This is a genomic window from Arthrobacter sp. 05N425, from assembly GCF_056397125.1.
The window spans coordinates 56,027-113,697 of sequence record NZ_JBFTMU010000006.1; the positions used below are offsets into that span (position 1 = coordinate 56,027).

Annotated in this window: 44 protein-coding genes (2 of these 44 running past the window's edge); 18 read left to right on the forward strand and 26 right to left on the reverse strand. The window is 68.6% G+C overall.

The features are described from left to right. The 4 genes from dxs to AC1DGE_RS10365 all read right to left on the reverse strand — a co-directional run. Positions 1-1,056, reverse strand: partial view of a 1-deoxy-D-xylulose-5-phosphate synthase gene (dxs, locus tag AC1DGE_RS10350; protein WP_476892719.1) — the 5' portion only. It extends 918 nt beyond the left edge of the window; only the first 1,056 of its 1,974 coding nucleotides appear in the window; it begins with the start codon at positions 1,054-1,056; its stop codon lies off the left edge, out of view. A 141-nt stretch (positions 1,057-1,197) separates the two neighbouring features. Continuing rightward, complete coding sequence (locus AC1DGE_RS10355; protein WP_476917419.1) at positions 1,198-4,011, reverse strand: aconitate hydratase; 2,814 nt, start codon at positions 4,009-4,011, stop codon at positions 1,198-1,200. Positions 4,012-4,157: 146 nt separating this feature from the next. Further along, entirely contained in the window at positions 4,158-5,504 is a 1,347-nt protein-coding gene (locus AC1DGE_RS10360; protein WP_476917420.1) for a class I SAM-dependent RNA methyltransferase, read from the reverse strand. Continuing rightward, entirely contained in the window at positions 5,501-7,477 is a 1,977-nt protein-coding gene (locus tag AC1DGE_RS10365) for an APC family permease (RefSeq protein WP_441418824.1), read from the reverse strand. Before AC1DGE_RS10365 ends, AC1DGE_RS10360 begins: the two co-directional genes overlap by 4 nt. 154 nt (positions 7,478-7,631) lie before the next feature. Here AC1DGE_RS10365 and AC1DGE_RS10370 point away from each other — a divergent pair, with 154 nt between their 5' ends. Together AC1DGE_RS10370 and AC1DGE_RS10375 are read left to right on the forward strand one after the other, a co-directional pair. Then, a complete protein-coding gene (locus tag AC1DGE_RS10370; RefSeq protein WP_441418825.1) occupies positions 7,632-8,303 on the forward strand; it encodes a potassium channel family protein in 672 nt (223 codons plus the stop codon). Continuing rightward, the gene (locus tag AC1DGE_RS10375; RefSeq protein ID WP_476917421.1) at positions 8,304-9,074 is read left to right on the forward strand and encodes a potassium channel family protein; all 771 of its coding nucleotides are present in this window, start codon (positions 8,304-8,306) and stop codon (positions 9,072-9,074) included. A gap of 61 nt (positions 9,075-9,135) precedes the next feature. On the opposite strand, the gene AC1DGE_RS10380 is transcribed toward AC1DGE_RS10375, so the two are convergent. From AC1DGE_RS10380 to dut, 4 genes are all read right to left on the reverse strand, one after another. Then, on the reverse strand, positions 9,136-9,840 hold the full coding sequence (locus AC1DGE_RS10380; RefSeq protein ID WP_441418827.1) for a DUF3159 domain-containing protein: 705 nt from the start codon (positions 9,838-9,840) through the stop codon (positions 9,136-9,138). Further along, complete coding sequence (locus tag AC1DGE_RS10385) at positions 9,837-10,244, reverse strand: hypothetical protein (RefSeq protein WP_441418828.1); 408 nt, start codon at positions 10,242-10,244, stop codon at positions 9,837-9,839. The genes AC1DGE_RS10380 and AC1DGE_RS10385 overlap by 4 nt, the downstream gene beginning before the upstream one ends. Continuing rightward, positions 10,237-10,953 (reverse strand): DUF3710 domain-containing protein, encoded by a 717-nt coding sequence (locus AC1DGE_RS10390; RefSeq protein ID WP_441418829.1) that lies wholly within the window; start codon positions 10,951-10,953, stop codon positions 10,237-10,239. Before AC1DGE_RS10390 ends, AC1DGE_RS10385 begins: the two co-directional genes overlap by 8 nt. A gap of 79 nt (positions 10,954-11,032) precedes the next feature. Further along, complete coding sequence (dut, locus tag AC1DGE_RS10395; RefSeq protein WP_476892723.1) at positions 11,033-11,563, reverse strand: dUTP diphosphatase; 531 nt, start codon at positions 11,561-11,563, stop codon at positions 11,033-11,035. A gap of 120 nt (positions 11,564-11,683) precedes the next feature. On the opposite strand from dut, the gene AC1DGE_RS10400 reads away from it, so the two are divergent. Beyond that, complete coding sequence (locus AC1DGE_RS10400) at positions 11,684-12,169, forward strand: DUF3093 domain-containing protein (protein ID WP_476892724.1); 486 nt, start codon at positions 11,684-11,686, stop codon at positions 12,167-12,169. Positions 12,170-12,226: 57 nt separating this feature from the next. On the opposite strand, the gene AC1DGE_RS10405 is transcribed toward AC1DGE_RS10400, so the two are convergent. Then, entirely contained in the window at positions 12,227-12,526 is a 300-nt protein-coding gene (locus AC1DGE_RS10405) for a DUF4193 domain-containing protein (RefSeq protein WP_138769577.1), read from the reverse strand. A 324-nt stretch (positions 12,527-12,850) separates the two neighbouring features. Between AC1DGE_RS10405 and sepH the strand changes: the two genes are divergently transcribed. Next, on the forward strand, positions 12,851-14,287 hold the full coding sequence (gene sepH / locus AC1DGE_RS10410; protein ID WP_476917422.1) for a septation protein SepH: 1,437 nt from the start codon (positions 12,851-12,853) through the stop codon (positions 14,285-14,287). A gap of 25 nt (positions 14,288-14,312) precedes the next feature. Here sepH and AC1DGE_RS10415 read toward each other — a convergent pair whose 3' ends face one another. From AC1DGE_RS10415 to AC1DGE_RS10425, 3 genes are all read right to left on the reverse strand, one after another. After that, positions 14,313-15,518: an alkaline phosphatase family protein gene (locus AC1DGE_RS10415; protein WP_476917452.1), complete on the reverse strand. Its 1,206-nt coding sequence runs from the start codon at positions 15,516-15,518 to the stop codon at positions 14,313-14,315. A gap of 79 nt (positions 15,519-15,597) precedes the next feature. Continuing rightward, positions 15,598-16,341: a DUF5998 family protein gene (locus tag AC1DGE_RS10420; protein ID WP_441418833.1), complete on the reverse strand. Its 744-nt coding sequence runs from the start codon at positions 16,339-16,341 to the stop codon at positions 15,598-15,600. A gap of 33 nt (positions 16,342-16,374) precedes the next feature. Next, positions 16,375-19,122 carry a bifunctional acetate--CoA ligase family protein/GNAT family N-acetyltransferase gene (locus AC1DGE_RS10425; RefSeq protein ID WP_476909531.1) on the reverse strand — a complete coding sequence of 916 codons (2,748 nt, stop codon included), beginning with the start codon at positions 19,120-19,122 and terminating at the stop codon, positions 16,375-16,377. 110 nt (positions 19,123-19,232) lie between these two features. Between AC1DGE_RS10425 and AC1DGE_RS10430 the strand changes: the two genes are divergently transcribed. Next, positions 19,233-21,755, forward strand: coding sequence for a DNA gyrase/topoisomerase IV subunit A (locus AC1DGE_RS10430; protein WP_476909530.1), 2,523 nt, complete (start codon positions 19,233-19,235; stop codon positions 21,753-21,755). Positions 21,756-22,991: 1,236 nt separating this feature from the next. On the opposite strand, the gene AC1DGE_RS10435 is transcribed toward AC1DGE_RS10430, so the two are convergent. After that, a complete protein-coding gene (locus AC1DGE_RS10435) occupies positions 22,992-23,375 on the reverse strand; it encodes a VOC family protein (protein ID WP_441418836.1) in 384 nt (127 codons plus the stop codon). Positions 23,376-23,439: 64 nt separating this feature from the next. On the opposite strand from AC1DGE_RS10435, the gene AC1DGE_RS10440 reads away from it, so the two are divergent. Continuing rightward, positions 23,440-23,958, forward strand: coding sequence for a DinB family protein (locus AC1DGE_RS10440; RefSeq protein ID WP_476909529.1), 519 nt, complete (start codon positions 23,440-23,442; stop codon positions 23,956-23,958). A gap of 30 nt (positions 23,959-23,988) precedes the next feature. On the opposite strand, the gene AC1DGE_RS10445 is transcribed toward AC1DGE_RS10440, so the two are convergent. From AC1DGE_RS10445 to AC1DGE_RS10455, 3 genes are all read right to left on the reverse strand, one after another. Continuing rightward, positions 23,989-25,011: a GNAT family N-acetyltransferase gene (locus AC1DGE_RS10445; RefSeq protein WP_476917423.1), complete on the reverse strand. Its 1,023-nt coding sequence runs from the start codon at positions 25,009-25,011 to the stop codon at positions 23,989-23,991. Positions 25,012-25,101: 90 nt separating this feature from the next. Further along, entirely contained in the window at positions 25,102-26,430 is a 1,329-nt protein-coding gene (locus tag AC1DGE_RS10450; RefSeq protein WP_476909527.1) for a DUF2254 domain-containing protein, read from the reverse strand. Then, positions 26,427-27,752: an APC family permease gene (locus AC1DGE_RS10455; RefSeq protein ID WP_476909526.1), complete on the reverse strand. Its 1,326-nt coding sequence runs from the start codon at positions 27,750-27,752 to the stop codon at positions 26,427-26,429. Before AC1DGE_RS10455 ends, AC1DGE_RS10450 begins: the two co-directional genes overlap by 4 nt. 161 nt (positions 27,753-27,913) lie before the next feature. Here AC1DGE_RS10455 and AC1DGE_RS10460 point away from each other — a divergent pair, with 161 nt between their 5' ends. From AC1DGE_RS10460 to AC1DGE_RS10470, 3 genes are all read left to right on the forward strand, one after another. Further along, the gene (locus AC1DGE_RS10460; protein WP_476909525.1) at positions 27,914-29,104 is read left to right on the forward strand and encodes an FAD-dependent monooxygenase; all 1,191 of its coding nucleotides are present in this window, start codon (positions 27,914-27,916) and stop codon (positions 29,102-29,104) included. Positions 29,105-29,246: 142 nt separating this feature from the next. After that, on the forward strand, positions 29,247-29,615 hold the full coding sequence (locus AC1DGE_RS10465; RefSeq protein ID WP_476909524.1) for a cation:proton antiporter domain-containing protein: 369 nt from the start codon (positions 29,247-29,249) through the stop codon (positions 29,613-29,615). Continuing rightward, on the forward strand, positions 29,605-30,402 hold the full coding sequence (locus AC1DGE_RS10470; protein ID WP_476917453.1) for a cation:proton antiporter domain-containing protein: 798 nt from the start codon (positions 29,605-29,607) through the stop codon (positions 30,400-30,402). The genes AC1DGE_RS10465 and AC1DGE_RS10470 overlap by 11 nt, the downstream gene beginning before the upstream one ends. Here the strand turns inward: AC1DGE_RS10470 and AC1DGE_RS10475 are convergent. From AC1DGE_RS10475 to AC1DGE_RS10490, 4 genes are all read right to left on the reverse strand, one after another. Beyond that, positions 30,397-30,876 (reverse strand): universal stress protein, encoded by a 480-nt coding sequence (locus AC1DGE_RS10475; protein WP_476909523.1) that lies wholly within the window; start codon positions 30,874-30,876, stop codon positions 30,397-30,399. The genes AC1DGE_RS10470 and AC1DGE_RS10475 overlap by 6 nt on opposite strands. Before the next feature lie 155 nt (positions 30,877-31,031). Beyond that, positions 31,032-34,517: a thiol reductant ABC exporter subunit CydD gene (cydD, locus tag AC1DGE_RS10480; RefSeq protein ID WP_476917424.1), complete on the reverse strand. Its 3,486-nt coding sequence runs from the start codon at positions 34,515-34,517 to the stop codon at positions 31,032-31,034. Between the two features lie 6 nt (positions 34,518-34,523). Continuing rightward, complete coding sequence (cydB, locus tag AC1DGE_RS10485; RefSeq protein WP_441418840.1) at positions 34,524-35,573, reverse strand: cytochrome d ubiquinol oxidase subunit II; 1,050 nt, start codon at positions 35,571-35,573, stop codon at positions 34,524-34,526. Between the two features lie 33 nt (positions 35,574-35,606). Next, the gene (locus AC1DGE_RS10490; protein ID WP_476917425.1) at positions 35,607-37,205 is read right to left on the reverse strand and encodes a cytochrome ubiquinol oxidase subunit I; all 1,599 of its coding nucleotides are present in this window, start codon (positions 37,203-37,205) and stop codon (positions 35,607-35,609) included. Positions 37,206-37,538: 333 nt separating this feature from the next. On the opposite strand from AC1DGE_RS10490, the gene AC1DGE_RS10495 reads away from it, so the two are divergent. Both AC1DGE_RS10495 and AC1DGE_RS10500 read left to right on the forward strand, forming a co-directional pair. Next, positions 37,539-37,925 (forward strand): BlaI/MecI/CopY family transcriptional regulator, encoded by a 387-nt coding sequence (locus AC1DGE_RS10495; RefSeq protein WP_441418842.1) that lies wholly within the window; start codon positions 37,539-37,541, stop codon positions 37,923-37,925. Between the two features lie 5 nt (positions 37,926-37,930). After that, a complete protein-coding gene (locus AC1DGE_RS10500) occupies positions 37,931-38,935 on the forward strand; it encodes a M56 family metallopeptidase (protein ID WP_476917426.1) in 1,005 nt (334 codons plus the stop codon). A 55-nt stretch (positions 38,936-38,990) separates the two neighbouring features. On the opposite strand, the gene AC1DGE_RS10505 is transcribed toward AC1DGE_RS10500, so the two are convergent. Continuing rightward, positions 38,991-41,099, reverse strand: coding sequence for a DNA gyrase/topoisomerase IV subunit B (locus tag AC1DGE_RS10505; RefSeq protein WP_476917427.1), 2,109 nt, complete (start codon positions 41,097-41,099; stop codon positions 38,991-38,993). A 226-nt stretch (positions 41,100-41,325) separates the two neighbouring features. Here AC1DGE_RS10505 and AC1DGE_RS10510 point away from each other — a divergent pair, with 226 nt between their 5' ends. Further along, a complete protein-coding gene (locus AC1DGE_RS10510) occupies positions 41,326-41,547 on the forward strand; it encodes a DUF7455 domain-containing protein (RefSeq protein WP_441418845.1) in 222 nt (73 codons plus the stop codon). Positions 41,548-41,751: 204 nt separating this feature from the next. On the opposite strand, the gene AC1DGE_RS10515 is transcribed toward AC1DGE_RS10510, so the two are convergent. The 4 genes from AC1DGE_RS10515 to AC1DGE_RS10530 all read right to left on the reverse strand — a co-directional run bounded on the left by AC1DGE_RS10515 (position 41,752) and on the right by AC1DGE_RS10530 (position 47,124). Further along, the gene (locus AC1DGE_RS10515; protein WP_441418846.1) at positions 41,752-43,086 is read right to left on the reverse strand and encodes an RNA polymerase sigma factor; all 1,335 of its coding nucleotides are present in this window, start codon (positions 43,084-43,086) and stop codon (positions 41,752-41,754) included. Positions 43,087-43,361: 275 nt separating this feature from the next. Then, a complete protein-coding gene (locus AC1DGE_RS10520) occupies positions 43,362-44,753 on the reverse strand; it encodes a DUF4192 family protein (protein ID WP_476917428.1) in 1,392 nt (463 codons plus the stop codon). A gap of 66 nt (positions 44,754-44,819) precedes the next feature. Further along, positions 44,820-46,151 carry an MFS transporter gene (locus AC1DGE_RS10525; protein ID WP_476892736.1) on the reverse strand — a complete coding sequence of 444 codons (1,332 nt, stop codon included), beginning with the start codon at positions 46,149-46,151 and terminating at the stop codon, positions 44,820-44,822. 34 nt (positions 46,152-46,185) lie between these two features. Continuing rightward, the gene (locus AC1DGE_RS10530; protein WP_441418849.1) at positions 46,186-47,124 is read right to left on the reverse strand and encodes a proteasome assembly chaperone family protein; all 939 of its coding nucleotides are present in this window, start codon (positions 47,122-47,124) and stop codon (positions 46,186-46,188) included. A gap of 335 nt (positions 47,125-47,459) precedes the next feature. Between AC1DGE_RS10530 and AC1DGE_RS10535 the strand changes: the two genes are divergently transcribed. The 5 genes from AC1DGE_RS10535 (at position 47,460) to AC1DGE_RS10555 (ending at position 53,705) form a co-directional block, all read left to right on the forward strand. Beyond that, positions 47,460-48,986, forward strand: a complete 1,527-nt coding sequence (locus tag AC1DGE_RS10535) for a leucyl aminopeptidase (protein ID WP_476892737.1) — start codon at positions 47,460-47,462, stop codon at positions 48,984-48,986. A 311-nt stretch (positions 48,987-49,297) separates the two neighbouring features. Next, a complete protein-coding gene (lpdA, locus tag AC1DGE_RS10540; protein ID WP_441418851.1) occupies positions 49,298-50,683 on the forward strand; it encodes a dihydrolipoyl dehydrogenase in 1,386 nt (461 codons plus the stop codon). Between the two features lie 126 nt (positions 50,684-50,809). Continuing rightward, the gene (sucB, locus tag AC1DGE_RS10545; protein WP_441418852.1) at positions 50,810-52,594 is read left to right on the forward strand and encodes a 2-oxoglutarate dehydrogenase, E2 component, dihydrolipoamide succinyltransferase; all 1,785 of its coding nucleotides are present in this window, start codon (positions 50,810-50,812) and stop codon (positions 52,592-52,594) included. 96 nt (positions 52,595-52,690) lie between these two features. Next, positions 52,691-53,041 (forward strand): hypothetical protein, encoded by a 351-nt coding sequence (locus AC1DGE_RS10550; RefSeq protein WP_441418853.1) that lies wholly within the window; start codon positions 52,691-52,693, stop codon positions 53,039-53,041. 235 nt (positions 53,042-53,276) lie between these two features. Next, on the forward strand, positions 53,277-53,705 hold the full coding sequence (locus AC1DGE_RS10555) for an OsmC family protein (RefSeq protein WP_476917429.1): 429 nt from the start codon (positions 53,277-53,279) through the stop codon (positions 53,703-53,705). Between the two features lie 71 nt (positions 53,706-53,776). Here the strand turns inward: AC1DGE_RS10555 and AC1DGE_RS10560 are convergent, their stop codons facing one another. Further along, positions 53,777-57,367 (reverse strand): S41 family peptidase, encoded by a 3,591-nt coding sequence (locus tag AC1DGE_RS10560; RefSeq protein WP_476917430.1) that lies wholly within the window; start codon positions 57,365-57,367, stop codon positions 53,777-53,779. A 74-nt stretch (positions 57,368-57,441) separates the two neighbouring features. Here AC1DGE_RS10560 and AC1DGE_RS10565 point away from each other — a divergent pair, with 74 nt between their 5' ends. After that, positions 57,442-57,671, forward strand: the start of a protein-coding gene (locus AC1DGE_RS10565; RefSeq protein WP_476917431.1) for a TIGR01777 family oxidoreductase. The gene runs 664 nt beyond the window's last position; 230 of the gene's 894 nt are visible here — the first part of the coding sequence; it begins with the start codon at positions 57,442-57,444; its stop codon lies beyond the right edge, outside the window.

A 57,671-nucleotide genomic window follows, 5' to 3' on the forward strand; every position in this document is an offset into this window, starting at 1 on the left:
CAGCATGGCGCCGGTGATGCCGACGATGTCCTTGCGTTCGTCGGCGATGTCGGCGATCTCGTCGGCGAAGACGGAGGTCCAGGACTTGGCGCCGCCGGCCTCGGTTGGCTCACCGGTTTCCGGGTCGATGATGCCGACGGCGTGGAACTGGTCCGCCTCGTGCGCGCGGGCCGGGGCGTAGCCGTGGCCCTTTTCGGTCATGGCGTGGACGATCACGGGGCCGGCATAGTTCTTGGCCGTGGACAGCGCGTTCTCCATGGCTTGGAGGTTGTGACCGTCCACCGGGCCGATGTACTTCATGCCGAGGTCCTCGAACATGCCCTGCGGCGCCCACCAGTCCTTGATGCCCTTCTTCATGGCATGCAGGCTCTTGTAGGTGAACTGGCCCGCCGGGCCGCCGCTCTGCAGCCGCTTCTTCCACCAGTCCAGGGCGCCCTCGTAGGCGGGGGCGGCACGGAGGGAATCGATGGTGGGGCGCAGCGAGGCGAGGTAGTCGGCGACGCCGCCGACGGTCGGGGCGTAGGAGCGGCCGTTGTCGTTCACCACGATCACGACGCGGCGCTTCTTGTCCGCAGCGATGTTGTTGATCGCTTCCCAGGCCATGCCGCCGGTCAGGGCGCCGTCACCGACGACGGCGATCACGTAGCGGTCGCCGTCGCCGGTCAGCTGACGGGCGCGGGAGATGCCGTCGGCCCAGGACAGCGAGGAGGACGCGTGCGAGCTTTCGACGATGTCGTGCTCGGATTCTGCCCGGTCCGGGTAGCCGGACAGGCCGCCCTGCTGGCGGAGCGTGCTGAAGTCCTGGCGCCCGGTGAGGAGCTTGTGCACGTAGGACTGGTGGCCGGTGTCGAAGACGATGCTGTCGCGGGGGGAATCGAAGATCCGGTGCACCGCGATGGTGAGTTCAACGACGCCAAGGTTCGGCCCGAGGTGGCCTCCCGTCTGGGAGACGTTGCCGATCAGGAATTCCCTGACCTCGGCGGCCAGCTGGTCCAGCTGCGCTTGGGACAACTTGCTCAGGTCCTGCGGACTCCGGATGGTCTCCAAAATTCCCAACGGCCCCTCCTCCGGGTAGTAGACATGCCTTTTAACTCTAACGCCTCGGAACCGGGCCGGGTGCCGGTGGTCCCGGGAACGCGAAAGCCCCGGTCCGTCAGGGACGGGCCGGGGCTTTCGGGTGGTGTTGCCTGGCTGCCGCTAGCTAGCGGAGATCTGGCGCAGCACGTACTGCAGGATGCCGCCGTTGCGGTAGTAGTCGGCTTCACCCGGGGTATCGATGCGCAGGACCGCATCGAAGGAGGTGGTGGAGCCGTCTTCGGCCGTCGCGGTGACCGTAAGGGTCTTCGGCGTGGTGCCTTCGTTGAGCGCGGTGACGCCGGAGACCGCGAAGGTCTCCGTGCCGGTCAGGCCCAGGCTGGCGGCGTTCTGGCCGGCCGGGTACTGCAGCGGCAGGACGCCCATGCCGATCAGGTTCGAGCGGTGGATGCGCTCGTAGCTCTCGGCGATGACAGCCTTGACGCCCAGCAGTGCGGTGCCCTTGGCGGCCCAGTCTCGGGACGAGCCGGAGCCGTATTCCTTGCCGGCCAGGACGACCAGCGGGGTGCCGGCGGCCTGGTAGTTCTGCGCGGCGTCGTAGACGTAGGCCTGCGGGGCGTCGGCCTGCGTGAAGTCGCGCGTGAAGCCGCCCTCGACGCCGTCGAGGAGCTGGTTCTTGATCCGGATGTTGGCGAAGGTGCCGCGGATCATGACTTCGTGGTTGCCACGGCGTGAGCCGTAGGAGTTGAAGTCCTTGCGCTCCACGCCGTTGGCCAGCAGGTACTGGCCGGCCGGGGTGTCCGACTTGAAGGAACCGGCCGGGGAGATGTGGTCCGTGGTGACCGAGTCGCCGAGCTTGAGCAGCACGCGCGCTCCGGTGATGTCCTGGACCGGCTCCGGCTTGGCCTTCATGCCCTCGAAGTACGGGGGCTTCCGGACGTAGGTGGACTTCTCATCCCAGGCGAAGGTGTCGCCGGCCGGGGTGTCGAGTGCCTTCCAGCGGTCGTCGCCGTCGAAGACGCCCTCGTAGCCGCGGGCGAACATGCCCTTGTCGATCGAGGAGTCGATGACCTGCTGGACCTCGACCGGGTTCGGCCAGATGTCCTTCAGGAAGATGTCGTTGCCGGCTTCGTCCTGGCCCAGCGCGTCGTTCTCGAAGTCGAAGTCCATGGTGCCGGCCAGGGCGTACGCGATGACCAGCGGCGGGGAGGCCAGGTAGTTCATCTTGACGTCCGGGTTGATCCGGCCTTCGAAGTTGCGGTTACCGGAGAGGACTGCGGTGACGGAAAGGTCGTTGGCCTGGATGGCCTCCGAGATTTCGGCGTCGAGCGGACCGGAGTTACCGATGCAGGTCGCGCAGCCGTAGCCGACGATGTAGAAGCCCAGCTTCTCCAGGTACGGGGTCAGGCCCGACTTGTTGTAGTAGTCGGTGACGACCTTGGACCCGGGGGCCACGGAGGTCTTGACCCAGGGCTTCGAGGTGAGGCCCTTGTCCACGGCGTTGCGGGCCAGCAGGGCGGCGGCCAGCATCACGGACGGGTTGGACGTGTTGGTGCAGGAGGTGATCGAGGCGATCGACACCGCACCGTGGTCCAGCTCGAACTCGCGGCCGTCGGCGGTCTTGACGGCCACGGTCTTGGACGGGCGGCCGTTGGACTTCGGACCGTGCGCGTGCGGCGCCTGGTCCGTGAGGTGGGTCGCCGAGGCGGTGAACGACGGCGAGTCGGAAGCCGGGAAGCTTTCGTCGATCGCTTCGTCCAGGCTGCCGTCTGCGAGCTCTTCCTTCACGTAGTTGCGCAGGTCCTCGCGGAACTGTGCCTTGGACTCGGTGAGGATGATGCGGTCCTGCGGGCGCTTCGGGCCGGAGATCGACGGGACAACCGTCGACAGGTCCAGCTCAAGGTACTCGGAGAACTTGATCTCGCGGGAGGGCTCGTGCCAGAGGCCCTGTTCCTTCGCGTAGGACTCCACGAGGGCCACGTTCTCGTCCGAGCGGCCGGTGAGGCGCAGGTAGTCGAGCGTGACGTCGTCGATCGGGAACATTGCGGCGGTGGAGCCGAACTCGGGGCTCATGTTGCCGATGGTGGCGCGGTTGGCCAGCGGCACAGCCGCGACGCCTTCGCCGTAGAACTCCACGAACTTGCCGACCACGCCGTGCTGGCGCAGCTGCTCGGTGATGGTGAGCACGACGTCGGTGGCGGTGGCGCCGGCCGGGATGGACCCGGTCAGCTTGAAGCCGACGACGCGGGGAATCAGCATGGAGACGGGCTGGCCGAGCATGGCAGCCTCGGCCTCGATGCCGCCGACGCCCCAGCCGAGCACGCCCAGGCCGTTGACCATGGTGGTGTGCGAGTCGGTGCCGACGCAGGTGTCCGGGTAGGCACGGACGACGCCGTCGATTTCGCGGGTCATGACGGTGCGGGCCAGGTATTCGATGTTGACCTGGTGCACGATGCCGGTTCCCGGCGGGACGACCTTGAAGTCGTCGAACGCGGTCTGGCCCCAACGCAGGAACTGGTACCGCTCACCGTTGCGCTGGTACTCGATCTCCATATTGCGCTCCAGCGCGCCGGAGTTGCCGAAGGCGTCGATCTGGACGGAGTGGTCGATGACCATTTCCGCCGGCGCCAGCGGGTTGACCCGCTTGGGGTCGCCGCCGAGTTCCTTCACGGCCTCGCGCATGGTGGCGAGGTCGACAACGCAGGGCACGCCAGTGAAGTCCTGCATGATCACGCGCGCCGGCGTGAACTGGATTTCAGTGTCGGGCTCGGCGTTGGGGTCCCAACCGGCCAGTGCTCGGACGTGATCGGCCGTGATGTTGGCGCCGTCCTCGGTCCTCAACAGGTTTTCAAGCAATACCTTGAGGCTGAACGGAAGGTTTTCTGCACCTTCAACGGAGTTCAACCGGAAAATTTCGTATTCGGTACCGGCTACATTAAGTTTGCCTTTTGAACCGAAGCTGTCCACAATGCTCATCGCAGGACTCCTCTCGCAACAGTTTCATCTTTGTCGCGCCGCAGACCCCTTGCTAGTTAGGGCAGCCTAACTAGGACATGTGTAGTGAAACTCATTTCAGGGACTGCAGTGCGCGAGGTCGGACTACTTCGCCCATCCTAGTGGCCTTAGCCCCGGGGAGTCAGTAACGCCACAGTCTCCATGTGGTGGGTGTGCGGGTACAGGTCGAAGGCACGCAGCTCCCCGAGTGCCCAGCCGGCCTGCTGGAAGTAGCCCACGTCGCGGGCAAATGACGCCGGATCGCAGGAGACGTAGGCGATCGCCCGGGGGCCGGCCGCGACCAGCTGGTTGACCACGGCTTTGCCGGCGCCGGCCCGGGGCGGGTCAAGTACCAGGGCGTCGAAGTTGCGCGGCTTCTGCCGCAGCACGCGCTCCACTTTCCCCTGCACGATTTCGACCTGGGATGCGCCGTGCAGGTTCTTGCGGGCATCCCGGCTGGTGCCGGGCGCCCCTTCCACGGACAGCACGGAGCCGGTGACTCCGACGGCGTCGGCGAGGGGTGCGGTGAAGAGCCCCGCACCGGCGTAAAGGTCCGCCACGACTGCCCCGGCGGCCAGGTAGCCGCCGTCGTGCAGGAAGCCGGTCACGGCCCCCACCAGGGTGTCCGGGGCGTCGCGGTGGATCTGCCAGAAGCCGTCGCCGGTGACCCGGTACTCGTGGCCGGCCGCCGTTTCCTGCACCCAGGTGCGACCCCGCAACTGCGTCACCTCGCCCGTGCCCGGGTCCACCCGCGCCACCGAGACGTCGTCCGGCAGTTGGGCCAGAACGGCGCTGAGCCGCTTGGCCCGGGTTCCGGCCGAGGGCACCAGGAGCACCAGCGGCCGCGACCCGTTGGCAGGAGCTGCGACGTCAATCCGTTCAATCCCCTGCAGGTCGATGTCCCAGAGTTTCAGGGCGTTGATGCCCTCGACGGCCAGCGGCATCTCACGGACCGGGAACACGGCGTCGGAGCGGTGCGCATGCATGCCGAGCTTGCCTCCCGGCGTCACGGCGAAACCTGCGCGGGTGCGCCAGGCGAGGCCGGTCGCCGCGCCGGCGGCCGCCTCCCCCACAGCCTCAACCGTGACGGGCACGTCGACGCCGGCCAGGCGGTGCAGCTGCTCGGCCAGCACCTCGGATTTGAGGCTGCGCTGGCGGTCCAGCGAGATGTGGCCCAGCTCGGCGCCGCCGACGGGAGGGTGGCCGTGGGACCAGGACCGCTGCGCGTCGGCCGCGTGCCAGAAGTGCTCCACCCGGTCCGGGGAGGCCTCCAGCACCTCAACGACGTCGGCGCGCCAGAACTTGGCGGACTCGCCCTCGTCGGTGAGCCGGATCCGGACTTTCTCGCCGGGGATGCCGTGACGGACAAAGATCACGCGGCCCTCGTGCCGGGCCACGCAGTGGCCGCCGTGCGCGACGGGGCCGACGTCGACGACGAGCTCGGTGCGGGCGGGCGTCGTGGTGTCGGTGCTCATTGGATATCCTGCAGTCTCTTGGCTTCCTCGGACGATTTCAGCTGCCACGGCACGCTCGCAACCATGACGCCGGGCTCGAAGTGCAGCCGCGTCTTGATCCGCAGCGCCGTCTGGTTGTGGACCAGCTGCTCCCACCACTTGCCGACGACGTATTCGGGGATGTAGACGACGATCAGGTCGCGCGGCGAGTCGCGCCGCATGTTCTTGATGTACTCCATGATCGGCGTGACCGTTTCGCGGAACGGGCTGGCCAGCACCGTCAGCGGCACCGGGATTTCCAGTTTCTCCCAATCCGCCAGGGTCTGTTCGGTCTCCTCCGGGCTGATGTCCACCGTGATGGCGTCCAGCCGGGAGGGCCGCGAGGCACGGGCGTAGGCCAGCGCCCGGAGCACGGGCTTGCGCACGTGCGAGACGAGCAGCACGGCATGCACCCGGGTGGGCAGCGCCCGGGGCGAGGAATCCTCGTCCACGGCGAGTTCCTTGGCCACGTTGTCGTAGTGGGCCCGGATGCTCCACATGATCAGGAACAGGATGAACATGGCCAGCAGCGCTATCCAGGCGCCCTGCTCGAACTTGGTGATCAGCACGATCACCAGGACCAGGCCGGTCATGCCGAAGCCGATCGTGTTGATGGTGCGGGACTTGACCATCCGCAGCTTGGTGGCCGGGTCCTTGGCGAGCTTCAGCTCGCGTCCCCAGTGCCGGATCATGCCGAGCTGGCTCAGCGTGAAGGAGATGAAAACGCCCACGATATAGAGCTGGATCAGCTTGGTGACGTCGGCGTTGAACGCGATGATCAGCACCAGCGCGCCGGCGGCCAGCGCCAGCACACCGTTGCTGAACGCGAGCCGGTCCCCGCGGGTGCGGAGCTGGCGGGGCAGGTAGCCGTCCTGGGCCAGGATCGAGCCAAGGACCGGGAAGCCATTGAAGGCGGTATTGGAGGCGAACACCAGGATCACGCCGGTGGCGGCGACCACGATGTAGAAGGGGATGGAGCCGGCGCCGAAGACGGTCTGAGCGATCTGGCTGATGGCCGGGTTCTGGATGTAGTCCTCGTCCACCGGCTTGCCGTTGAGCAGGAACTCCTTCGCCGGGTCCAGCACGATGTGGACCTTGGTGGCGTTGGCCAGATAGATGATGCCGGCCAGCATGGAGGCCGCTATCACGCCGAGCAGCAGCAGCGTGGTGGCTGCGTTCTTGCTCTTGGGCTTCCGGAAGTTCGGCACGCCGTTGCTGATGGCCTCCACGCCGGTGAGGGCCGCGGCGCCGGAGGAGAACGCACGGAGCAGCAGGAACGCCCCGGTGAGTCCGACCAGTCCCTCGTCGAAGCCGGGGGCCGGGACGATCTGGAACTCGGCCGACGGCGCCTGGCCGAGCTGGCCGGTGGCGGCTTGGAAGACGCCGACGGCGGTCATGCCGAGGATTGAGAACATAAAGATGTAGGTGGGCACCGCGAAGACACTGCCGGCTTCGCGGATGCCGCGCAGGTTCACGAGGGCCAGGATTACGACGCCGATCGTGGCGATCGCTGCCTGCTGGCCGTGCAGCGAGGGGACGGCAGTGGTCAGGTAGGCGGCGGCCGAGGACATCGACACCGCGACGGTGAGCACGTAGTCCACCAGCAGGGCCGAGGCGACGGTGAGGCCGGCGTACTTGCCCAGGTTTTCGTTGGCGATCTCGTAGTCGCCGCCGCCGGAGGGGTAAGCGTGCACGTTCTGGCGGTAGGAGGCCACCACTGTGAGCAGCACCACCATGACGGCGAGCCCCACCCAGGGGGAAAACGCCACCGCGCTGACGCCGGCCAACGCCAGGGTCAGCAGGATTTCGTCCGGCGCGTAGGCCACCGAGGACAGCGCGTCGGAGGCGAAAATGGGGAGCGCGATCCGCTTCGGCAGCAGGGTGTGGGCCAGACGGTCGTTCCGGAAGGGCCTGCCTACCAGCACCCGCTTCACGGCATTGAAAATTGTCAGCACCAGACAAAGCTAGTCTGATTCGGACGCGATGTCATGACGGCGAAGCCTGCCTGCGGGCAGGCGCCCGGCCGCACCGCCGTCGGACCGGCTCCGGGGCCCCGGTGGCCGGTAGAGTTTTACGCAGCAACAGACACAGAAGCTTGAGGAGGCACGTGTGGCGCACTTCGTGATCATGGGTTGTGGCCGTGTCGGGGCAACCCTGGCGCACACACTGGAGGACGCCGGCCATTCGGTCGCGATCATCGACCAGGACGACCGTGCGTTCCGCCGGCTCCGGACCGGTTTCTCCGGCCGCAAGGTCACCGGCGTCGGCTTTGACCGGGAAACCCTCAAGCAGGCCGGGGTCGAGGAGGCCTACGCCTTCGCTGCCGTGTCCAGCGGCGACAACTCCAACATCCTGGCCACCCGGGTGGCCCGCGAGACGTTCCACGTTCCGCACGTCGTGGCGCGGATCTACGATCCGGGCCGCGCGGAGATCTACCAGCGCCTCGGCATCCCCACGGTCGCGGCGGTGCGCTGGAGCGCGGACCAGGTGCTCCGGCGGATCCTTCCGGAACAGCACCTCGCCGGTGATTTCCGCGACCCCTCCGGCCGGCTGGTGCTGGCCGAGGTGGACGTGGACTCCGGCTGGATCGGCCACCCGGTGTCAGCGCTTGAGAAGGCCGCCGACATCCGCGTCGCCTACCTCACGCGCTTCGGCGAGGGCATCCTCCCCGGGCCCGGAACCTCGTACCAGGACGGCGACACCGTCCACGCCATGCTCAGCGTGGACCGCACCTCCGAGGTCGCCCACATTCTTGCCAAGTCCCCCGCCAAGGAGTCTTAAGTGAAAGTTGTCATCGTCGGGGCGGGCAGCGTCGGTTCCTCGATCGCCCGTGAATTGCTGGCCCACAAGCACGAGATCCTGCTGATCGACCTCAAGCCCGAGGTGATCGGCCGCAGCGGGCTGCGCGGCGCGCACTGGCTTGTCGGCGATGCCTGCGAGCTCAGCACCCTCAAGGACGCCCGGCTGGAGGACGCCGACGTCGTGGTCTCCGCGACGGGCGACGACAAGGTGAACCTTGTGGTCTCGCTGCTGGCCAAGACCGAGTTCGGTGTGGGACGGACCGTCGGCCGGGTGAACAACCCGAAGAATGACTGGATGTTCGATGATTCCTGGGGCGTCGACGTCGCGGTGAACACCCCGCAGCTGATGACAGCCCTCGTGGAAGAGGCCGTGGAGATCGGCGACCTGGTCCGCCTGCTGACCCTGCAGACCGGGGTGTCCTCGCTGGTGGAGTTCACGGTGCCGCATGATTCGCACGTGATTGGCCTGACCGTGGGCGACATCGACTGGCCGGAGGATGCGACCCTGGTGGCGATCCTGCGCGACCAAGCGCCCATCACGCCGAGCCGGGACGACGTGATCGACGGCGGCGACGAACTGTTCTTCGTCACCACCATCGCTGCCGAGGACGGGCTGCGGGCCCTACTCTCGGCCCCGGAGTCCGAGGTCGAGTCAGCCGGTGAACCTTCGAGCGCCGGCCAGCACCCGGTCAACGCGGACCTGCATGGCCGCGAGACCCAGCCCGCCGGCGACGACGGCTTCGACGGCTGAACCGCCCAACTGGCTCGCAGTTGTTGTCGTTTTGACCGCTCAAAACGACAACAACTGCGGGTTAGTCGGCTTCGCTCGGCTGGTCAGCCGGGGCCGGCGCGGGACGGGTGAGCAGCCAGGCGACCCACATGCCCAGGATGTACAGCGGCGCGCCCATGATGAGCCTGGTGGTGGCGAGGCCTGCGAGGCCCTGCTCCCCCATCAGGTACAGCGGGACCTGCACGATCAGGCGCAGGGCCAGGACCGAAATGATCACCCAGGTGCCGATCCGGTAGGCCTTCACCCGGGCCGGATGCTTGCGCCAGTCCAGGCCCTCGTTCCGGATGAAACCGAACAGCAGCCCGGCGAAAGGCCAGCGCACCGCGATGGAGATCGACATCGCAAGGATGTAGCCGAGGTTGGTGAAGAAGCCCAGGACGTAGAAGTCCTCGGCCTTGCCAGTCGAGTTCGCGAGCCAAGCTGATAGCCCGACGCCGACAATGCCGGCCAGCGCCTGCGTCAGCGGCTTGCGCTGGATCAGCCGGGCGACGGTAAACGCCGCGGCCACCGCCAGCGCGGCGATCAGGGCCAGCGGAAGTTCACGGGTCACGGTGAAGGCGATCAGGAACACCAGCCCCGGAAGGATGCTTTCGGCGATGCCCTGGACACCGCCGGCGCTCTTGAGCACGTCGATGTTGCCGTTGCTGGTGCGGTGCAGTCCCGCCTTCGCCGCGTAGCCTTCGGCGAGCTGGGCCACCGAGGGCTGCTGGTCTTCGGGCGTGCTCATTGTTCCTCCAGGCGGGAAAGTATTTCGTAGCGCGGATTAAACATGGTGGGCAGCCCGTCCCGGACAGTGACCATGCCCTCGAGCCGTAGCTCCAGGCCGGCCTTCACGCCGGGGATGCGGCGCCGTCCCAGCCAGATCACGCGGAGCCGGTCGGCGGCCGCGGCAGGCCGCTTGCGCCGGACGCCGGGCTGGCCGGCTTGGGCGGCCTGGACCGCAGAAGCGGCCGGCCGCGCCTTGGCCGGCGGGGCGTCATGGTCGGTGACGATGGCTGTGAAAGCTGCCACCTCGCTGGCCGGGGCATAGGTCACAGATTCAATGAAGCCGCGGCACAGCACACGTCCGCGCTCGGGCAGCCCCCGCACGGGGACAGCTGCGGCAGCTTTCTTGCCGGCGGCATCAACCAATCTGGGTAGTCTCCGGTCCGCGCTCGGGTTGCTCGAACTCCGGGGCACCCTGCGGTGCCGCGACGCCGGAGTCCCGGGGAAGGCGGAGCTGAAGCAGCTCGCGCGGCGGCATGGGGCTCTCGCCCCGCACCACGACGATCTGGCGGAACAGTTCCTCGAGTCCGGCGGCGGCGTCGCGGTCCAGTGCGGCGTCTCCGCCGAGGACACCGCGGAGGAACCAGCGGGGGCCGTCGACGCCGATGAACCGAGCCACCCGATAGCCCTCGCTGCCGTCGCCGGCAGGCAGCTTGGCGACGAGCTCGATGCCGAAGTGGCCCTCAATCTCCTCAACCTGGCCGCCCTGGCTGCCCACGGACTGGCCGATCTGCTCACGGATTTCGTCCCAGAGACCTTCGGAGCGGGGCGCGGCGAAGGCCTGCAGCTGCAGGCTCGAACCTTCCAGGTCCATGGTGACGGCCACGACGCGCTGGGTGGCTTCCTCGACCTCAAGGCGGAGCTGCAGCCCTTCGCGCGGGGCAATCAACAGGGCGCCGAGGTCGACGTAGCCGTCCTGGTTGTCGATGTCCGCGACGTCATGGGGACCGGCGCTCCGCAGGGCGCCAGCCGTGCCCTCGGCGGGCGCGCCGGCGTCAACAGCTGCGTCCTCCCGGGTGTCGCCGGTGTCCGTCAACTGCTCCTGCTTGGCTTTCCTGCCACGCCCAAAAACCATGGTGTTGTCTCCTTAGTTGTGATCCTGTGCCAGGCGCTCGGCCTCGGGACAGGGAACAGATGCGTCAAACGGGCGGGGCTCAGGCCCCGGGGGCGCCGAAACCGCCGGTGGAGCCGAAGCCGCCGGCGCCGCGGACCGAATCGCTGAGCTCCTGGACGGGCACGAACTCCGCGTACTCCACGCGCTGGATGACCATTTGTGCAATTCTATCGCCGCGGCGCAGTTCAATCGCCTCGTCGCGGTCGGTATTCAGCAGAGTCACGGCGATCTCCCCGCGGTAGCCCGCGTCCACCGTGCCGGGTGCGTTCACCACGGTCAGGCCGTGCTTGGTGGCCAGGCCGGAACGGGGGTGGATCAAGGCGACAAAGCCGTCAGGAAGCGCGATGGACACCCCGGTGGGCACCAGCCGCCGCTCCCCCGGCCCGAGCACAACGTCCTCGCGGGCACGCAGGTCCGCGCCGGCGTCGCCCGGGTGGGCGTACGACGGCGGCTGCAGGCCGTCGTCGAGCATCTTCAGCTGCACCGTCAGGGTGGGGGCTCCGTAGGCCGGAAGGCCGCTGGCCGAGGGGTCTGCCGCCGGGGTATTCACGGCAGTGGTTTCTTCAGTCACAGTTCCCCACTGTAACGCCCGCGGGGAGGATAGACCTACCGCGCCGCCGCCCCCGGTGTCCGCGGGCGGCGGCCTGGCGGCCAAGGTGAAATGGCCCGGGAAAAGTGGAAAGCTGGGCTCATGCCCGAATCCAGCGCAGCCATGCCGGCCTCCAACAGCACCCCCAACGACGCCACCGTCCTGTTCAGCGAAAAGCTTTGGCCGAATTTCTGGATCTGGCTGGTGGCTGCCGGGCTGGCCGCGGCCGGCATCCTGGTGTTCGCGCCGATCAGTATGGCCGCCGGCATCACCGCCGCCGTCGTGCTCTTCACGATCCTGGCGGTGTTGCTGATCGTGTCCACGCCGTCCATCACGGTGACGGCCGCAACGCTGCGCGTGGGCCGGGCGACGATTGAACGCCGTTTCGTCGGCGAGGCCACGGCCTTCCGCGGCGCGGAGGCGACGGCGGAGCGCGGCACCCGGCTCAACGGCCTCGCCTTCATGTGCATCCGCGGCTGGATCGACCCGGTGGTCCGCATCGAGATCACCGACCCCTCGGACCGCACCCCGTATTGGCTGGCGTCCACGCGGCACCCCGACGAGCTCGTCACGGCGCTGTCGCGCTAACAACCCCGGCTAACAACAGCCCGGGCCGGTCCCAGGCCGGCAGGAGGGCGGCGGCCCTTAGCCCTCGCAGTCCTTGCAGTACTTCAGGCCGTCCTTTTCGCGGGCGATCTGCGAACGGTGGCGGACCAGGAAGCAGGAGGCACAGGTGAATTCGTCTGCCTGGGCGGGCAGCACCCGGACCAGCAGCTCCTCGCCGGACAGGTCGGCGCCCGGGAGTTCGTAGCCTTCGGCGAGGTCGGTTTCGTCTTCATCGACCACCGCGGAAGGCTTGTCCGTACGCCGCGACTTCAGTTCCTCGATGGAGTCCTCGTTGAGGTCTTCCTCAGTCTTGCGCGGCGCATCGTAGTCTGTCGCCATTAGTTGTTGCTCACACTCCGCATTCGTTGGGTTGGTCCGCCTCCGCCGCACCGGCGGGGCTGGTAGCCCCCGCCCCGGTCCGGGTTCGGTTCACCGATGTCAACGCCGGACAATCGCTTTTTGTGCCCGATGTCGGGTCATTTTTGCCCAAACCCCTGCCGAGCGCCAGAGGCCAGTGGTCCGGCGGCGGCGCCGTCCGCTCCGGACGGCCCCCATCCGGCGGAAAGTCGCGGAAAATCACGGCGCGCCCTCCCTCCTAACCCGAATTGGGACCCAACGGTGGCAGAGTTTCGAATGTTAGTAATGCCAGGGTGGAGGATTTGTATGCAGGATCTACGGCTTGTAGGCGTCCACGACGACGGGGAGCATCTCCTGTTGAGTGGCACCGGCGGCGAGATGTTCCAGCTGCCGATCGATGAGGCTCTTCGGGCGGCTGCGAGCCGGACGCCGGCGAGGGCTGCTTCCGGCGGGGGCGCGGAGCCCATTGCCATGTCCCCCCGCGATATCCAGGCCAGGATCCGCAGCGGTGCGACCGCCGCGGAGGTGGCCGCTCTTTCCGGCATTCCGCTGGCCAAGGTGCAGCGGTACGAGGGCCCCGTGCTGGCCGAACGCGAGTACGTCGCCCAGCAGGCGCGCAAAATCGAAGTGGCCTCCCCTTCCGCGGGTCACGACAGCTACCGTTCCTTTTTTGGCGACCAGCCAGCGACCTTGGACGACATGGTCATGCACCGGCTGCGGGCCCATGGAATCGAGCCTTCAACGGTGGAATGGGACTCCTGGCGACGCCCGGACGGCAGCTGGAACGTGGTGGCCCGTTTCGATGCACAGCCCGGCGCCCACGCCGCGATCGGTGAAGAGCCGCCGGCCATGTGGACGTTCAGCCCGGCGCGCAAGTCGTTGCAGAACGCCAACCGCTGGGCCCAGCAGCTCAGCGAACTCGAGCCGATGGACGGCCCTGTCCCGGCCCGCCGCCTCTCGGCGGTTTCGGACCGGCCCTTTGATTTCGAGACCGATGCGGAAGCCGCGGCACGCAGTGCCACGGCGCAGCTCAGCATCGTTCAGCAGCACGGAGTTCAGCAGGAGAAGGACGCCGACGGGCTGCTGGACATGCTCCGTTCCCGCCGCGGGCAGCGCCTCGGCCTGGATGAAGACGCCGACGACGCCCTGGCGCTGCTGCTGACAAACGGTGTTCCCGCCGCCCACCCGCGGCCGTCCGAGGTTCCGTCGCTGGACGAGACCGAAGACGACGTGGTGGAGGTTGAGGCGCCCCGGGAGGACGAGCCGGCAGAGGAAGCAACCCCGCCCGCGGCGTCAGCCGAACCGCATTCGATTCCCAACCCCGACGCCCTGACCCGACGCCGGGACGCCCGGCCGTCCATGCTCTCCCGCTTGAGCCTGGCGCCACGGCACCAGGACAATAGCGAAGACGACGCGCTGAAGCTTCACGACGGGGTCAGCACCGAGACCCGCGAGATCACCATCGCGGCCTCGCAGCTGCGCCCGGTACGCACCGGTCCCACGTCCAGCCCCGGACTGGATGAGCTCCTGGGCGGCGGACCGTCCCGGCGGGCGCAGAACGAGTCATCAGCGGCATCCCGCAGCGACGCCTCCCGGACCGAAGCCTCCCGGAACGAAGCCTCCCGGAACGAAGCCTCCCGGAACGAACGTGAGCCCGAAACGCCGGAGCGCCAGCCCTCCAAGCCCAAGCGCTCCAGTGTGCCCAGCTGGGACGAAATCGTCTTCGGCACCCGCAGCGACTAGGGTCTCCGCCCCGCCAGGGACCAAATCAGCGGCGCGGAGCTTTATTGGCGGCCTTTCCGGCGGCTTTGGGCCCACCCGGCTTTCCTTCCGCGGCGAAGCACAGCAGCGGTATTTCGCGCTCCGCCTTGGTCAGCGAGCCGTGCTGCCCCACCACCTCCAGCGCCCTGGCCTGGACCCTGCGGGTGTCGTAGAACGCCAGCGCGTCGCGGGCAGCGATCATGATGTCGCCGATCCGCGGCCCGACCGGGCCCCGGACCTCGCCGAAGAGTCCTGCAGCCACGGCCTCTTCCCGGGTGAAGGCCCAGATCCGGTCACCGAAACGGGCCTGCCAGGCCTCCAGTAGCCGCAGCCGGCCGGCGTCGCCGGCTCCATCCTCCAGGTAGAGGTGGACCATGCGCGGCTCCCCTGCCGTGTGCCGGACGCCTGCGATGAGGTCCGGCTCGGCGGAGTAGTCGATCCGCTGCGATTCCGGCACGTCGAGCATGCCGTGGTCCCCGGTGACCAGCACGGTGGTGCCGACGGGGAGGGTGGCATTGAGCCGGCGGACGGTCGCGTCGAGCTCTTCGAGCTGGTGTTCCCACTGCGGCGACTGGCAGCCGTAGCGGTGCCCGGCCTTGTCCAGTTCGTGGACGTAGAAGTACATCAGCGAGCTGTCCGCCCCGGCCATGGCTTCCGCCGCGGCCGCGGTCCGGGCGTGCGAGGTGGTCCCGGCCAGGAAGCGCCCGCCCCGCAGCGCGGCCTGGGTCATGGCGGAGTCGCTGAACCGCGGCAGGGCGACAGTGCTCACGTCGACATGCCCGGCGGCCCGCTCGAACACGGTGGGCAGCGGCTGCCAGAGCTGAGGGTCGACGCCGTCGTCCCAGTTGCCCAGCATGTTGACCACCCGGTCCTGGTCCGGGTCCAGCACGTCGTAGCCGACCATCCCATGCTGCCCGGCGGGCAGCCCGGTCCCGAAACTGGCCAGCGACGCGGCCGTGGTGGAGGGGAAGGCCGCATCGAGCCACACCGGCACGGCTCCCTGGCCGGCCTGCAGCACCGAGCGCAGGAACGGGGTGTGGGCGATCTTCTGCTTGAGCAGCTGCCGGCCGAGGCCATCGGCCAGGACGACGCAGACGTGCTTTGCCGAAGGGAGGTTCAGCCGGTTCTGGAAACCGGGGACGCCGAGGCTGGCCGCGGCGCTGCTGAGCACCTCCGCGATGGAACGTTCCCCATAGGCCGGGGACGCGGGCATCCCGGCGGGGCCGCCGGGAGCACGGACGGACGCCTGCGGCGAAGGCAGCGGGGACCCGGAGGCGCGGACCGGCACCATCTCAGCGCTGGTGGCCGCGGCTGAGGCGGTTTCCGAAGACGCCGGTACGCGGGCGCGGCGGAAGCGTGGGGACACCGTGCGGCGCGGGGGCCGTGGAGCCGGTGTTCACGGCCCGGAGTGCGCGGGCGAAGAGCTTCGCGTCCTGCACGGCCTGCAGGCCGTCGGCTTCGGCGCTGATCCGCAGCACGATGTCCTCCTGCGCGATCGTGCCGCTGTAGCCGTGGTCGGCTTCGCACTGCGGGTCACCGCAGCTGGCGGGGCCCATGTCGAGGCGCTGGCCGCCGGACCAGGCAATCGAGAGGGTCAGCTCACGGACCGGGTCCGAGGGCTTGTAGTCCTGCGGCTGTGCGTAGACGTAGCTGAGCACCACCGAGCGGATCTGCGTGACGGGGACGGACTCGGTGGAAACCTGGGCGACGATCTGCTCGCCGGCCTCGTCGAGCTGTTGGTCGTCCACATGGGTGATCACCAGCATGTCCTCGGTCAGCACGAGCACGGTGATGTGCCGGCGCACTTCGGCACGGTCAAAGTGGGTCTCGAGGTGGACCAGGTGGGCCACGCAGTCGCGGCCGTCCAAGGCGTCGGCGACGACGTCGGCGACCAGGCGGGGGTAGAAGCCTGCCTGCTGGAGGGCGCCGTCCAGGCTTTGGCCCTGCGCGCTGTGGTCGTGCAGGCCCTGGTGCGGGGAGCCGTGGCGGCCGGAGACGGACGCCTGGGGCTGGGATGCTGGAGGCTGGGAACTCATGGCTCCCATTTTCACAGATCGGCTGGGGACATGCTAACTGCGCATGGCCCGCCTGGCCGTGTCCGTGCGCTGGGCGGCGTTGGCAATCCGGACGTCGGCGGCCAGGATCACGGCGCCGTCTGGTCCGGCCAGCACCGGGTTGAACTCCACCAGGGCGATCTCGGGGTGGTTGTCCTTGAGCCTGGTCAGCCGGGCCGCCAGGTCCTCGAGCGCGGCAGCGTCGACGGCGGGCAGGCCCTGGTAGCCGAAGAGTTTGCGCGACGCGCGGGGCGCGCGGATGAAGTCGTGCACGTCGGAGCCGGAGAGCGGCGGCACCCGGTGGGCCCAGTCATCGAGGAGGTTCACGGCGTCGCCGGCCAGCCCGAAGGACACCACCGGGCCCAGCAGCGGGTCCTCGATGGCGCGGAAGGTGCAGGCCTGCCCCACCGGGGCCATCGACTGGACCTCGAGGGACGGTGAGCCGTAGCGCTGCAGTGATTTGCGCATCTGGGCGATGTTGCGGCGCAGCGAGTCGGCGTCCTGGATGTCCAGGCGTACCCCGCCAAGGTCGAGGCGGTGCCGCAGCGCCGGGTCCGTGGTCTTCAGCGCCACCGGCCAGCCGAGCCGCTCCGCCGCGGCGACGGCGTCGTCTTCCGACTCGAAGCCCTCCGAGGGCAGCACCCGGATGCCGTAGCGGCCCAGCAGCTTCGCGGCGGACGGAGGGTCCAACCGGACCAGCTGCTCGCCACTCACGGGCCGGAGCAGCTCCTCCAGGTCCTCGTGGGCGCCCTCCGGGTCGCAGCCTTCGGGCTCCACAAACAGCCCTTGGTCACGGACCACCCAGTGGGCGTAGCGCACCACCGCGGCGAGGGCGGCGACGGCGGCCCCGGGGTTGGAGTAGCAGGGCACCCCGGCGGCCGGTTCCGCAGCTGTGGCTTCCGCGGCGGCTCCCGCGGCCGCGGATCCCGCGCCGGCTTCGGCGGGAGCGCCGACCATGCCCTCGACGTAGATGGACGGGTCAAGAAGGCCGGTGAACGCGGCAACCACAGGCTTCCCGGCGGCCGCCGAGCACTCGGCCAGCACCGCGCCGATCTTTTCGACGGTCAGCCCCCGGGCCGGCAACAGCGCGACCACGACGGCGTGCACCGAGTCGACGGTCAGGGTCTCCTGCAGGCTGCGGCGTAGTGCCGGCAGCGACTTGGACATGCCGGCGTCCAGGTCGACGTCGGCCACGATGCGCTCCACGCCGAGACCGGCCGCGGTGGCCCGGTCGGCCACCACCTTGCCGAGCGCGCTTGAGTTGCTGAACACGGCCACGCCGGGCCCCTTCGGCAGCGGCTGGCTGGAGACGATCTGGGCGACGTCCATCAGCTCTTCAATGGTCTCCACCCGGATCACGCCCGCCTGCCGCATCATGGCGTCCAGGGCCTCGGGCGGCGCCTGCGTGGTGCGCACGGCGTGGCCGGGAGGCAGGTTCAGGCCCATCGCATCGGACTTGGCCACGATCACCGGCTTGGTCCGCGCGAGCCGCCGGGCCAGCCGGGAGAACTTGCGCGGGTTGCCGATCGATTCGAGGTAGAGCCCGACGGCGGTGGTGTCGGCGTCGTCCTCCCAGAACTGCATCATGTCGTTGCCGGACACGTCGGCGCGGTTCCCGGCGGAGAGGAAGGTGGAGATGCCCACCCGGCGGCGGCTGGAGGCGGCGTAGAGCGAGACGCCGATCGCCGCGGACTGGCTGAACAGGCCGAGGCCGCCGCGGCGCGCCAGCGAGGGAGCCATCGAGGCGTTGAGGGACACGGCGGGGTTGGTGTTGACGATGCCCAGCGAGGCCGGGCCGATCACGCGCATGCCGTTGGCGCGGGCCTGGCGGACCAGGTCGCGCTGCCGGGCGAGGCCGCGTTCGCCGTCGTCCGCGTAGCCGGCGGTGGCCACCACGATCCCCTTGACCCCGGCTTCCCCGCACTCCTGGACCACCTTGGGCACCTCGTCATACGGGACCGCGATGATGGCGAGCTTGACCGGTCCGGGGACCTCGGAGAGCTTGGCGAAGGACAGCATGCCGGCCAGTTCCAGGGCCTCGGGGTTGATCGCGTAGACCGGGCCGGTGAAGCCGCCCTCGATGATGTGTTCCAGCAGCTGGTAGCCGACGGTGCCCCATTTGCGGCTGGCACCGATGACGGCTACCGAGGACGGGGCGAGCAGTTCCTGGATGCTGCGGGCCTCGGCGCGGTGTTCGCGGGACTCCATCACGGCCCGGGACTTGTCCGTGGGGTCGATGTTGAACTCGAGGCTCACGACGCCGTCGTCGAAGTGCCGTTTGACGTCGTAACCGGCGTCGGAGAACACCATCAGCATCTTGCGGTTCTCCGGCAGCACCTCGGCGCTGAACTTGCGGATGCCATTTTCGCGGGCCGCAGCGGCGAGGTGTTCGAGCAGGATGGAGCCGATCCCGCGGCCCTGGTGCGCGTCGGCGATGTTGAACGCCACCTCCGCCTCTTCCGGGTCGTCGAGCCGGTCGTAGCGGCCGATGCCCATGATTTCTCCGCCGATGGTGATCACCAGGGCCACCCGGTCCTTGTAGTCGACCTCGGTGAAGCGCTTGAGTTCCTTGGCGGACAGCTTGGACTTGAAGGCGAAGAAGCGCATGTAGATCGACTTCTGCGACTGGCCCACATGGAAGGCCTGCACCGCGTCGGAGTCGGCAGGGTGGATGGGGCGCAGGTGCGCTGTCCCGCCGTCGCGCAGCACGACATCGGCTTCCCAATGTTCCGGATATACGCCGTCCGCGGGCTGATCCACCATAGGCTTAGCCTAGCCATAAACTTGAGCTGCCCGCCGTCATCGCGCCTCAACAGCCACGCAAGACCAACGCACCATCAACTGAGTAACCCGTAGAAGGACCCACCAGCCTCATGGCACGCCGCCAAACCACGCCCCCGGCAGGGGAATCCCCGGACTTCATCGAGAACATCGTCGACATCGACGTCACTTCCGAAATGGAAGGCTCGTTCCTGGAGTACGCCTATTCGGTCATCTACTCCCGGGCCCTGCCCGACGCCCGCGACGGCCTCAAACCCGTGCAGCGGCGCATCCTGTACATGATGAGCGAGATGGGCCTGCGCCCCGACCGCGGACACGTCAAGAGCGCCCGCGTGGTAGGCGAAGTGATGGGCAAGCTGCACCCGCACGGCGACACCGCGATCTACGACGCCATGGTGCGGATGGCGCAGGACTTCTCCCTGCGGCTGCCCCTGATCGACGGCCACGGCAACTTCGGCTCGCTCGACGACGGCCCGGCCGCCCCGCGCTACACCGAGGCCCGGCTGGCGGCGGCGGCGCTGACCATGACGGACCACCTCGACGAAGACGTGGTGGACTTCGTCCCGAACTACGACAACCAGCTCACCCAGCCCGACGTGCTCCCGGCCGCGTTCCCGAACCTTCTGGTCAACGGCGCCACCGGCATCGCCGTCGGCATGGCCACCAACATGGCCCCGCACAACCTGGGTGAAGTGGTGGCGGCGGCGCGGCACCTGATCGCGCATCCGGACGCCTCGCTCGAGGACATCATGAAGTTCGTCCCGGGCCCCGACCTGCCCACCGGCGGCCGGATCGTAGGCCTGGACGGCATCCGCGACGCCTACGCCACCGGCCGCGGCTCCTTCAAGACCCGGGCCAAGGTCGACGTCGAACAGCTCTCGGCGCGCCGCACCGGCCTCGTGGTCACGGAGCTGCCGTACATGGTGGGCCCGGAGAAGGTGATCGAGAAGATCAAGGACGCGGTCAACGGCAAGAAGCTGACCGGCATCAGCGACATCGTGGACCTCACCGACCGCAAGCACGGGCTGCGGCTCGTGATCGAGCTGAAGAACGGCTTCAACCCGAACGCGGTGCTCCAGCAGCTTTACCGCTTCACGCCGATGGAGGATTCCTTCGGCATCAACAACGTCACGCTCGTCGACGGCCAGCCGCAGACCCTGGGCCTGCTGGAGCTGCTCTCCGTCTACGTGAACCACCGCATCAACGTGGTCCGCCGCCGCACCTCCTTCCGCTTGGGCAAGAAGAAGGACCGCCTGCACCTGGTCGAGGGCATGCTCATCGCGATCGTGGACATCGACGAGGTCATCCAGATCATCCGCTCCTCGGACGAGGCCGCCGCGGCCCGCACCCGGCTGATGTCCATCTACGATCTCTCCGAGATCCAGGCCAACTACATCCTGGAGCTGCGGCTCCGTCAGCTGACCAAGTACTCCCGGATCGAGCTGGAGAAGGAACAGGAGGAGCTGCGCCGCGAGATCGCGGAACTCCAGGCCATTCTGGACTCCCCCGAGCTGCTGCGCGGGCTGGTTTCCGACGAGCTCGGCGAACTCGCCGACAAGTACGGCACGCCGCGACGGACCGTGCTGCTCGAATCCGAGGCCGTCTCCCCCACGGTGGCCGCCGCCGTCGCCGCCGCACCCGGCGCCAAGGGCAAGGCCGCGCCGCTGGCCCTGGAGATCGCGGACGACCCCTGCTGGGCCATCCTCACGGCCTCCGGCCAGATCGCCCGCACGGCCAACCAGGACAGCCTCGCCGAGTCGGGCCCGCGGGCCAAGCACGACGTGTTCCGCTCCGTGGTCAGGACCTCCGCTCGCGGCGAGATTGCCGCGGTCACGTCGCAGGGCCGGATGCTGCGGCTCCAGGTGATGGACATGCCGGTGCTGCCGCCCACCTCGGGCACCCCCAACATGGCCGGCGGCGTCCCCGCCAAGGACTTCATCACGCTGCTCAAGGGCGAAACCCTCGTGGCCTTCGCGCCGCTGGATCAGGTCCTTGCGATCGGAACCGCGCAGGGCGTGGTCAAACGCGTCCAGCCGGACTACCCGTTGAACCGCGAGGACTGGGAAGTGATCGCGCTCAAGGACAAGGACACCGTGGTGGGCGTCGAGCCCGCCGCCGCCGACGACGTCGAGCTGGTCTTCGTGACGCGCCAGGCCCAGCTGTTGCACTTCAGCGCCTCCGCGGTCCGGCCGCAGGGCCGCACCGCCGGCGGTATGGCCGGGATCAAGCTGGCTGCCGGTGACCGGGTGCTGCACTTCGGCACGGCGCGCCCAGACGACGACGCCGCCGTGGTGGTCACCATCGCCGGCACCGAGGGCGCGCTGCCGGGCACCGCCCCGGGCGCCGCCAAGGTCACGGCGCTGGCGGAGTACCCGGCCAAGGGCCGCGGCACGGCCGGTGTCCGCGCGCACCGCTTCCTCAAGGGCGAGGACACCCTGCTCCTCGCCTGGGCCGGTCACGGCCCGGCGAAGGCATCCTCGCTGGCCGGGGTGGCCCGCTCGCTTCCGGGCGAGCACGGCCGCCGCGACGGCTCCGGCATTCCGCTGTCCCAGGCCATAGACGCGATCGGTCCGAGCATGGCCTGGGCCGAGGAAGAAGCGGCGCCGGAGGCCTAGGCGGGCCGTCAGACCGGGCGTCCGGTGCCGTGCGGGCCGGCGCAAGCTTCCAGGTCCACTCTTTCGCCACGAATGGCCGCTAACTTGCCCGGCTTAGCGGCCATTTCTGGCAAACGGCCGGGCGCAATCAGTTGCGAACCCGCATTGTGGCGGAGCCAGCCCGCGGGGACCATGGTGGCACCCGAGTTCTCGACTTCGAGGTGAGGTGCCACTGCCGGCAGTGGCTGCAAAAGTAGGCACCGGTTGGCGACTTTCGTCCCCGCGTCGAAGCGATTCTTTGGATGGCACGAAGGGCCAGCTCCGCAGACCCGAGTGTTGGATAGGGAATTTTCGAGCAAACGGACATTGGTGTAGGTCCTGAATTGCGGCGAACTCGGCACGCTCTATGTCGTGCCCGGTTCGAGGGTGCACACCCCTATCGATGTTTGGCCCACGGCTGGAACAGAAGGCTAATATCCTTCAGGTTCCACTTGCGTGAATCCTACCCCCGCCTGGATTCGACCGTAAGGACACACTGGATGAGGCAACGGGACAACTTGTCAGTATGTCCCTATTGAACGCTGCGCCCTGCATTCCGTACTGGACCGTGGGGCCCGCGGGCGATTGCGTGTGGCAAGTCCACCCCGTGAGGCAAGTTGTGGGCAGTGTGCAATAGTGTTCCCCTAAAACAACATTCCGGGGGGCGAATGGCACGGAAAATGATCTTGTTTCTGACCTGCGTGATTCTTTCCGTTGCTTGGTACTTAGCTGTAGGCGCGTTTGACCGACTTATCATGTCTCACGATCATCAGACATTCTCGCAGTACTGCTATTCCGAGCATCTGCCTGCCGACACGGTGCACAACCCCGAGGGATTCCCGTCTGCGCCCGGAGGAACTTACGAGTTCGTCCCGCTCGGAGTGGAGTGCACTTTCGTCATGGTCGATGGAACGATAGCTGACTCCTTTTACGTCAGGTACTACCCGATGGTTCTTGCGGTCATCCCTGGGACCGCAACCTTGATTTGGGGCGCTCGAATCGCCTGGATTCACCTCCACCCACGCAGAGCACAGGTCGGCAGTCAGACATAGCTCGGACCTAGGCACAGTGAAGTGCATGATGCTCCATCGACAAAAAACTCCGAGCATGGATGGACGCTAGCTGTGCTGCTCAGGGTGTCCCTGTTCGGGTGACTGATCCCCGCGACTGACCCCGGGCCGCCGCCATGAGCGGCCAACCGGGGTCATCTGGCGGGTCCTACATCCCCGAGTTGATGTTTAGAATGTTGCCTTCGCTGTCCAGGAACCATGCAGCGGTGCTGCCGTCCGGCAGCGTGGCGATGCCGTCTTCGGTCTTCAGGCCCGGGAAGTCGTAGTCCTCGAAGACGACCCCCGCCGCGCGGAGCTCGGCGACGGTGGCCGGCACATCGGGGACCATCCATCCCATCTGGGTATTCTTGGCCGAACCGGCGTTTTGCGTCTGGTACACCAGGAATCTGCTGCCGGCGCCGCACGTGTACATCAGGTTGTCCTCGGCATCCGGGTTATCCGGTTCGAGTCCGAGTTTGTCGCGGTAGAAACCCCGCGCACGGGCGAGGTCCGCGGCCGGCAGGACGGCGCCGACCGGGTGGTCTTTGAGCATGGCTATGTTCCTTTCCAGGCCCTTCCCCCGGAACGCATCCTACTCCTTCGCCTAGACTGCAGACATGCCTATCGTGCCCGATCAAAAAGACTGGACCTGGGTGCTGTCACGGCCGTGCCCCGAGTGCGGTTTCGACATCTCCGCCTGCACCCCCGCCACGGCGCCGGGACGGGTCGCCAGCATGCTGCCGCGCTGGCGCGCCGTGCTGCGGCGCCCGGATGCCGCCGTCCGCCCATACGGGAACACCTGGTCGGCGCTGGAGTACGCCTGCCACGTCCGGGACGTCTTTACCCTTTTCGACCACCGCCTCGACCTGATGCTGACCCAGGACGACGCCCGCTTCGAGGACTGGGACCAGGACCGGACCGCGGTGGAGCAGGACTACGCGGGAGCCGACCCCGCCGAGGTGAGCGCCGAGCTGACGGCCGAAGGCGAGCAAATCGCCGCGTCCTTCGGCCGCGTCCCGGAGCAGGACTGGGGCCGCAAGGGCACCCGCAGCAACGGCTCGGAATTCACGGTGCTGAGCTTCGCGCAGTATTTCCTGCACGACGTCGTGCACCACCTCCACGATGTGGATGGATAGCGTGTGGATGGCTGACGTGCCGGGGACTGTCTAGAGTTCCTTGTCCCAGGCCATGCTGCGGTTGACCGTGCGGTATCCCATCTTGGTGTAGAGCGCCAGGGCTCCCGTGGGGTTCTCCGAGTCGACATCGAGCGAGGCCTTGTCCATTCCCGCCGCGGCAAAGCGGCGCATGGCGTCGGCCAGCAGCGCCTGGGCGMCGCCCCGGCCGCGGAACTCGCGGCGCACTCCGAGCAGGTCGGTGTAGCCCTCCTTGAAGCCGCGGTCCGCCGCGCCCTCGGCATCGTGGCTGGCGAGCTGGTAGCCAGCCACCCTCCCGCTGGAAGTCTCCACGACGACGGCGCTGAGGTCCGGCCGGGCCTGCGGATCGTTCACCACAAAACCCCAAGCCTCTTCGTCGCGGGGTTCGCTGCCCCAGTGGTCCCTGAAGGCGTCATTATGGGCCTGACGCACGGCCTCGTGCAGCCCCGGCCCAAAACCCACCAGTTCCAGGCCGCCGTCCAGGACAGCCTCGGGAATGGCCTGGTCCAGCGGCCGGTGCATTTCGTTGTAGTAGCGGACAACCCGGTAGCCGCGATTGCCGAAGAGCGCCGCCTGATGAGCATGCTGTTCTTCCATGTAGAGGCGCAGTTTTGGCACGGCCGGCCGTGCCGCCGGGTCCACGGAGTCCGCAATCTCTTTCGAAACTTCGGCGAACCGCTGCCGGGTCCGCGCTTCCAGCCAGGCCAGCAGCCCGGTTCCGACGCCGCTGCCCTGCCACCCGGGCTCCACGCAGCCGTAGCCGACGGCCTTGTCCCCGTCGGCGTTTTTCGTGAGCCTGGCGTAGGCCCGTGCGACCCCCTGGCCGTCGAAGCCGAGGATGCTGTTCGTGGCCGCCGGGTTCGTCCGGGAGTCCAGGATCTGGGTCAGGTCCGCGCGCCGCTCGAACCAGACGGGCCGCTCGACGGCGGCCGTCCGGGCAATCAGGGCGGCCCAGTCGTCAAGCTCGGCGGCGCCGGCGGGCCTCCACGTCAGGCGGCGGTCCAGGCCGGCCTGCGGGTCGGTGCGTCCGTTCATGGCTTACAGGCTAGTGCCGGCACTACTTCCGCGCCAGCACCGGCGCGGCCCGGCTGAATAATTCGCGGACGGCGGACATGGTGACGCGGATTAGGAAAAGTGCGGCGCCGACGTGACCGCTAAACGGACGTGCTCATACTTTTCGGCCAGCGTCCGTTTTTCGGCGCTGCTGTATTCGTGGTGTTCGATGCTCTCCCGCAGTTCCGAGAGCCGGGTTTCGAGGGCTGCGCGCCGGGCACCCAGGCGGTCGCACCAGCTGACTTCTTCGAAGAGCGCCAGCAGTCGGTTTCCAACGTCGGCGTCCTGCATGCCGTAGTGCCGGATCTGCGAGACGGCAAGGGAGAGGTAATGGTCGAAGCCGGGCCTGGCGAAGATGGCACGGACTACGCCGTCGCCGTCTTTGGCTGCCTCGTCGCGCAGGTCCCGGCCCGCCAGCACGCACAGCAGGCTGGAGAGGTGGCCTATGACGTGCACCGCCGTCGTGGGGTCGTTCGTCCCGGGCGACAGGGCACGGGCCCCGACGTCGGCCAACTGACGGAAGCCGAAGGCGGGATCCTGATCGTTCGTGCGCTCAAAGCCTATGGTCACCGCGTCGCCAAGACGCCGGGTGAGGTCCTCGAGCTCGGCAGCGGTGAACTCTTTGCGCTCCCCTGCCGCCCAGACGGTGGCAAAGGGAACGCCGGCAATCAGGGATTCCCCGGGCCACGCGTCGATCCGGATGATGGCGCCGGCAGCCCGGGCGACGTCGACCACTGCTGCTGCGTCAACCGAGTTGAGGAAGCCGGACGAACCGGCCGCCAGGCGTGCCGCTCCGGGCCCGGCGGGCTGGTTTGATCCGGGGGCCGGGTCCTTGGGAATCACCCGCTCGATGGTGGCGGCGGTTTCGGCATGGACGTTCTTCATCATGGTCTCGACCCGGATCTCCCGGGTCAGGTGTGCCAGGAAAAGGACCAGGCCTATGACGCTGGCCAGGGCCAGGAGGAAGGCCACCGTGACCGCGATGTCGGGGACGAACTCATCCCGGCTCTCAGCGGCGCTTCGAACACTGCGGAGAACCGTCAACGAATAGGAGAAGGTCCCCAGGAACAGCGCCAGGGTCCAATGCACGAAGCTGTCGCTGGTGAACGTGCGGAGCAGCCGCGGGGAGAACTGGCTGCTGGCCAACTGGAGGGTCACGACGGTGAGGGAGAACGTCAGGGAGGTGACGGTGATGAGGGATCCGGAGATGGCCTGCAGTACCGCGCGGGCGGCTTCGGGTCCGCCGCTGAAGAGGTAGTTCTCCAGCGCCCCCGGCATGCGCTCGTCCAGCAGGTTGTCGAGCGCCGGCAGCCCGACGCCCAGCGCCACGGCCAGGGCCACGGCGAGGACCGGGATCGGCCACAGGCGGGCGCGGAAGGCGGCCCGGATTCGCCGGATCATACTGTTGACTGCTGGCGGTCGGCGGCGTCGCCACTGTTGTCGCGGCGTTTGACGGCCCACCACTGGGCCAGGAAGATGGCCAGGGCCAGGGCGGCGCCCACACCCAGGGTGAGCAGGTCCTGCCCCGCCTTGACGAAAACGAACGCCCCCAGGACGGCGAGGTCCAGCATGATCGCGACGGCGGGAACCCACCTCGCGGCCCCGATGTCCCGGTGCAGGTGACGGATAACTCCCAGGTGCACGGCGATGTCCATGCTGATATACAGCAGGGCGCCGAGGGAGGCTATCTTGCTCAGGTCGAAAAAGACGGTGACCAGGATCGCCAGGCCGGCGGTGATGAGCAGGGGCTGGTGTTTGACCTTTCCCGGAAGCGCCGGAGCCTGCTTCATCTCCTGGAGCATCGCGTAGAGCCTGGACACTGAATAGAGGCTGGCGAGCAGGCCGGAGAGCGTGGCGACAACGGCCAGGGCGATGGTCAGGCCAACCCCCCAGGTGCCGAAGAGCGGCTCCGCGGCCCGTGCCAGGGCGTAATCCCGGGCCTTCATGATTTCCGGGACGCTCAGGCTGCCGGTAACCGACACCGTGAGCAGCAGGTAAATGACGGTGCACAGCGCCAGGGAAATGATGATGGACCGGCCGATGTTCTTTTTGGGCTCTTTGATGTCACCGCCCTGATTGGTGATGGTGGTGAACCCCTTGTACGCCAGGATGCAGAGCGTTGTGCCGGCCAGGAAGCCGAGGATGCCCTGCTGCGGAGGTTCACCCGATCCGCCGGTAAGCGCAGTCCCCAGCGAGGACCAGCCCGAGGCCAGCAGGCCCGCGATCGCCAGCGCCGCGATTCCGATGATCTTGCCCGCGGCCGTGACGGTCGCCGACCTCTCCACCAAGGTATTGCCGAACATGTTGACCAGGGCGGCGGCGGCAATCGCCGCCACACCCAGGGCCGGCACCAGCAGCGCGGAACCCTGCAAGCCGAAGGGCCGGAGCAGGTAGGTGCCAAAGGTCCGGGCCAGAAGACTCTCCGCAACCACCATGGACACGTACATAAACAGCGAGAACGCCCCTGCAATGACCCCGGGACCGTACGCAGCCTTGAGCAGCATGGCGATGCCGCCGGAAGACGGGTTGGCTCCGGAGTATTTCACGTAGGAGTAGGAACTGAAGGCGACGACAACCGCTCCGGCAAGAAACGCCGCCGGCACCAGCCCGCCCGCAAGGCCGGCGACCTGGCCGACCAGGGCGAAAATCCCTGCGCCCACCATCACCCCCGTCCCGAGGGAGACGGAACCGGCCAGGGACAGCTTCTTGGAATCATCAGCCATGACGTCCGAGTCTAGCCCCGGCGGTGGAACCCCTGCCCGGCCCCGGCTTGACCCGGATGGTTGCCAGGCGAGGTCCTTGGAGCAAAGAATGAACCAGCGGGTTCCAGAAATCGACGGCGCTTCCTGGGCCCGGCCGATCCGGTCCGCGGTGGAGGCGCGCCATGAAGGCTGTGGTTGTAGGGGCTGGCATTGCGGGGCTCGTCGTGGCGCGCCAACTGGGTATGGCCGGCTGGCACGTCGAGATCCTCGAAAAATCGGCCGCTCCGCGTCTCGACGGCTACATGATGGACTTCTTCGGTCCGGGCGTGGAGGCCGCGGAGAGGATCGGCCTCTACCCGCGCCTCGCCGCCGTGGCCTACCACGTCGAGGCGGCCGAGTATGTCGATGTGGCGGGACGCCCCGCGGCCAGCCTCGACTTCGACCAGTTTGCCCGGCTTGCCGGCGGCAAAGTCCTCAGCCTGCTGCGCCCCGACATGGAGCGCGCTGCACTCGCCGCGCTCGCCGACGTGCCCGCCGGCCGGGTGCTGGTGCGGTACGGGGTGCCGGTTTCCCGGGCGTGGGAGGACGACGACGGCGGCGTGCGCGTCGTCGTCGGGGGCCAGCCGGAGCAGACCCTCACCGCGGACGTCCTCATCGGGGCGGACGGCATCCACTCCAGCATCCGGGCCCTGATGTTCGGGCCGGAAGACGAGTACCTGCACCCGCTAGGCATGCGCGCCGCCGCCTTCATCGTGACCGACCCGGCCCTGAATGCCCGGTTCCGGAACCGGTTCGTCCTCACCGACAGCATCGGCCGGCTCGCCGGGCTCTACAGTCTTCGCTCGGACGAGGTGGCAGCATTCCTGGTTTATCTGCACGCCCCGGGGGCGGCGGGGCAGCTGCCATCCGAGGCGCCGAGGGAACGGCTGCGCCGTGAGTTCGTCGGACTCGGTACAGCGGTCGAGAGGCTGCTGGAACTTTGCCCCGAACACCCGTACGACGATGTGGTGGCACAGATTGTGATGCCGGGCTGGACGCGTGGGCGGACCGTCCTGGTGGGAGATGCCTGCGGGGCGGTGTCGCTGCTGGCCGGCCAGGGCGGTTCGCTCGCCATCGCCGGATCGGCGTTGCTGGCGGACGTCCTGGGGCCTGTGGCCGCACCCGAGGGAATCAGCCCCGCCCTTGCCGGCTTCGAGCGACGCTGGAGGCCGGTAGTCGAGGAGGGCCAGGCCGCTGGCAGGCGTGCGGCCGCCTCGTTCCTGCCCGCGAACCGGACCCAGCGCCTGCTGCGCCGCTGGATCATCCGAGCCAGCCATCTGCCCGGTATCGACCGGCTGGTGGCCCGCCAGATCGTGGGCCGGATCGCCAAGTGAGCCGTTCTTGACCGCTCGCCAGGGACGGGACCAGACTGGGCCTGCGCGGCTCCGCTACTGCGGCCAGGCTCCCGCGTACCGATGGGGTGATGGCGATGGTCCCGATGCTGACGCTCGTTTTTGCCTGCTCCTGCTTGCGGGTGTGCTCATTTCCGAACGTGCCAGCCGGACAGTGCTCTCCACGGCGGTGCTGTTTCTCCTCGGCGGATTTGTCATCGGCCAAGGCGTGACCGGGCTCGTTCCCCTACACCCCCGTGATCAGGTCGTTGCCGTGTTGGCGCAGCTGGCGCTGTTCTCCGTCCTGTTCACGGACGGCATGAAAGTGGGCTGGTCCGACCTGCGAAGCGCCTGGCGGCTACCCGGCCGGGCGCTCGTGCTCGGGCTGCCGCTGACACTCATCGTCACGGCCCTCCTGGCCCGCTATATTGCCGGGCTCCCCTGGCTGCTTCTTGATCGGAGCCGTACTTGCACCGACCGATCCGGTGTTCGCGGCAGCCATTGTGGGGCGTAAGGAAGTCCCCGGGCGCCTGCGTCACCTGCTGAATGTGGAATCAGGACTCAATGACGGGCTGGCGCTCCCCCTGGTTCTCGTGTTGCTGGCAGTTGGCGGCGAAACGGACCTTGGAGTCACGGTTCTTGCCGAAGAAATCGTCCTGGGCCTGCTCGTCGGCGTGTTCGTGCCGCTGCTGGTCATCTGGCTGGAACGCCTGCCGTTCCTGAAGGCGACAAAGGGCCTGCAGCCCCTGGTTGCGGTTTCCATTGGCCTGCTCGTACTTTCGATCTGCCTGGTCACGGGCGCCAACCTCTTCCTCGCCGCGTTTTCTGCCGGCATCACAGTCGCTACCGCGGGACCTGGCTTCCGGGAAGAGTTCGAACAATTCGGCGAACTGGTCTCCGAGCTGCTCAAGCTGGCGGCCATACTGGTCTTCGGGGCCTTGATCACGCCGACATTCCTCTTTGGAGAGATCGCCTGGACGGGCTGGGTCTTCGCTGTCCTCGCCATCGTGGCAGCCCGCCCGTTGGCTTTGCTCATCTCTTTCCTCGGCACGGGGTTGTCAGCCAAGGAACAACTGGCGGCCATGTGGTTCGGCCCGAAGGGGTTTGCCTCCGTGGTCTACGGGCTTCTTGTCCTTGAATCGGGGGTGCAGGGCTCAGATGAGCTCTTTCACCTCGTGGCGCTGGTCATATTGCTGTCCATCCTGGCCCACTCGTCGACCGACGTCCTGGTGGCCAGGCAGTTCGGGAACGTGCCGCGCGCCGGGCCGCGGGCTTCGGCTGCTGCCGACGAGGCCCTATGACCCGTGCCGGGCGCCCGGGCCCGCGGCGGAATTGACGACCAAGACGGGACATGGTGCATGGTTAACGATCTGGGTAGAGACGGAGCCGAGACTCAAACCCGCGAATCCGCCGTGCCCCCGGGACCCAACGACGACGAGATCGGCTTCCGAGGCAGCGTCGAGTATCGCTGATGCCGGCGAATCGCTGTGCACAACCTTCCCGCTAGAGGCAATCCCCTCCCCGGAGACGGACTTCAACGCCTGGGCCTGGACCGCCGCCGCGATTTGTTCCGGAGACTCCTCGGTGGCAATTTCACCCGCCGCCGTTTCCAGCACAGCCGGGAACCAGGCCATCAGCGGCTTGCTCCAGGCCGTCACCAGCCTGAGCTGTCCGTCGCGCATGCGGGCCTCGTCGACGGCCCAGTCCAGCGCCCACTGGGAATGCTCGGAACCGTCAAAACCCACCACGATGACGAATGAACTGTTATTGGTCATTGGACTTTCCTTCCCTCGCCTTACGGGCATCCTAGACCTCAGCGCCTGCGCCATTCAGGGCCAGTTGCCCTACAGTGATGGCGACCGCGCGGATGTTGCAGATTCACTCAGATCCCCGATGCCTTGATGGTTAGCAAGGTCCCCGAGTGGCTGCCCTACCCCCGCGCCAGCACCGGCGTGCTCTGCCGGAGCCCGGCCACGTCCAGGTCCAGCCGGTTGTCCTCCGGGCTGATGTCCTCCGGGTTGTGCGTCACCAGGACAACCGTGCGGCCGGCCAGCCCGCGGCGCAGCTCGGCCAGCATTTCGCGGCCGGCTTCCGCGTCCAGGTGGGCCGTGGGTTCGTCGAGCAGGATCACATCGGCTCCGGTCAGCAGTGTGCGGGCCACCGCCAGGCGTTGGCGCTCCCCGCCGCTGAGGAACGCCCCGCCGGGCCCGATGGGCGCGTCCAGACCCCGGTCGAGCCGCTGCAGCAGCGGTTCCAGGCCGACGGCGGACAGCGCAGCGGAAAGTTGCAGGTCGAGCCCGGTGGCCGCGCCTGTTGCTCCGTCCGTGGGACGATCGCCCTCGGGCAGCCCCAGCATCAGGTTGCCGCGGATGGTCGAGTCGAAGAGGTGCGCTTCCTGCGGGCACCAGGCCGCGCGTCCGGTCAGGAAGAGCTGGCCGTCCGCGGCCGGGAGGAAGCCGAGCATGACGGCCAGCAGGGTGGACTTTCCGGAACCGGAGGCGCCGGTCACGGCGAGCCAGCGGCCCGGTTCGGCGCTGGCGGTCAGCCCGGTGAAGACCGCCGTGCCGCCCGGCCACGCCGCCGCCAGGCGATCGAGTTCCAGGCCGGGACGTCCGCCGGGCCGCGCCGGTAACGGCACTGGTCCGCCGGATCCTTCGGGCGTCTCCGCAGCCAGGACACCGGAGCCGCCGATGCGCCGCAGCACCGATCGCAGCGCCGGATACTGCCGCACCGCCGTCGTGATCGCCGAATACGGTTCCACGAGGGCCAGCTGCAGCAGCACGACGACGGCGACGGTCGCCGGCTCGGCGGCGCCGCTGAGGGCAAGCGGGGCGGCCTGCACCGCGCTGGCCAGCGCGGCGGCCCCGCAGGCCAGCACCGTCAGCGCCTGCCCGAGTCCCTCGGCCAGGGCCGAACGCTGCGACGCGGCAGTCGCCTCCCGGTCGGCACGGTGGATATCGGCAAGGACCGGGGCGCCCACACCGTTGGCATGGAGTTCGGCGCGGGCATCCAGCGCCGCGGCAACCCGCCGCAGCACCCCGGACCGCAGCTGCTGCTCGGTTCCGGCGGACATCCGGTCCGCGAGCAGTGCCAGGGCCGGCGAGGCCGCGAGACTGACGACGGCGGCGGCAACCACGGCCGGGAGCGCTGCCGGGAGCAGCAGCCCGACGCCCGTGACCGCGGCCGCGCCCACGGCCACGGCGGTCAGCGGCGGCAGCACGACGCGCGGCAGCAGCTCGCGGACGGTGTCGACGTCGTCCACCACGGCCCCCAGGACGTTGCCGCCCTGCAGAAGTCGCCGCAGCGACAGCGCCCGACGGCTCAGAGACTCCCACAGCCGGCCGCGGAGCCGCGTCAGCGCCCTGAAGATCGCGTCGTGCAGGAGCAGCCGTTCGGTGTACCGCAGGGCGGCTCGGCCGACGCCGAAGAAGCGCACCCCCACGATTGCGGTGAGCAGGTACAGGATGGGCGGCTGCTCGCTGGCGCGGATGATGAGCCAGCCGGAGAGCCCGGACAGGGCGACGGCGAACAGGGCGGCCAGGACCCCGACCGCGCCGGCGGCGGTAAACTTCCCGGCCACCGGCGCAAGCAGCCGGCGCAGCTGGGCGGCAGCAGTTCCAAAGCGCGCAGCTCCGGCGGCCGACGTTGCGGCCTCGGCAGGAGTGCCGGCGTCGCCGGGATTGCCGGCGTCGAAGGCGGCCGCGTCGGCTAATGCCGGCGGGAGGTCTTGCGCGTCCGGGGCGCGGTCTCGGCTGGCCAAGGGCGGCGCCACGGCCGCGGCGACGGCGCCTCCGGCACGCCCCCCGACGGTCACCAGCCGGTCCGCGAGTTCGCGGGTCTGCCGGTCATGGGCCACCAGCAGCACCGTGGCCTTCCCGCGCAGTCCGGAAATGGTGCGGCTGACCGCATCGGCGGACGCCCGGTCCAGGTGCGCGGTGGGCTCGTCCAGCAGCAGCACCGTGGCGCCGGCCGCGATCCGGGCCAGCCCGCGGGCCACGGCCACCCGGCGCAACTCCCCCGGGCTGAGCTCGGCGGGATGCTTCGCGGCGAGGTGTTCCGCGGCGCAGGCGGCGAGGCAGCGGCAGGCTTCGGCAATGTCCTCGGTGCTGGCCTGCGCCGGGGACCGGTCCGGGCCGGCACCGAGGTATAGCAGGACCTCCGCAAGGACTGTGGGTTCCACCATCACGGGGTGCTGCGGCACCCAGGCGAGGTCCGCCGTCGCGAACCCCTCCAGCCGTCCGGTGACCTCAGTCCCGGTGCCGGAGCCGATGGTGCCGGCCAGGACGCCCAGGACGGTGCTCTTTCCGGCGCCGCTGCGGCCGTCCAGGGCCGTGATCCCGCCGGGGGCGGCAGTGAAGCTCAGCGGTCCGACGGCGGCCTCCGCGCGGCCGGCGTAGCGCACGGTCAGCCCGCGGACCGTGACGGCCGGCGGAACGGGAGCGACGCCGTCCCGGCGGACCGCGGCGGGGACGAGCGGTGCGGCCTGGACGGCGTCGAGGACCTCCGTGGTGTCGGCGAGCGCGGCGCGTCCTTCGTCGCTGGCGTGGTGGGCGGTGCCGAGTTCGCGCAGCGGAAGGTAGCAGTCGGGGGCCAGGATCAGGGCCAGCAGCCCGGCCTCGAGCGCCATGTCCCCGTGCACCAGCCGGACACCGATGAAAACGGCCACCACGGCCACGGAGATCGTGGCGATGAGCTCCAGCGCCAAGGCGGAGAGGAAGGCGGTGCGCAGGGTCCCCATGGTCTTGGAGCGGTAGTCCTCCGAGATGTCCTCGAGGGCCTTGCGCTGGGCGGCCGCGCGGCCCAGGCCCACCAGCACGGGCAGGCCCTTGGCGAGCTCCAGCATGTGCCCGGAGAGCCGGGACAGGGCCGACTGCGCTTCCCGGACCCGGTCCTCGGTGTAGCGGCCGATCAGGATCATGAACAGCGGCACGAGCGGGACGGTCAGGACGATCACCACGGCGCTGATCCAGTCCGCGAAGAGGATCCGCGCCCCGAGCAGCAGCGGGATGGCGGCGCAGTTCACCAGGGCGGGCAGGAACTGGGTGTAGTAGTTATCCAGGGCATCCAGTCCCCGCGTCGCCAGGATCGCGAGTCCGCCGTCGGCCGGACCGGCGGTGCGGGTCCCGGTGCTCAAGGCCCGTTCCAGCAACCGTGAGCGCAGTTCCTCCTTGACGCCCAGCGCGGAGCGGCGGGCTGCCACCGCCTGGGCCCACACGGTGAGCGAGCGCAGCACCACCCCGGCCATTCCCCAGCCGAGCTGTTCCGACCAAGCGGGGTTGTGCGCCATCAGGCCGGCCAGCATGCCGGCGACCGCCTGGCCCATCAGCACCAGCGACAGCGCTTTGAGGGCAGCCAGCAACCCGAGCAGGTAGAGCGCGGAGCGGGTGGCGGGGCCCGCGGGGAACTGCGGTCTCATCGGCGGCTAGTCCTTCGGCGCCAGGGCCTTGGCGGCAATCGCGGGCAGGAAACTGTGCGCTTCCGGGATGTGGGCGGCGCTCACCCGGCGCCGGAATACCCAGTAGGTCCAGGCCTGGTAGGCGAGGACGAGCGGCAGCCCGATGCAGGCCACGATGGTCATCAGGCCCAGGGTGTAGTCCGAGGAGGAGGCGTTGGCGACCGTCAGGCTGAAGTCCGGGTTGAGGGTCGAGGGCAGCACCACCGGGAAGGCAGCGCCGAAAATCGAGGCGCTGCCGAGCAGCAGGAAGACGCCCAGCGACAGGAAGGCCCTGCCTTCGGCGCCGCCACGGGCGAAGTTCCAGGCCAGGGCGGCCGCCACGACGGCGGCGACGACGGCGGCCACGGTCCAGGCCTTGCCGCTTTGGAACTGCAGCACGATCGCCCAGCCGGCGATCGGCAGGAGCAGCACCGGCAGCAGCCGGACGAACCATTGCCGTGCGCGGTGCCGGACGTCGCCGTCGGTCTTCAACGCCAGGAACGCCAGCGCGTGCAGCAGGGAGAAGCCGACGACGGCGAGTCCGCCCAGCACGGCGTAAGCGCTGAACCAGGCGAACGGGCCGCCCTCGCGGTCACCGTTGGCGTTCAGCGGCAGTCCCGTGGTGGTCAGCGCCAGAGCCGCGCCGACCCCGAAGGCGGCGACCAGGGAGCCCAGCGCGATGGCCCAGTCCCAGCGGGCACGCCACTGCGGGGTGTCCACCTTGCCGCGGTATTCGAAGGCCACGGCGCGGAAGATCAGCGCTACCAGGACCAGCAGCAGCGGCAGGTAAAGGGCGGAGAAGAGGGAGGCGTACCAGAGCGGAAAGGCCGCGAAGGTGGCGCCGCCGGCGGTGAGCAGCCACACCTCGTTGCCGTCCCAGACCGGGCCGATGGTGTTGAGCAGCACCCGGCGTTCGGTGTTGTTCCGGGCGAAGCCCTTCATGAGCATGCCGACTCCGAGGTCGAAGCCCTCCAGGAATAGATAGCCCGTCCACAGCAGCGCGATGGCAATGAACCAGATGGTGGGTAGCAGTTCCATGCTGAATTTCCTCTGCTTCTTGTTCGGGGGGCGTTAGTAGGCGAAGGCCAGGACGTCGTCGGCCCCGGGTTTGCCGGGCGTGCCGCCGGGCGGGGTCTGGTCCTCGTTTTCGTCCGCCGGGGCGTGGGCCAGCTCGGGCATCGCGGAGACCACACCGCCGCGGATGTACTTCACCAGCAGCTTCACCTCCACCACCAGCAGCACCGCGTACACGGCCGTCAGCACCACCAGGGAGGTCAGCAGCTCGCCGGCGGAGACGCCCGGGGACACCGCCGCGGCGGTGAACATGAAGACCTGGTCGATCCCGCTGGGATCCGGGTTGGGGGCAACCACGAAGGGCTGGCGGCCCATTTCGGTGAAGATCCAGCCGGCGGCGTTGGCGCCGAAGGGGGCCAGGATGCCGAACACGGCGAGCCGCATCAGGCCGCGGGAGGCCGGGACGGTGCCCTTGCGGGTGATCCAGAGTGCCACGAGGGCTGCGAGGGCTGCGACGCCGCCGAAGCCGATCATCATCCGGAACCCCCAGTAGGTGACTTCCATGACCGGGACGTACTGGATTTCCTGGCCGGCGCGGTCACCGTAGATCGGGTTGTCCGGCAGGTGTGTGCCGTAGTCGGCCTTGTACTGCTCCAGCAGGCTGTTGACGCCCTTCACCTCGGTGGTGAAGTCGCCCTTGGCCAGGAAGGACAGGATGCCGGGGACCTCGATCACGGCGACGACGTCGTCGCAGTTCTTGGAGCCGACGTTGCCGACGCTCAGGATGGAGAAGCCGGTGCCGTCGTGGCAGGCCGCCTCGGCAGCGGCCATCTTCATGGGCTGCTGCTCAAACATGAGCTTGCCCTGCAGGTCGCCCGTGATGGCGGTGCCCGCGAAGGAGATCATCGCGACGACGGCGCCGATCCGCAGCGAGCGGATCCAGACGGCGTGGTCCGCGCGGTCCCGGCCCGGGATCTCCGACTCCCCGGGGATCACCTTGCCGTCGGCTCCCACGGTGTCGATGCCGTCGTGGCGGCGGCGCCACAGGTGGTACCACGCGATGCCGAGGAGGAAGGCCCCGGCGACGGCGAGGGCGCCGAAAAGGGTGTGCGGCACGGCCACGAGCGCCGTGTTGTTGGTGAAGACGGCCCAGGCGTCGGTCATTACCGGACGCCCGTCAATCATCTCGACGCCCACCGGGTGCTGCATCCAGCTGTTGGCCACAATGATGAAGTAGGCGGAGAAGACCGAGCCGATCACGGCGATCCAGAGGCAGGCCAGGTGGACGCCGCGCTTGAGCTGCTTCCAGCCGAAGATCCAGAGGCCCAGGAAAGTGGATTCCACGAAGAAGGCCAGCAGCGCCTCCATGGCGAGCGGCGCCCCGAAGACGTCCCCGACGAAGCGGCTGTACTCGCTCCACGCCATGCCGAACTGGAACTCCTGCACGATGCCGGTGGCCACGCCCATGATGAAGTTAATCAGGAAGAGTTTGCCCCAGAACTTGGTCATCCGGAGGTACTCGGGCCGGCCGGTGCGGTACCAGAGGGTCTGGATCACCGCCACTACCAGCCCCAGGCCGATCGTGAGCGGCACCATCATGAAGTGGTAGACGGTGGTGATGCCGAATTGCCAGCGTGCGATTTCCAAGGCGTCCAAGGCAGTCCCTTTGGCTAGGTTCCCGAGAGATTTCTACGTTGTGTAGAACTGATACTTCTACAGAGTGTAGAACAAGTTCACACCCTCCCGCACCCCAGCGTGGCACGGCGTGCCCTGCCCCGCAATGGATCGGCGCGGGCAGCGGGCGCCGGGCCGCCCCGCCCCGGCGCCGCAGGCGACACGCCGCGGCGCCGCAGGCGACACGCCGCGGCGGCCCTGTTCTACCTCATGTAGAAACTGGGCGGAAAACGCGGTAAATTTAAAGCTGAAGTATCCGGCAAACCACCCGGGCGGGACCACCGCCCAAGGCGGCACTCAAGAAGGACGTACGGAATGGCAAGTCTCGGCGAACTGGAACGGGCAGTGATGGACCTGCTCTGGGCAGGCCAGGAGGCTGCGACCGCGAACACCCTGCGGGACCTGCTCGCGCAGAGCACGCAGGCGGCGGGCGGCTCTGCCGGTCACGAGGGCAAGGACCTGGCCGTCACCACCGTGTTGACCGTCCTGTCCCGGCTTGAGCGCAAGGGCCTGGTGGAGCGGGAACGCGGCACCCGCCCGCACCGTTACCAGGCCGTCTCCAGCCGCGCGGACCACACCGCGGAACTGATGCATGAGGTGCTCGGCTCCGCCCCCGACCGGGAGGCCGTGCTGGCCCGCTTCATTGGTTCCGTGTCCGCGACCGAAGCTGAAACGCTGCGCAAACTGCTGGACCACAGCTAACACCGGTGTTCTGGACCTCATACTTTCTGGCGGTCCTGGCGATAGTTCTGGCGTGGCCGGTACCTATCCTGCTTTCGCGTGCCCAATGGCCGGCCCGCTCCCCTTTTACGGCCATGCTGATCTGGCAGGCAATCGCCCTCGCCGGCGGCCTGTCGATGATCGGGGCCATGCTTGTCTACGGCCTGGAGCCGGTCGGGGACAACCTGCTGGCCGGCCTCCGCTCGCTGGCCGGCATGGTCCTGCGCAACGAGCCGACCACGGCGCTGGGCTTCTGGCATATCTTCGCCCTCTCGGCCGCGGCCCTGTTGAGCGCCCATCTGGTCTTCACCCTGCTGCTCACCTATTACAAGATCCAGCGCCAGCGGCGGCGGCACCGCGAGCTGCTCGCGCTGCTCGCTTCCCCCTCGACGGACGGCGCCCGGACCATGGTGATCAGCCATGACTCCCCCGTGGCCTACTGCCTGCCGGGCGGCGCCCGCTCCGTCACGGTGCTCTCCGATGGACTGATGGCGGCACTGGAGCCGGACGAATTGCGTGCGGTCCTGATCCACGAGAACGCCCACCTGAGCCAACGACACCATCTGCTGCTGTGGGCGTTCGCGGCCTGGCGGCAGGCGCTGCCCTGGTTGCCGACCACCCGGCTCGCGCAGGAGGCCGTCAACTCGCTGATCGAGATGCTCGCCGACGACGTTGCCCTGAAGACCGAAAGCAAGGCCACCCTGATCAAGGCGATCGCGATCGTGGCGAGCGGTTCCGCCGGCCCTGGCAACGCCACGGCGGCGCCGGCGGCCCGGATGGCGTTCGGCGACGCCGGCACCGAGGCCGACGCCGGCCAGCCCGGAGCCACCGGAGGTGCCGGTTCGGCGGTGACCACGGCCTCGCGGGTCAGCCGGCTGCTCTCCCCGCAGCCGCCGCTGCCGGAGGTCCTTCGCTACGCCGTGCTGGGCGCCTGCCTGCTGCTGCTGGCGGTGCCCACGGCGCTGCTGATCGTGCCGGGCCTGCTCGGCTGAACCGGATTCTCTGGCGGCGCGGGGTTGCCCGGCGCGCGGGACGGGTTGCGCCCGCTCAGGCGTCGATGCGTTCGCGGTCCAGGCTCGCCGCCCCGGCGATGATGAAGTCCTTGCGCGGCGCCACGTCGGAGCCCATCAGCAGGTCGAAGGTCTCCTCGGCCTGCTTCGCGTTTTCGATCCCGACCTTGCGCAGGGTGCGGTGCCGCGGGTCCATCGTGGTCTCCGCGAGCTGCTCGGCGTCCATTTCGCCCAGGCCCTTGTAGCGCTGGATCGGTTCCTTGTAGCGCTTGCCTTCCTTGGCCAGGCGGGCGAGCAGCACGTGCAGCTCCGCCTCCGAGTACGTGTAGATCATCTCGTTGGCCTTCTGGCCGGCGTTGATGACTTCCACCCGGTGCAGCGGCGGGACGGCGGCGAAGACGCGGCCTTCATCGATCATCGGGCGCATGTAGCGGAAGAACAGCGTCAGCAGCAGGGTCCGGATGTGGGCGCCGTCGACGTCGGCATCGGTCATCAGGATGACCTTGCCGTAACGCGCGGCGCCGATATCGAAGCTGCGGCCGGAACCGGCGCCGACGACCTGGATCAGGGCGGCGCATTCGGCGTTGGAGAGCATGTCCCCCACCGAGGCCTTCTGCACGTTCAGGATCTTGCCGCGGATCGGCAGCAGCGCCTGGAAGTCCGACGAACGCGCCAACTTGGCGGTGCCAAGGGCGGAGTCACCTTCGACGATGAACAGTTCGGAGCGTCCGACGTCGTCCGTCCGGCAGTCCGCCAGCTTGGTGGGCATCGAGGAGGTCTCCAGCGCGTTCTTGCGCCGCTGCGTCTCCTTGTGGACGCGGGCCGAGATGCGCGACTTCATCTCGCTGACGACCTTTTCCAGCAGCAGCGCTGACTGGGCCTTGTCGTTGCGGTTGGACGAGGTGAGCTTGGCGTTGATCTCCTGCTCCACCACCTTGGCCACGATGGCGCGGACCGCCGAGGTGCCGAGGATCTCCTTGGTCTGGCCCTCGAACTGAGGCTCGGCGAGGCGGACCGTCAGCACGGCCGTGAGCCCGGCGAAGATGTCGTCCTTTTCGATCTTGTCGTTGCCGGCCTTGAGCTTGCGGGCATTGCTTTCCACGGCCTTGCGGAACGTCTTGAGCAGGGCCTGTTCGAAGCCGGACTGGTGCGTTCCGCCCTTGGGGGTGGAGATGATGTTCACGAAGCTGCGCACGGTGCTGTCGTAGCCGATGCCCCAGCGCAGGGCGACGTCAACCTCACAGTCGCGCTCCACTTCGGCGAGCTGGCTGTGGCCGCGCTCGTCCAAGACGGGGACTGTTTCCTTGAACTTGCCGGCGCCGTGCAGGCGCCAGACGTCGGTGACGGCCGGATCGGCGGCGAGGAACTCGACGAACTCGGAGAGGCCGCCGTCGTGGTGGAAGATCTCCTCGTGCGGACCGAACTCCCCGGGGGTGCCGGCGACCTTGCGTTCGTCCCGGACGGTGAGCTTCAGCCCGGGCACCAGGAAGGACGTTTGCCGGGCGCGGGCGGCGAGCTCGTCGTAGGAGAACTTCGCGTCCGGGGTGAAGATCTGGCGGTCGGCCCAGTAGCGGATCCGGGTGCCGGTGACACCGCGTTTGGCCTTGCCAACGACGTCGAGCACGGAGCCATCGACGAAGGGCTCGAACACGGCGGCCGGATCCGGCTTGGTGCCCGGGTCCTTGAACCGGCCCGGCTCGCCGCGGCGGAAGGACATCTTGTAGGTCTTGCCGCCGCGGTCCACTTCGACGTCCAGGCGGGAGGACAGGGCGTTCACGACCGAGGCGCCGACGCCGTGCAGGCCGCCTGAGGCCGTGTAGGAACCGCCGCCGAACTTGCCACCGGCGTGCAGCTTGGTGAAGACCACCTCGACGCCGGTGAGCCCGGTCTTGGGCTCGACGTCGATCGGGATGCCGCGGCCGTCGTCATGGATCTCCACCGAGTTGTCGGCGTGCAGGATGATCTTGATGTCGTGGCCGAAGCCGGCGAGGGCTTCGTCGACGGAGTTGTCGATGATCTCCCAGAGGCAGTGCATGAGACCGCGGGAGTCCGTGGAGCCGATGTACATACCCGGGCGCTTGCGGACGGCCTCGAGGCCTTCCAGCACGGACAGATGCCGGGCGGTGTAGTCAGAACTTGGTGCCACGGGTCGGAAACTCCTTCAGGGATGGAACGCAGAGACGCTCTTCCTAGGTTAGTCGGCCCGACGCCGGACTCAGGGTTGCCACTCCCCGAAGAGACAACACGGCCGTCATGATCCTGCCGCTGTTACTGAGCCGTGATACGCGGACAGCGAAAGTGCCCCATCCTTGCCATGGAACGGCAGCGAATGCTGGTTATATAGATGTATCGATCTACCAAGGAGGCCGAACATGACAACAGCAGTAGCGGACCGCACACTCACCACCGTTGACCGGTGTGACCGTTGCGGAGCTCAGGCATACGTCCGGGTTGTTCTCGGCGCCTCCGGCGGTGAACTGCTCTTCTGCGGTCACCACGCCCGTGCCGTGGAAGCGAACCTTCGTCCGCTCAGCTCCGACTGGCACGACGAGACGGGCCGCCTCCACGAGAAGGCACCGGTTCCGGTCGACTAGACGTCCCACAGTGATCCCGATTGGGATCCACCCGAAGGACCCCTCCCAAGCGGAGGGGTCCTTCTGCTTTAACTTCCTGGACTGGGACAACGGCCCAAGCCGCTGTTTAAGCAGGAAACGCGGAGCCACCTCCCGCCCGTGATCCGTAGATCACAGGCGGGACGTGGCCCCGCGTTGCCGGAACCGGCGTTTACTCCGAGCCGCTTAGTCCAGGTAGTCGCGCAGGACCTGCGAGCGGGAGGGGTGGCGCAGCTTGGACATCGTCTTCGATTCGATCTGGCGGATGCGTTCGCGCGTCACGCCGTAGACCTTTCCGATTTCGTCTAAAGTCTTCGGCTGTCCGTCGGTCAGCCCGAAGCGCATCGCCACGACCCCGGCCTCACGCTCGGAGAGGGTATCCAGAACCGAGTGCAGCTGTTCCTGCAGCAGGGTGAAGCTGACGGCGTCGGCCGGAACCACGGCTTCGGAGTCCTCGATCAGGTCGCCGAATTCGGAGTCGCCGTCCTCGCCAAGCGGGGTGTGCAGCGAGATCGGTTCGCGGCCGTACTTCTGGACTTCGACGACCTTTTCGGGGGTCATGTCCAGCTCGAGGGCCAGCTCTTCCGGGGTGGGTTCGCGGCCGAGGTCCTGCAGCATCTGGCGCTGGACGCGGGCCAGCTTGTTGATGACTTCCACCATGTGCACCGGAATACGGATGGTGCGGGCCTGGTCGGCCATGGCGCGGGTGATCGCCTGACGGATCCACCAGGTGGCGTAGGTGGAGAACTTGAAGCCCTTGGTGTAGTCGAACTTCTCGACCGCACGGATCAGGCCCAGGTTTCCTTCCTGGATCAGGTCCAGGAACAGCATGCCGCGGCCGGTGTAGCGCTTAGCCAGCGAGACCACGAGGCGGAGGTTGGCCTCCAACAGGTGGTTCTTGGCGCGCTTGCCGTCGTGGATCACGTACTCGAGCTCGCGCTTGAGCTTGGGGTCCATGGAGCCGTCGTCCGCCGCGATCTTCTCCTCGGCGAACAGCCCGGCCTCGATCCGCAGGGCCAGGTCGACTTCCTGCTCGGCGTTCAGCAGGGCAACCTTGCCGATCTGCTTCAGGTAGTCCTTGACGGGGTCGGCGGTGGCGCCCGCTGACATGACCTGCTGCACGGGGGCGTCATCGTCGTCGGCGTCGGAGTAGACGAAGCCTGAGCCGGTGGCGGCTACCGCTGCCTTGCCGGCTACCTCTTCGCCGTCTTCACCGAGCTCGACGGCATCCGGGGTCACTTCATCCAGGTCCTCTTCGACCTCGACGTCGTCGGAGTCCTCGTCCCGGGACTTACTGGCGGCTTCGGCCGCGGCTTTGGCGCCGGGCTTGGGCCCGCGCTTCTTGGGCTCAGGCTTGGCGACAGCCGAGGCGGTGTCATCACCCGCTGCGGAGGCGGCGTCTTTTGCGGCCTTGTTGGCTGCACGCGTGGCGGCACGCTTTGCGTTTGCCGCCGCCTTCTTCTCCTCGGGGGACAATACGGCCTGGTCGGCGGGTTCCTTCTTCGCGGAAGACGGGGTCACAGAAAACCTTTCTAGCGGCGGTCTGTGGAATCACCATACGGGCAACACCACTATGACCCTGTCAAGTCCGTGTTTCACATCAGGCGCAATCACGTCCAGCAGAGCCACTTAGTAGAACTGCCGGGGCGACCGTAATGTTCCCTGTTTCCAAGGTACGCTACACGCACTCGATACACGGACCCAACCGGGTCTCGCCAACCATTGTCTCACGATTTTCCGGAACGGGACCTCGGAGCGCACGCGTCGACACAATGTTGCGGCCCGGGCGCCGAGGCTCAGGCCGCATCCGGATCGAACTTCTGCCAGGCCGCCTCCCGCCGGCGGGCCCAGCCGCACAGCGTGCCGCGGCGGCCCAGCTCGGCCAGCAGCTCCGCCAGCCGGTAGCCCGGCTGCTCCGCTCCGGCCGCGGTGAAGAGCGCATCGGCGAACGATCCCCGGCCCCGGCACCATTCGATCCAGCCCCGCGCTGTAAGGGCCGCAGCCCGCGCTTCGCCGCCGCCGCAGTTGCCGAGCTGACGGAGGACCCGGTCGAATTCGGCCAGCCGGCCCCAGTCGGGCGCCGGCGGCGCGAGGCCAAGGAGGACGTCCCCGTAGCCCGGGGTCTCGGCGGCTGCTGCCCCGGCCGGACCGGCTTCCTCTGGATTCCCGGCACTCTCCGCAACCGGGAGGCCGTCGAGCCCGGGCAGCGCGGCCGGGTTGCCCGGGCCGCCGTCGAACATGCCGAACTCCTCGGCACCGGCCTCGGCGGCGTGGCGCCCGGCGGCGGCCATGACGAGGACCGCGTCGCGCCACGCCGCGACGCGCAGCGAGGCGCGCAGGTAGCCGGCGAGCCCGGCCGGCAGGGCGGCCTCGCGGGCCTTGGCCGCCCTTGCTGACTGGCGGCCGCCGGCGTCGAACACGCGCTGCCACACGTCCAGCACTGCACCGAACTGCGCCCGGTCCCGCCACCGGCCCGAGAACTCCCGCGCCCAGCCCTCCTCGGCTTCCAGCACGGCCGGTTCGCCCAGCTCGGGCAGCGCGGCGGGCGCGGACCTCCCCGGGGCCGCGCCGACGCTGCTGCCGCGGAAGACCAGCTCCGCATTGAGTCGGCTGTTCCGGATCTCCTCGATCGGCCGGCCGGGCGGGGCGCAGCACGAGGGGTCTGCGCAGAAGGCGTTGCGCCAGTACCGCTCCCCGACCAGCCACGCGTCGCGCACCGGCAGCCCGGCTCTGCCGAGGGTGCGCTCCAGTTCGCGCAGCAGCCGGGCCAGCACGGCGGGATCCAAGGCAAGATCCGGGGCGGGATCAACAGCGGGATCCGCACCGGGCTCCCCCGCAGCGCTGTCGGTCGCATCGTCGGTCGCATCGTCGGTCGCATCGTCGGTCGCATCGTCGACTGGATCGCCGGCCTCGGCGTCCGCCGGCGCGCCGGTGAAAAAGGCAAGCAGCGTGCCGTCGGCCGCGTCGTCGGACTCCAGGTAGTCCCGGACGGTCCGGGCGAAGGCCGCCAGCCCGGGGCCGCGGCAGCGCGAAGCGTCCGGGAGGTCGACTCGCAGCGTCGCCCCAAGCCGTTTTCCCTGCATGGTCATGGCAACGAGGCTGTTGGCTGGCCAGTAGCCCAGCGAATGCGGAATGAACCCGAGGATGTCCTCGGGGCCGGTGATTTTCAGGTGGTCGGGAGCTGTCATAAGTCCAGCTTCGATCGCGCCCGCGGCGGGCGTCAGCCGGGGAGTTTCCTTATGTGGACAAGTCCGTCAGGGCGTACGGCGGCGTTCCGCGACGAGCCGGCGCTGCTGGGCCAGGGCCTTGAGCAGCGGCGGCACGATGACGCCCTGCGCGGCCATCTGACGGCGCACCTTCCGCCGGGTGATGAGGATGGCTGCGGCGCCCACCGCCAGCAGCAGGAACTGCACGCTCAGCGCGATCCGGAAGGCGCCGAGGCTGTACAGCCCACCCGGTGAGGCCCCGGCCAGGTGCAGCGCGTCCAGGGCCACCCCGATCAGGTAGATCGACAGCAGAGCGGCGATGAACCCGCCGACATTGACAATTCCGGTGGCCGTCCCGATCCGGTGCGCCGGGTTGAAGGTCCGGGCAAAGTCGAAACCGATCATCGAACCGGGCCCGCCGATCGCCAGGACCACCACCAGGCCGGCCAGCAGCCACAGCGGCGAACGGCCAGGCTGGAGCAGCACCGCGGCCCAGGCGGCGGCCGTGGCGCCGGAGATCAGCAGCACCATGGTGGACCGGCGCAGCGGGTGGCGGGCCACGAAGCTGCCCATCAGCGGCCCGGCGGCGATCGCGGCTGCCACGTAGAGGGCCATCAGCGCCGACACGGTGCCGGCCTCCAGCCCCTGGGCCGAGATCAGGAACGGGTAGCCCCAGGTCATTGCGAAAACGGTGCCGCTGAACTGCACGGTGAAGTGGCTCCACAGCCCCAGCCGGGTGCCCGGCTGCTTCCACGCCCGGGAGAGTGAAACGCCGGTGGCGCGCAGGCCCTGCGACGGCTCCGGCGCGGGGTGTCCCGGCGGCAGGTCCTGCAGCAGCAGCACCGTCAGCACGACGGCGAGCCCGGACATGCCGGCCAGGGTCAGGAACGCCGGGGTCCAGCCGGCCGAGTGCAGGATCATCGCGAACGGCACCACGGAAAAGAGCTGGCCGAGCTGGCCGGACATGCCGGTCAGCTGGGTCAGCAGCGGCACCCGGGACGGGGCAAACCACAGCGGGATCAGCCGGATCACGGAGATAAAGGTCATGGCATCGCCCGCGCCCACGAGCACGCGGCCCAGGACGCCGCCCGGGATGCTGTCCGCGAACGCGAGCTGGAGCTGGCCCAGGCCCATCAGCAGGGCGCCGCCGGCGATCATGGCCCGGGACCCGAAGCGGTCCACCAGGACGCCGACCGGGATCTGCAGGCCCGCGTAGACCAGCAGCTGCAGCACGGTGAAGAAGGAGATTTCGGCGGCGCTGGCATGGAACCGGGCCGTGGCTTCCAGCCCGACGACACCGAAGGAGGTGCGCTGGCTGACCGCCACCAGGTATGCGAAGATCCCGATAATCCAGATCAGCCAGGCGCGGGGGGAGGTCACTCCCCCATTATGCCCCGGACGTCATAAATAGTATTTATTCGCCGGGTTCTTTACGGGCCAGGTAGGCCTCGACGGCGGCGCCCAGCGCGTCGGCGTTCGGGATCTGGTCGTTCTCGTCGGCGAGCAGCGACCGGCGCACGGTTCCCTCCGCCTTCTCGTCGTACCGTGTCTCCAGCCGGGAGACGACCTGCTGGACTTCTTCGGAGGCATTGATTTGTTCGGCAATCTGCCGGCCGACTTCCCGGCCCGCCTCGCGGAGGCGGTCCGTGGGAAGCATCAGCGAGGTGGCCGCACCCAGGTACTCCAGTCCCGCGACGGCGGCCGTCGGGTATTCGGCCTCGGCCAGATAGTGCGGGACATGGATCACGTAGCCGGCGATGTTCCGGCCTGCCTCGACGAGGCGCAGTTCAAGGATGTGGCCGACGGCGGCGGGAACCTCGACGGTGGGCTTCCAGACCGAGATCCCCTCGATCAGCTCCGGCCGGTTGCCGTGCACGGTGACACCGACCGGCCGGGTGTGCGGCACCGGCATCGGGATGGAGTGGATCCAGGCCGCCAGGTTGACGTCCAGTTCCTCCACGATCCCCACGACGGCGCGGGCGAACCGTTCCCACTGCAGGTCCGGCTCGAACCCGGCCAGCAGCAGGAAGGGGTTCCCCAGCCCGTCGATCAGCCGGTACAGGGCCAGGCGCGGCGCCTGGTAGTCCTGCAGGTGGTCCTCGACGAAGCTCACCTGCGGGCGCCGGGAGCGGTAGTCGATCAGCTGGTCGGCGTCGAACTCGGCGACGAGTTCGGAGTCGAGGGTGTCGAGCAGTTCCGTGGTGATCTGGCTCACCACGTGCCCGGCGTCGGCGAAACCGGTGAAGCCCATAAGCAGGTTCAGCCCGTGCAGTTCGGGGCTGCGGAACAGCGCGTCATCACGGACGTAGAGCGTTTCAGGGTCCAGCAAGGAGCCGGAAATCCGTTCCATCACGACATGTTCCTTTCGCAGTAGCAGGTGGGCGGCAGCAGCCGCCGTGGCGGACCGTCGGGTCGATGCGCAGACAAGACCCGCGCGCAGACGGTTCCCGAAGTGCCGATACCACCTACAACGCGCCGTCGGCCGGGGGAATTCCTGCCCTGACTGTGTGCCAGCTCTCATTAAATTGAACTCCGGCGCCGGGGAGAGACTACGATCGGAACTGGCCTTATAGACGGCCTTGCAGACACCMGGTTACGTGCAGTGCCGACGGTGGCTCAGGTACCCATGGCAGGGCGCCGAACATGCAGTTCCTGCCGAAAAATCACAGAGAATTGAGGACTGTCCTCGTGGTCAAGAATACCGAAGTCAAACTCAGTGCGATCGCCGGAGACTTGAAGAAGTCCCCGTCCGACGCCCTAGTCGTGGGCGTGGGACAGGGCACCGACGGCCCCGTGCTGCTGGACAACCCGCTAACGGCCAAGGCGGCCGAGGCGCTGGCCGAGTCACTGGGCGTTCTTGGCCTTACCGGTGCCGCCGACCAGGCGCACCGCCTCCCCGGCCTGCCGGAAGCTGGAGCTTCCGTCCTGGTCCTCGCGGGCGTCGGCAAGGTTTCCGCGGGCACCCCGCTCTCCGAGGAGGCACTGCGCCGCGCGGCCGGCTCGGCCGTCCGCCAGCTCGCCGGCGTCGCCACTGTGACCCTCGCGCTCCCGACGCCGGACCTTGCCGCCGTCGCGGCTGTCGCCGAAGGTGCCGCGATGGGCGCCTACTCCTTCAACGAGTACCGCTCCACCAAGGACGGCCTCAAGGATCCAGTCAAGAGTGTCCGCATCCTCACCGACTTCGCCGCGGACAAGGCGCTGGCACCGGTGCTGGAGCGCGCCGCCCTGATCGGCAAGGCCGTCAACGCCACCCGCTCGCTGGTCAACCAGCCGCCGAGCCACCTCTACCCCGAAACGTTTGCCGACGCCGCCAAGGAACTGGCCAAGGGCCTGCCGGTCAAGGTGACCGTCTGGGACGAGAAGCGCCTGGAGAAGGACGGCTTCGGCGGCATCCTCGGCGTCGGCAAGGGTTCCACCCGCCAGCCGCGCCTGGTCAAGGTCGAATACGCCCCCGCCAAGGCCACCGCCAAGATCGCGCTGGTGGGCAAGGGCATCACCTTCGACACCGGCGGAATCTCGCTCAAGCCGCACCTCGGCATGGGCGACATGAAGTCCGACATGGCCGGCGCCGCCGTCGTGCTGAACACCGTTCTGGCCCTCGCGGAACTGGGCCTGCCGGTCAAGGCGACCGCTTGGCTGTGCATCGCGGAGAACATGCCTTCCGGCGCCGCGCAGCGTCCCGCCGACGTGCTGACCATCTTCGGCGGCAAGACCGTCGAGGTCCTGAACACCGACGCCGAGGGCCGCCTGGTCATGGCCGACGGCATCGTCGCCGCCAGCCAGGAGTACCCGGACGCGATCATCGACGTCGCGACCCTCACCGGCGCCCAGCTGATCGCCCTCGGCGACCGCACCGCCGGCGTTATGGGCTCGGACTCCGTCACCGGCGCGCTCAAGGCCGCGGCGGACCGCGCCGGCGAACTGGTCTGGCCGATGCCGCTGCCCGAAGAGCTGCGTCCCAGCCTGGACTCGCAGGTCGCGGACATCGCCAACATCGGCGAACGCCACGGCGGCATGATGACGGCCGCGGTGTTCCTGCGCGAGTTCGTCGGCAAGGGCAAGGACGGCGAGCAGATCCCGTGGGCCCACATCGACATCGCCGGACCGTCCTTCAACAACGGCAGCCCCTACGGCTACAACCACAAGCAGGGCACCGGCAGTACCGTGCGCACCTTGGTGGCCTACGTCGAGGACATCCTCGCCCAAGCCGTCTGAGCGGGGCCGCCGGCGGGCGTCCGGAACCACCGGTCCTGAAGCACTGTCCGTTCACGCGGCCTTGCGGCCACGGGGCTGATACCCCGGCCACAGGGCCGCGTGACACTGGACACAAGCGCTCCACAAACGCCATGGCAAGGTGGAGCATGTATTAGTGGTTCGCTAAGGTGAACCGTAGTTTCACAGCAATTAGCTTCATAGAAGCAATTCCAAACGAAAGGGAACCGGCCTGCTGGCATAATCACGGCAGACAGTTCCAAGACCAGATGATGCGTACTCTCGTGTCATCGTTCACGCGAGGGAGCGTTTTAGTGGCCGATCAGGCAACTGCGCAAGAATTCGACATCCTGGTACTCGGCGGCGGCAGCGGCGGCTACGCAACTGCGCTCCGCGCCGTCCAGCTCGGCCTTACCGTCGGACTCATCGAAAAGGGAAAGCTCGGCGGCACCTGCCTGCACAACGGCTGCATCCCCACCAAGGCCCTGCTGCACTCCGCGGAACTGGCCGACCACGCCCGTGACTCCGCCAAGTACGGTGTCAACGTGACCCTGGACGGCATCGACATCAACGCCGTCAACGCCTACAAGGACGGCATCATTGCCGGCAAGTTCAAGGGTCTCCAGGGCCTCATCAAGGGCAAGAAGGGCATCACCGTCATCGAGGGTGAGGGCAAGCTCCAGGGCTCCGACACCGTCGTCGTGAACGGCACCGCGTACAAGGGCAAGAACATCGTCCTCGCGACCGGCTCCTACTCCCGCACGCTGCCCGGCCTCGAAATCGGCGGCAAGGTCATCACCTCCGACGAAGCCCTCACCATGGACTTCATCCCCAAGAGCGCCATCATCCTCGGCGGCGGCGTGATCGGCGTCGAGTTCGCTTCCGTCTGGAAGTCCTTCGGGGTCGACGTCACCATCATCGAAGGCCTGCCCTCCCTCGTCCCGAACGAGGACGCGACCATCGTCAAGGCGTTCGAGCGTGCGTTCAAGAAGCGCGGCATCAAGTTCTCCACCGGCACCTTCTTCCAGGGCGTCGAGCAGAACGACGACGGCGTCAAGGTCACCCTCGTCGACGGCAAGACCTTCGAAGCGGACCTCATGCTGGTCGCCGTCGGCCGCGGCCCGGTCACCGCCAACCTTGGTTACGAAGAAGCCGGTCTGACGATCGACCGCGGCTTCGTCATCACCAACGAGCGCCTGCACACCGGCGTCGGCAACATCTACGCCGTGGGCGACATCGTCCCGGGCGTCCAGCTCGCGCACCGCGGCTACCAGCAGGGCATCTTTGTGGCCGAGGAAATCGCCGGCCTCAAGCCGGTTGTCGTTGAGGACGTCAACATCCCCAAGGTCACCTACTCCGAGCCGGAGATCGCCACCGTCGGCTACACCGAGAAGGCCGCCAAGGCCAAGTTCGGCGACGACCAGGTCGAAACCCAGGAATACAACCTCGCCGGCAACGGCAAGAGCTCCATCCTGGGCACGTCCGGCCTGGTCAAGCTGGTCCGCCAGAAGGACGGCCCCGTCGTCGGCGTCCACATGATCGGCGCCCGTATGGGCGAGCAGATCGGCGAGGCCCAGCTGATCGTGAACTGGGAAGCCTACCCGGAGGACGTGGCCCAGCTGGTCCACGCCCACCCGACGCAGAACGAGTCCCTGGGCGAAGCCCACCTCGCCCTCGCCGGCAAGCCCCTGCACGGCTAGCAGTTCCGCCCGCAGCACCGCAAGAACTCCGTGTTTAGTGCACCCGGCCCGAAAAACCGGGTGCACTAAGCTCGAACAAGGCAGCAACCATCCGCACTAAAGATCAATAAGGAGAACGGGGACGACATGTCTGAATCCGTTAACTTGCCCGCCCTCGGTGAGAGCGTCACCGAAGGAACCGTCACCCGCTGGCTCAAGCAGGTCGGTGACCGGGTAGAGGTGGACGAGCCCCTGCTCGAAGTTTCCACCGACAAAGTAGACACCGAGATCCCCTCTCCGATCGCCGGCGTGATCGAGGAAATCCTCGTCGCCGAAGACGAGACCGCTGAAGTCGGAGCACCTCTGGTCCGCATCGGCGACGGCTCCGGCTCCGCCGAGGCTGCCGCTCCGGCCGCCGAGGAAGCGCCGGCCGAATCGCCGTCCGCTGCCGAGGCCCCGGCCCCCGAAGCCGAAACCCCCGCCCCGGCCGCCGAGGCTGCCGCTCCGGCACCCGCCGCGGAGGCCGCGCCGGCCGGCGAAGGCCACGAGGTCACGCTCCCCGCCCTGGGCGAAAGCGTCACCGAAGGTACCGTCACCCGATGGCTCAAGAGCATCGGTGACACTGTCGAAGTGGACGAGCCGCTGCTGGAAGTTTCCACGGACAAGGTCGACACCGAGATCCCGTCTCCGGTCGCCGGCACGCTGCAGGAAATCCGCGTTGCCGAGGATGAAACGGCCGAGGTCGGCTCCGTCCTCGCCGTGATCGGCTCCGGCGCTGCCGCACCGGCCGCTGCTCCGGCTCCGGAGGCTCCCAAGCAGGAGGCGCCGAAGCAGGAAGCTCCCAAGCAGGAGGCCCCGGCTCCGGCCGCGGCTCCCAAGCAGGAAGCCCCCGCGGCACCCGCTCCGGCCGCCGCTCCCCAGCAGGAAGCCCCCAAGCAGGAGGCCCCGAAGCAGGCAGCCGCCCCCGCCGCAGCTGCGACTCCTGCCGAGTCCGGCTACGTCACTCCCCTGGTCCGCAAGCTCGCCAACCAGCAGGGCGTGGACATCTCCTCGCTGACCGGCACCGGCGTCGGTGGCCGGATCCGCAAGCAGGACGTGCTGGCCGCAGCCGAGGCCAAGGCCGCCCCGGCGGCCGCAGCTTCCGCGCCGGCCGCGTCGTCCGCAGCCCCGGCAGCAGCGTCCCCTGCAGCATCTGCTGAGGCCTCGTCGCTGCGCGGCACCGTGCAGAAGGCCCCGCGGATCCGCCAGGTCATCGCCCGCCGCATGCGCGAGTCGCTGGACATCTCCACCCAGCTGACCCAGGTGCACGAGGTGGACATGACCAAGGTCGCCAAGCTGCGGGCCAAGGCCAAGAACTCGTTCCAGGCGCAGAACGGCTCCAAGCTGACCTTCCTGCCCTTCATTGCCAAGGCCGTCGCCGAGGCCCTGAAGCAGCACCCGAAGGTCAACGCCTCCTACGACGAGGACAAGCAGGAGATCACCTACCACAACGCCGAGCACCTGGCGATTGCGGTGGACACCGACAAGGGCCTGCTGGTTCCGGTCATCGCCGACGCCGGCAACCTGAACCTGGCCGGCCTGGCCGGCAAGATCGCCGACGTCGCGGACCGCACCCGCAACGGCAAGATCGGCCCGGACGAGCTCTCCGGCGGAACCTTCAGCATCACCAACATCGGTTCCGTGGGCGCCCTCTTCGACACCCCGATCATCAACCAGCCGCAGGTGGCCATCCTCGGCACCGGCGCGATCGTCAAGCGCGCCGTCGTGGTCTCCGATGAGAACGGCGACGACTCGATCGCCATCCGTTCGATGATGTACCTGTCGCTGACGTACGACCACCGCCTGGTGGACGGCGCCGACGCAGGACGCTTCCTGCAGACGCTGAAGGCACGCCTTGAAGAAGGCGCGTTCGAAGCAGACCTCGGCCTCTAGCGGCCAGCTCATCCATCTGGGTGAGAGAAGGGCACCTCCCCGCAAGGGAAGGTGCCCTTCGCTCTTTATGGACACTTTGTCGCTAAGCTAGGTCCCATGAACATCGTCTATAACATCATGGTCTTCCTGCACATCATCGGCGCCGCCATGATCGTGGGTATCTGGATCGCCCAGATGAAGAACCCCACCGTGCACCCGCGCCAGTTCGACGGCGCCGCCCTCCAGCTCATCACCGGCATTGTCATGATGGGGCTCATCCCGGCCCTGAACATGGACGCCAACTACGCCAAGCTCGGCCTCAAACTGGTGATCGCCCTCGCCGTGGCCGTGCTCGCGTTCATCGGCAGCCGCAAGTACAAGAAGGACGAGCCGGTCAGCAGGGGCCTCGCCCACAGCGTTGGCGGCCTGGCGCTGCTTAACGTCGCCATCGCCACCCTCTGGCAGTAGGCACCCGACCGCAGCGACGGCGGCRTACCCCCAACCGGGGTGCGCCGCCGTCGTCGTTAACCCGTTCCTCCCGGCGGGACAGCGGCTGGGCTTTATCCCTGCCGCCCCGCTATGTCGAGGCAATTCTCTGACAGCGGACACCGGGTGCGGCGACCGGACCGAGTCCCTAGGATGGGACACGGCAGGATCCGCTTATCTGGCCGGATCGCTGACTCAACGACGCTGAGGAGTGGACATGGCAACAACACGCACCGCACACACTGTATGGAACGGCGACCTGATGTCGGGGGCGGGCAACACCAGCCTCGACAGCTCCGGGCTCGGCAACTTCGACGTCACCTGGAAGGCCCGCGCCGAAGCGGCCGAGGGGAAGACCAGCCCGGAAGAACTGATCGCCGCCGCGCACTCCGCATGCTTCTCGATGGCATTCAGCCACGCCCTGGCGCAGGCCGGCCACACGCCGGAGGAAGTCAACACCCAGGCCGACGTCACGTTCGAACCCGGCACCGGCATCACCGGCAGCCACCTCACCCTGAACGCCCGGGTGCCCCGCATCTCCGAGGAGGAGTTCCAGCGCATCGCCGAGGACGCCAAGACCGGCTGCCCGGTCTCGGCTGCCCTGACCGGCATCAAGATCACCCTCGACGCCACCCTGGCCGCCTAGCAGCCGGCAACCGCAGATACACGAAGGCCCCCGCCCCGGATTGTCCGGAGCGGGGGCCTTCGCCGTGTGCGCTAGTTGCCCTGCCGGCGGGCCGGCAGCGGGGCGGGCCGCACCGTGCGGTAGCCCTCGCGGAGCGGCGGGCGGTCGGTGGGAAGCTCCTGGATCATTTCCTTGAGCGCGCCGATGCCGTATTCGAGCTGCGGGTCCGCGCCGGCCGCATAGGCGTGCGGCGGGAAGGAGACCTCGATGTCGGGGGCAACACCGTAGTTTTCTACGCCCCAGCCCACGCCGCCGGTGAACCAGGTGGCGTAGCGCGGCTGGGTGACCCCGGTGCCGTCCGCCAGGGCGAACCGGTTGTCGATACCGACGACGCCGCCCCAGGTCCGGGTGCCGATGACCGGTCCGATCCCGCGCAGCTTGGAGACCTGGGTGATGATGTCGCCGTCGGAGCCGGCAAACTCATCGGTGAGGATGATGACCGGGCCGCGCGGTGCGTGGTGCGGATAGGTGCGCGGACGCTCGCCGCGGGGCATGCTCCAGCCGGTCACCTTGCGGCCGATCAGCTCCGCGACGAGCTGCGAGGTGTGGCCACCGCGGTTGCGGCGGACATCCACGATCAGGCCGTCGAGGGAGGTCTCGGTATCCAGGTCGCGGTGCAGCTGCGCCCAGCCGTTGGCCATCATGTCCGGGATGTGCAGGTAACCGAAGGTGCCCTGCGAGGCTTCCCGCACGGTGCGGCGGTTGGACGCGACCCATTCCTGGTAGCGCAGCCGTTCCTCGTCCTTGACCGGCACGACGGCGACGCGGCGCTGCTCCCCTGCCCGGGCGCCGTGGCCGGCACCGTTGCGCAGGGTCATTTCCACGGCGCGGCCGGCGGCCCCGGCCAGCTGCACGGCCGGCGTCAGCGACGCCGAGAGTTCGACGCCGTCGATTGCCAGCAACACATCCCCGGGTCGCGCGTCTACGCCCGGCCGGGTCAGCGGCGAGGTGGCCAGCGGGTCCGAGGATTCCCCGGCCAGGATGCGGGTGATTTCCCAGCCCTCACCGGTGAACGCGAGGTCGGCGCCGAGGCGGCCCTGGCCATTGCTGCCGTTCTCCGTCACCAGGGCGGGGCGGACGTAGGCGTGGGAGGTTCCCAGCTCGCCGTGAAGTTCCCAGAGCAGGTCCACGAGGTCATCGTGGGAGCCGAGCCGGTCCACGATCGGCCGGTAGCGGGCGTGCACCGAGTCCCAGTCCTGGCCGGCCATGTCCGCGGTCCAGAAGAAGTCGCGCTGCAGGCGCCAGGCCTCGTCGAAGGCCTGGCCCCAGACACTGACCGGGTCCAACCGGACCCGGATGCGGTTCAGATCCACCTTGACCATTTGGCCTGATTCCTCGTCGGCCTTCGATGCGGCGGGCGAAACACGGATCTGCTTGTCCTGGACCAGGACGACCTTTTCGCCGTCGCCGGTGAGCCGGTAGCTGTCCAGCGCGTCGACGATCGTGGTGGCGCGGCGCTTGGCGAGGTCAAAGCGGACCAAGCTCGGGGCGGCATTCTTGTCCTCCAGGCTGGCCCGGCCGTCGCCGGTCACGCCGGCCAGCTCGTGGTCGAGCCAGAGCAGCGCGCCCGCGGTGGCGGCAAGGTCCGAGTAGTTGCCCTGTGGTACCGGGACGCTGATGACGCGGTGCGCCAGGCCTTCGGCGTCGACCCTGACCGGCGCGGCGGTTTTGGCTGCGTCTCCGGCACCGCTTTCGGCGGCGGCACCGTCCCGGGAATCCTCCGTGTCTTCGGGGAGTGCGACGCTCGGCCCGAACGGGGACGGTGTGTCGGCTGCCAGGGCCACGAGGTAGGGCTTGATCGGACTCGGGAAGGACAGGTCGAAGGAGTGCCCGTCGTACACCGGGTCGAAGCTGCGGTTGGACAGGAAGGCCAGGAATTTGCCGTCCGGGGTGAACGCCGGCGACTCGTCCCGGAAGCGGCCGTCGGTGACGTCGATGATCGCAGGCTTATCCACCCCGGCCGCGGCGGGCGTTGCCGTTCCTGCCCGATCGATCCGGGCCAGCCGCAGCCGGGTCCTGGAGCCGAAGGAGGTGACCGGCTCGGCCCAGCCCAGCCACGCCGAGTCCGGAGACCAGCTGAAGCCGTCGATGCTGCCCTCGCCGATGCTGCTCAGCAGCGACAGGGCGCCGGTGAGGGTGTCTGCGAGGAAGATATCGCCGAAGGAGGTGCCGACGGCGATCCAGTTGCCGTCCGGGCTTGCCTCCATCGCGCTGGCCCGGCTGGGCTTCGGGAAGTCGATCCGGGTCGGTCGACCGCTGTCGGCTTGCTCCGGCGCGGAGCCGGCACCCGAAGAGGCGCTGCCGGAGGCGGCATCCGCGGCCACCACCGGCACGGCCTCGGCAGCGGCGACGACGGCGGTCGCCGGAGCGGCGTCGGGGCGGGTGAGGGCAGCAGCGGAGACTGGCCGCGGCAGCGGAGTCCCGCCGTCGGCGTCCTGCCCGGCCTCGGCGGCGGCCGGTGCGGGGGCCTGCACCTGGTTGCCGGATCCGTGGTTGCCGGATGCGTGGTTGCCGGATCCGTGGCCGCCGTGCACGGGCGCGGCGATGGGCTTGAGGTAGAGCGCCTCGGCGCCCTCGTGGTCCGCGATGTAGGCGATCCGGCCGGCACCGAAGGGGCGCGGCAGTCGTGCCCGGACACCCGGCGTCGCCTCGAGGATGCGCGACGGACCGTCCTTGTGCCGCAGCCAGTGCAGGGTGCCGTGGGCTTCCACAGCGCTGGAGTCGCCGGTGTGGTCCGGGATGACGTCACCGAGGTGGCGGGAGGGCTTCAGCGCCGACGAGCGCCGGGCCTGCGAGGCGGAGCCGAGCGTGACGTCGAGTTTGACCGCGTCGGCGTCGAGACCGGCCAGCAGCCAGAGTTCCCCTGCGGACTCAAAGACCACCCGTTCACCGTCGGTGGCCGCGTGCCGGACGTAGAAGTCCTCGTGGTCCGTGTGGCGGCGGAGGTCCGTGCCGTTGGGCAGCACGGAATACAGGTTGCCGTAGCCCTCGTGGTCGGAGAGGAAGGCGATCCGGCCCTGGACCCACATCGGGTCGGTGAGGTTGCCGTCAAGTTCGGGCGCGAGCCGCTCGAATTCGCCGTTGCCGTCCGCGTCGATCCACAACTTCCCGGCGGCGCCGCCCCGGTACCGCTTCCACCAGGCCGGTTCACGGGAGAGCACACTGGCCAGCACCACGGGCCGTTCATCCCCGACGACGGTGCCGTAGGCCACGGACTCGACCGGTCCGTAGGGCAGCTCCTCGGCCCAGCCGCCGTCAACGGGCAGGCTGTAGGCGTGCGTGAGGCGGCTGTCCGCCTGCCGGAAGGCGCTCGTGACCACCACGTCGCCGTCCGGGGTGAAGCCCTTGACCTTGGTGGAGCTGTGGCCGAAGTAGCTGAGCTGGCGGTATCCGCCGCCATCGACGTCCGCCGTGACAACCTCCGGGGCGGTCCCCTGGACGACCGTCCAGACCAGGCGCTTTCCGTCGGGGGTGAACCGCGGGTTGCGGGCCGGCAGCTGCAGCGAGGAGACCCGCCAGGCGCGGCCTCCGTCGAGGGGCGCGATCCAGACGTCGTCCTCGGCCACGAAGGTGACCAGATCGCCATGCAGATGCGGGAAACGGAGGTAGCTCGAAGAGGTCATCGTTCGATCATAGTCAAAACCTCCCCTAGCCCCGGGGAGGTTTCCCTGCCGTGCCGGGCATGGTGAGATGGATCATGCGAATCCTTATAGCAGGCGCCTCCGGGCTGATCGGAACCGCCGTTTCCAGCACGTTGCGCGAGAGCGGGCACGACGTCGCGAGCCTGGTCCGGCGCCCGGCCGCCTCGCCCGGCGAGTTCCAGTGGGATCCCGCCGCGGGCCGCATCGACGACACGGCCCTCAAGGGTGCGGACGCGGTGATCAACCTCTCCGGTGCCGGGATCGGCGACCGGCCGTGGACGCGGGG

Coding starts and splice junctions, on each gene's coding strand:
- AC1DGE_RS10360 (WP_476917420.1), bottom strand. CDS start 5,504: ATGAGCACCGACACCACGACGCCCGCCCGCACCGAGCTCGTCGTCGAC.
- AC1DGE_RS10510 (WP_441418845.1), top strand. CDS start 41,326: ATGACAACAGCAGTAGCGGACCGCACACTCACCACCGTTGACCGGTGT.
- AC1DGE_RS10460 (WP_476909525.1), top strand. CDS start 27,914: ATGAAGGCTGTGGTTGTAGGGGCTGGCATTGCGGGGCTCGTCGTGGCG.
- AC1DGE_RS10520 (WP_476917428.1), bottom strand. CDS start 44,753: ATGACAGCTCCCGACCACCTGAAAATCACCGGCCCCGAGGACATCCTC.
- AC1DGE_RS10550 (WP_441418853.1), top strand. CDS start 52,691: ATGAACATCGTCTATAACATCATGGTCTTCCTGCACATCATCGGCGCC.
- AC1DGE_RS10390 (WP_441418829.1), bottom strand. CDS start 10,953: ATGGTTTTTGGGCGTGGCAGGAAAGCCAAGCAGGAGCAGTTGACGGAC.
- AC1DGE_RS10450 (WP_476909527.1), bottom strand. CDS start 26,430: ATGATCCGGCGAATCCGGGCCGCCTTCCGCGCCCGCCTGTGGCCGATC.
- AC1DGE_RS10555 (WP_476917429.1), top strand. CDS start 53,277: ATGGCAACAACACGCACCGCACACACTGTATGGAACGGCGACCTGATG.
- AC1DGE_RS10475 (WP_476909523.1), bottom strand. CDS start 30,876: ATGACCAATAACAGTTCATTCGTCATCGTGGTGGGTTTTGACGGTTCC.
- AC1DGE_RS10355 (WP_476917419.1), bottom strand. CDS start 4,011: ATGAGCATTGTGGACAGCTTCGGTTCAAAAGGCAAACTTAATGTAGCC.
- cydB (WP_441418840.1), bottom strand. CDS start 35,573: ATGGAACTGCTACCCACCATCTGGTTCATTGCCATCGCGCTGCTGTGG.
- AC1DGE_RS10440 (WP_476909529.1), top strand. CDS start 23,440: ATGCCTATCGTGCCCGATCAAAAAGACTGGACCTGGGTGCTGTCACGG.
- AC1DGE_RS10425 (WP_476909531.1), bottom strand. CDS start 19,122: ATGGTGGATCAGCCCGCGGACGGCGTATATCCGGAACATTGGGAAGCC.
- AC1DGE_RS10400 (WP_476892724.1), top strand. CDS start 11,684: ATGCCCGAATCCAGCGCAGCCATGCCGGCCTCCAACAGCACCCCCAAC.
- cydD (WP_476917424.1), bottom strand. CDS start 34,517: ATGAGACCGCAGTTCCCCGCGGGCCCCGCCACCCGCTCCGCGCTCTAC.
- AC1DGE_RS10495 (WP_441418842.1), top strand. CDS start 37,539: ATGGCAAGTCTCGGCGAACTGGAACGGGCAGTGATGGACCTGCTCTGG.
- AC1DGE_RS10560 (WP_476917430.1), bottom strand. CDS start 57,367: ATGACCTCTTCGAGCTACCTCCGTTTCCCGCATCTGCATGGCGATCTG.
- AC1DGE_RS10415 (WP_476917452.1), bottom strand. CDS start 15,518: ATGCCCGCGTCCCCGGCCTATGGGGAACGTTCCATCGCGGAGGTGCTC.
- AC1DGE_RS10435 (WP_441418836.1), bottom strand. CDS start 23,375: ATGCTCAAAGACCACCCGGTCGGCGCCGTCCTGCCGGCCGCGGACCTC.
- sucB (WP_441418852.1), top strand. CDS start 50,810: ATGTCTGAATCCGTTAACTTGCCCGCCCTCGGTGAGAGCGTCACCGAA.
- AC1DGE_RS10430 (WP_476909530.1), top strand. CDS start 19,233: ATGGCACGCCGCCAAACCACGCCCCCGGCAGGGGAATCCCCGGACTTC.
- AC1DGE_RS10420 (WP_441418833.1), bottom strand. CDS start 16,341: ATGAGTTCCCAGCCTCCAGCATCCCAGCCCCAGGCGTCCGTCTCCGGC.
- sepH (WP_476917422.1), top strand. CDS start 12,851: ATGCAGGATCTACGGCTTGTAGGCGTCCACGACGACGGGGAGCATCTC.
- AC1DGE_RS10405 (WP_138769577.1), bottom strand. CDS start 12,526: ATGGCGACAGACTACGATGCGCCGCGCAAGACTGAGGAAGACCTCAAC.
- AC1DGE_RS10455 (WP_476909526.1), bottom strand. CDS start 27,752: ATGGCTGATGATTCCAAGAAGCTGTCCCTGGCCGGTTCCGTCTCCCTC.
- AC1DGE_RS10380 (WP_441418827.1), bottom strand. CDS start 9,840: ATGAGCACGCCCGAAGACCAGCAGCCCTCGGTGGCCCAGCTCGCCGAA.